This window comes from Amycolatopsis sp. NPDC024027, assembly GCF_040638975.1.
GTDB lineage: Bacteria > Actinomycetota > Actinomycetes > Mycobacteriales > Pseudonocardiaceae > Amycolatopsis.
The window spans coordinates 110,306-165,774 of record NZ_JBEZYY010000006.1 but is presented as its reverse complement, the minus strand read 5'-3'; the positions used below and the strand labels follow the sequence as shown (position 1 = coordinate 165,774).

At 71.4% G+C, this 55,469-nt stretch carries 53 protein-coding genes and 2 pseudogenes (2 of these 55 running past the window's edge); 29 read left to right on the top strand and 26 right to left on the bottom strand.

The features are described 5' to 3' along the window. Positions 1-864 carry the 3' portion of a cytochrome P450 gene (locus AB0F52_RS17345; RefSeq protein ID WP_360171274.1) on the top strand. The gene continues 342 nt to the left of window position 1, outside the view, so only the last 864 of its 1,206 coding nucleotides appear in the window; its start codon lies beyond the left edge, outside the window; its stop codon occupies positions 862-864. Position 865: 1 nt separating this feature from the next. On the opposite strand, the gene lexA is transcribed toward AB0F52_RS17345, so the two are convergent. After that, complete coding sequence (gene lexA / locus AB0F52_RS17340; RefSeq protein ID WP_360171271.1) at positions 866-1,519, bottom strand: transcriptional repressor LexA; 654 nt, start codon at positions 1,517-1,519, stop codon at positions 866-868. Between the two features lie 275 nt (positions 1,520-1,794). Between lexA and AB0F52_RS17335 the strand changes: the two genes are divergently transcribed. The 4 genes from AB0F52_RS17335 to AB0F52_RS17320 all read left to right on the top strand — a co-directional run bounded on the left by AB0F52_RS17335 (position 1,795) and on the right by AB0F52_RS17320 (position 5,076). Continuing rightward, positions 1,795-2,307 carry a lytic polysaccharide monooxygenase auxiliary activity family 9 protein gene (locus AB0F52_RS17335; protein WP_103336490.1) on the top strand — a complete coding sequence of 171 codons (513 nt, stop codon included), beginning with the start codon at positions 1,795-1,797 and terminating at the stop codon, positions 2,305-2,307. Positions 2,308-2,379: 72 nt separating this feature from the next. Further along, complete coding sequence (locus tag AB0F52_RS17330; RefSeq protein ID WP_360171267.1) at positions 2,380-3,141, top strand: leucine-rich repeat domain-containing protein; 762 nt, start codon at positions 2,380-2,382, stop codon at positions 3,139-3,141. A gap of 90 nt (positions 3,142-3,231) precedes the next feature. Beyond that, complete coding sequence (locus tag AB0F52_RS17325; protein ID WP_360171264.1) at positions 3,232-4,086, top strand: helix-turn-helix domain-containing protein; 855 nt, start codon at positions 3,232-3,234, stop codon at positions 4,084-4,086. A gap of 60 nt (positions 4,087-4,146) precedes the next feature. Beyond that, the gene (locus AB0F52_RS17320) at positions 4,147-5,076 is read left to right on the top strand and encodes an NADP-dependent oxidoreductase (RefSeq protein WP_360171261.1); all 930 of its coding nucleotides are present in this window, start codon (positions 4,147-4,149) and stop codon (positions 5,074-5,076) included. A gap of 6 nt (positions 5,077-5,082) precedes the next feature. Here the strand turns inward: AB0F52_RS17320 and AB0F52_RS17315 are convergent, their stop codons facing one another. The 7 genes and pseudogenes from AB0F52_RS17315 to AB0F52_RS17285 form a co-directional block, all read right to left on the bottom strand. Further along, complete coding sequence (locus AB0F52_RS17315; protein ID WP_360171258.1) at positions 5,083-6,726, bottom strand: beta-1,3-glucanase family protein; 1,644 nt, start codon at positions 6,724-6,726, stop codon at positions 5,083-5,085. A gap of 202 nt (positions 6,727-6,928) precedes the next feature. Then, entirely contained in the window at positions 6,929-7,381 is a 453-nt protein-coding gene (locus tag AB0F52_RS17310) for a hypothetical protein (protein ID WP_360172028.1), read from the bottom strand. An 81-nt stretch (positions 7,382-7,462) separates the two neighbouring features. Next, positions 7,463-7,576 (bottom strand): annotated as a pseudogene (locus AB0F52_RS17305) (IS5/IS1182 family transposase); the annotation flags it as partial. Between the two features lie 285 nt (positions 7,577-7,861). Beyond that, positions 7,862-8,344 carry an SRPBCC family protein gene (locus AB0F52_RS17300; protein WP_360171255.1) on the bottom strand — a complete coding sequence of 161 codons (483 nt, stop codon included), beginning with the start codon at positions 8,342-8,344 and terminating at the stop codon, positions 7,862-7,864. An 8-nt stretch (positions 8,345-8,352) separates the two neighbouring features. After that, a complete protein-coding gene (locus AB0F52_RS17295; RefSeq protein WP_360171252.1) occupies positions 8,353-9,717 on the bottom strand; it encodes an FAD-dependent oxidoreductase in 1,365 nt (454 codons plus the stop codon). After that, a complete protein-coding gene (locus AB0F52_RS17290; RefSeq protein ID WP_360171248.1) occupies positions 9,704-10,657 on the bottom strand; it encodes a carbohydrate kinase family protein in 954 nt (317 codons plus the stop codon). The genes AB0F52_RS17295 and AB0F52_RS17290 overlap by 14 nt, the downstream gene beginning before the upstream one ends. Continuing rightward, positions 10,654-11,313, bottom strand: coding sequence for a class II aldolase/adducin family protein (locus AB0F52_RS17285; protein ID WP_360172025.1), 660 nt, complete (start codon positions 11,311-11,313; stop codon positions 10,654-10,656). Before AB0F52_RS17285 ends, AB0F52_RS17290 begins: the two co-directional genes overlap by 4 nt. 688 nt (positions 11,314-12,001) lie before the next feature. On the opposite strand from AB0F52_RS17285, the gene AB0F52_RS17280 reads away from it, so the two are divergent. Together AB0F52_RS17280 and AB0F52_RS17275 are read left to right on the top strand one after the other, a co-directional pair. Then, positions 12,002-13,006, top strand: a complete 1,005-nt coding sequence (locus AB0F52_RS17280) for a permease (RefSeq protein WP_360171245.1) — start codon at positions 12,002-12,004, stop codon at positions 13,004-13,006. Then, entirely contained in the window at positions 13,003-13,692 is a 690-nt protein-coding gene (locus tag AB0F52_RS17275) for a TIGR03943 family protein (protein ID WP_360171242.1), read from the top strand. Before AB0F52_RS17280 ends, AB0F52_RS17275 begins: the two co-directional genes overlap by 4 nt. 84 nt (positions 13,693-13,776) lie before the next feature. Here AB0F52_RS17275 and AB0F52_RS17270 read toward each other — a convergent pair whose 3' ends face one another. Next, on the bottom strand, positions 13,777-14,778 hold the full coding sequence (locus AB0F52_RS17270; protein WP_360172022.1) for an ABC transporter substrate-binding protein: 1,002 nt from the start codon (positions 14,776-14,778) through the stop codon (positions 13,777-13,779). Positions 14,779-15,514: 736 nt separating this feature from the next. Here AB0F52_RS17270 and AB0F52_RS17265 point away from each other — a divergent pair. Then, a complete protein-coding gene (locus AB0F52_RS17265) occupies positions 15,515-18,346 on the top strand; it encodes an AAA family ATPase (RefSeq protein WP_360171239.1) in 2,832 nt (943 codons plus the stop codon). Between the two features lie 103 nt (positions 18,347-18,449). Here AB0F52_RS17265 and AB0F52_RS17260 read toward each other — a convergent pair whose 3' ends face one another. Next, positions 18,450-19,616 (bottom strand): MFS transporter, encoded by a 1,167-nt coding sequence (locus AB0F52_RS17260; protein ID WP_360171236.1) that lies wholly within the window; start codon positions 19,614-19,616, stop codon positions 18,450-18,452. Positions 19,617-19,934: 318 nt separating this feature from the next. On the opposite strand from AB0F52_RS17260, the gene AB0F52_RS17255 reads away from it, so the two are divergent. From AB0F52_RS17255 to AB0F52_RS17235, 5 genes are all read left to right on the top strand, one after another. Beyond that, positions 19,935-20,765, top strand: a complete 831-nt coding sequence (locus AB0F52_RS17255) for an SDR family NAD(P)-dependent oxidoreductase (protein WP_360171233.1) — start codon at positions 19,935-19,937, stop codon at positions 20,763-20,765. A gap of 170 nt (positions 20,766-20,935) precedes the next feature. Further along, positions 20,936-21,679, top strand: a complete 744-nt coding sequence (locus tag AB0F52_RS17250) for a glucose 1-dehydrogenase (RefSeq protein ID WP_360171230.1) — start codon at positions 20,936-20,938, stop codon at positions 21,677-21,679. 274 nt (positions 21,680-21,953) lie between these two features. Beyond that, complete coding sequence (locus tag AB0F52_RS17245; protein WP_360171227.1) at positions 21,954-22,205, top strand: phosphopantetheine-binding protein; 252 nt, start codon at positions 21,954-21,956, stop codon at positions 22,203-22,205. Beyond that, complete coding sequence (locus tag AB0F52_RS17240; protein WP_360171224.1) at positions 22,202-23,437, top strand: beta-ketoacyl-[acyl-carrier-protein] synthase family protein; 1,236 nt, start codon at positions 22,202-22,204, stop codon at positions 23,435-23,437. Before AB0F52_RS17245 ends, AB0F52_RS17240 begins: the two co-directional genes overlap by 4 nt. 27 nt (positions 23,438-23,464) lie before the next feature. Further along, positions 23,465-24,331, top strand: a complete 867-nt coding sequence (locus AB0F52_RS17235; RefSeq protein ID WP_360171221.1) for an alpha/beta hydrolase — start codon at positions 23,465-23,467, stop codon at positions 24,329-24,331. Here the strand turns inward: AB0F52_RS17235 and AB0F52_RS17230 are convergent. Continuing rightward, positions 24,279-24,953, bottom strand: coding sequence for a GntR family transcriptional regulator (locus AB0F52_RS17230; RefSeq protein ID WP_360172019.1), 675 nt, complete (start codon positions 24,951-24,953; stop codon positions 24,279-24,281). The genes AB0F52_RS17235 and AB0F52_RS17230 overlap by 53 nt on opposite strands. A 140-nt stretch (positions 24,954-25,093) precedes the next feature. On the opposite strand from AB0F52_RS17230, the gene AB0F52_RS17225 reads away from it, so the two are divergent. Together AB0F52_RS17225 and AB0F52_RS17220 are read left to right on the top strand one after the other, a co-directional pair. Then, positions 25,094-26,077: a YbhB/YbcL family Raf kinase inhibitor-like protein gene (locus tag AB0F52_RS17225; protein WP_360171218.1), complete on the top strand. Its 984-nt coding sequence runs from the start codon at positions 25,094-25,096 to the stop codon at positions 26,075-26,077. A gap of 71 nt (positions 26,078-26,148) precedes the next feature. Then, complete coding sequence (locus AB0F52_RS17220) at positions 26,149-26,724, top strand: hypothetical protein (protein WP_360171215.1); 576 nt, start codon at positions 26,149-26,151, stop codon at positions 26,722-26,724. A 44-nt stretch (positions 26,725-26,768) separates the two neighbouring features. Here AB0F52_RS17220 and AB0F52_RS17215 read toward each other — a convergent pair whose 3' ends face one another. Then, positions 26,769-27,674: an MBL fold metallo-hydrolase gene (locus tag AB0F52_RS17215; RefSeq protein ID WP_360171212.1), complete on the bottom strand. Its 906-nt coding sequence runs from the start codon at positions 27,672-27,674 to the stop codon at positions 26,769-26,771. Between the two features lie 87 nt (positions 27,675-27,761). On the opposite strand from AB0F52_RS17215, the gene AB0F52_RS17210 reads away from it, so the two are divergent. Continuing rightward, the gene (locus AB0F52_RS17210) at positions 27,762-28,634 is read left to right on the top strand and encodes an AraC family transcriptional regulator (protein WP_360171209.1); all 873 of its coding nucleotides are present in this window, start codon (positions 27,762-27,764) and stop codon (positions 28,632-28,634) included. On the opposite strand, the gene AB0F52_RS17205 is transcribed toward AB0F52_RS17210, so the two are convergent. Beyond that, positions 28,618-29,460 carry a TIGR03620 family F420-dependent LLM class oxidoreductase gene (locus tag AB0F52_RS17205; protein ID WP_360171206.1) on the bottom strand — a complete coding sequence of 281 codons (843 nt, stop codon included), beginning with the start codon at positions 29,458-29,460 and terminating at the stop codon, positions 28,618-28,620. The two genes, AB0F52_RS17210 and AB0F52_RS17205, sit on opposite strands and share 17 nt — an antisense overlap. Before the next feature lie 90 nt (positions 29,461-29,550). On the opposite strand from AB0F52_RS17205, the gene AB0F52_RS17200 reads away from it, so the two are divergent. Next, positions 29,551-30,438: a LysR family transcriptional regulator gene (locus AB0F52_RS17200; RefSeq protein WP_360171203.1), complete on the top strand. Its 888-nt coding sequence runs from the start codon at positions 29,551-29,553 to the stop codon at positions 30,436-30,438. 57 nt (positions 30,439-30,495) lie between these two features. Here AB0F52_RS17200 and AB0F52_RS17195 read toward each other — a convergent pair whose 3' ends face one another. From AB0F52_RS17195 to AB0F52_RS17180, 4 genes are all read right to left on the bottom strand, one after another. Next, the gene (locus AB0F52_RS17195) at positions 30,496-31,923 is read right to left on the bottom strand and encodes a M1 family metallopeptidase (protein ID WP_360171200.1); all 1,428 of its coding nucleotides are present in this window, start codon (positions 31,921-31,923) and stop codon (positions 30,496-30,498) included. A 392-nt stretch (positions 31,924-32,315) separates the two neighbouring features. Continuing rightward, positions 32,316-32,999, bottom strand: a complete 684-nt coding sequence (locus AB0F52_RS17190) for a CoA transferase subunit B (protein WP_360171197.1) — start codon at positions 32,997-32,999, stop codon at positions 32,316-32,318. Further along, the gene (locus tag AB0F52_RS17185) at positions 32,999-33,763 is read right to left on the bottom strand and encodes a CoA transferase subunit A (RefSeq protein ID WP_360171194.1); all 765 of its coding nucleotides are present in this window, start codon (positions 33,761-33,763) and stop codon (positions 32,999-33,001) included. The genes AB0F52_RS17190 and AB0F52_RS17185 overlap by 1 nt, the downstream gene beginning before the upstream one ends. A 76-nt stretch (positions 33,764-33,839) precedes the next feature. Then, the gene (locus tag AB0F52_RS17180) at positions 33,840-34,847 is read right to left on the bottom strand and encodes a hypothetical protein (RefSeq protein WP_360171191.1); all 1,008 of its coding nucleotides are present in this window, start codon (positions 34,845-34,847) and stop codon (positions 33,840-33,842) included. A 292-nt stretch (positions 34,848-35,139) separates the two neighbouring features. Between AB0F52_RS17180 and AB0F52_RS17175 the strand changes: the two genes are divergently transcribed. From AB0F52_RS17175 to AB0F52_RS17165, 3 genes are all read left to right on the top strand, one after another. Next, a complete protein-coding gene (locus AB0F52_RS17175) occupies positions 35,140-36,054 on the top strand; it encodes a 3-hydroxyacyl-CoA dehydrogenase family protein (RefSeq protein ID WP_360171188.1) in 915 nt (304 codons plus the stop codon). A gap of 92 nt (positions 36,055-36,146) precedes the next feature. Continuing rightward, positions 36,147-38,021 (top strand): GAF domain-containing protein, encoded by a 1,875-nt coding sequence (locus tag AB0F52_RS17170; RefSeq protein ID WP_360171185.1) that lies wholly within the window; start codon positions 36,147-36,149, stop codon positions 38,019-38,021. 96 nt (positions 38,022-38,117) lie between these two features. Then, on the top strand, positions 38,118-39,752 hold the full coding sequence (locus AB0F52_RS17165; RefSeq protein ID WP_360171182.1) for a tannase/feruloyl esterase family alpha/beta hydrolase: 1,635 nt from the start codon (positions 38,118-38,120) through the stop codon (positions 39,750-39,752). A 194-nt stretch (positions 39,753-39,946) separates the two neighbouring features. Here the strand turns inward: AB0F52_RS17165 and AB0F52_RS17160 are convergent. Both AB0F52_RS17160 and AB0F52_RS17155 read right to left on the bottom strand, forming a co-directional pair. Beyond that, a pseudogene (locus AB0F52_RS17160) lies at positions 39,947-40,066 on the bottom strand (FAD-dependent oxidoreductase); the annotation flags it as partial. Between the two features lie 256 nt (positions 40,067-40,322). Beyond that, on the bottom strand, positions 40,323-40,799 hold the full coding sequence (locus tag AB0F52_RS17155) for a hypothetical protein (protein ID WP_360171179.1): 477 nt from the start codon (positions 40,797-40,799) through the stop codon (positions 40,323-40,325). 208 nt (positions 40,800-41,007) lie between these two features. On the opposite strand from AB0F52_RS17155, the gene AB0F52_RS17150 reads away from it, so the two are divergent. Further along, positions 41,008-41,436 carry a cupin domain-containing protein gene (locus AB0F52_RS17150; RefSeq protein ID WP_360171176.1) on the top strand — a complete coding sequence of 143 codons (429 nt, stop codon included), beginning with the start codon at positions 41,008-41,010 and terminating at the stop codon, positions 41,434-41,436. Positions 41,437-41,461: 25 nt separating this feature from the next. On the opposite strand, the gene AB0F52_RS17145 is transcribed toward AB0F52_RS17150, so the two are convergent. Beyond that, positions 41,462-42,268 (bottom strand): NAD(P)H-binding protein, encoded by an 807-nt coding sequence (locus tag AB0F52_RS17145; RefSeq protein ID WP_360171173.1) that lies wholly within the window; start codon positions 42,266-42,268, stop codon positions 41,462-41,464. An 81-nt stretch (positions 42,269-42,349) separates the two neighbouring features. Here AB0F52_RS17145 and AB0F52_RS17140 point away from each other — a divergent pair, with 81 nt between their 5' ends. Continuing rightward, positions 42,350-43,282: an AraC family transcriptional regulator gene (locus tag AB0F52_RS17140; protein WP_360171170.1), complete on the top strand. Its 933-nt coding sequence runs from the start codon at positions 42,350-42,352 to the stop codon at positions 43,280-43,282. A gap of 402 nt (positions 43,283-43,684) precedes the next feature. Here AB0F52_RS17140 and AB0F52_RS17135 read toward each other — a convergent pair whose 3' ends face one another. Together AB0F52_RS17135 and AB0F52_RS17130 are read right to left on the bottom strand one after the other, a co-directional pair. Next, positions 43,685-44,584: an NADP-dependent oxidoreductase gene (locus AB0F52_RS17135; RefSeq protein ID WP_360171167.1), complete on the bottom strand. Its 900-nt coding sequence runs from the start codon at positions 44,582-44,584 to the stop codon at positions 43,685-43,687. Between the two features lie 56 nt (positions 44,585-44,640). Continuing rightward, positions 44,641-45,234, bottom strand: a complete 594-nt coding sequence (locus tag AB0F52_RS17130) for a TetR/AcrR family transcriptional regulator (RefSeq protein WP_360171164.1) — start codon at positions 45,232-45,234, stop codon at positions 44,641-44,643. Between the two features lie 157 nt (positions 45,235-45,391). On the opposite strand from AB0F52_RS17130, the gene AB0F52_RS17125 reads away from it, so the two are divergent. From AB0F52_RS17125 to AB0F52_RS17115, 3 genes are all read left to right on the top strand, one after another. Beyond that, the gene (locus AB0F52_RS17125; protein WP_360171161.1) at positions 45,392-46,120 is read left to right on the top strand and encodes a hypothetical protein; all 729 of its coding nucleotides are present in this window, start codon (positions 45,392-45,394) and stop codon (positions 46,118-46,120) included. Positions 46,121-46,343: 223 nt separating this feature from the next. Continuing rightward, positions 46,344-47,192 (top strand): hypothetical protein, encoded by an 849-nt coding sequence (locus AB0F52_RS17120; protein WP_360171158.1) that lies wholly within the window; start codon positions 46,344-46,346, stop codon positions 47,190-47,192. A 92-nt stretch (positions 47,193-47,284) separates the two neighbouring features. After that, positions 47,285-47,824, top strand: a complete 540-nt coding sequence (locus AB0F52_RS17115) for a hypothetical protein (protein ID WP_360171155.1) — start codon at positions 47,285-47,287, stop codon at positions 47,822-47,824. Positions 47,825-47,837: 13 nt separating this feature from the next. On the opposite strand, the gene AB0F52_RS17110 is transcribed toward AB0F52_RS17115, so the two are convergent. Both AB0F52_RS17110 and AB0F52_RS17105 read right to left on the bottom strand, forming a co-directional pair. Beyond that, on the bottom strand, positions 47,838-48,404 hold the full coding sequence (locus AB0F52_RS17110) for a tetratricopeptide repeat protein (protein ID WP_360171152.1): 567 nt from the start codon (positions 48,402-48,404) through the stop codon (positions 47,838-47,840). Beyond that, positions 48,401-49,300 (bottom strand): hypothetical protein, encoded by a 900-nt coding sequence (locus tag AB0F52_RS17105; RefSeq protein WP_360172016.1) that lies wholly within the window; start codon positions 49,298-49,300, stop codon positions 48,401-48,403. Before AB0F52_RS17105 ends, AB0F52_RS17110 begins: the two co-directional genes overlap by 4 nt. Positions 49,301-49,947: 647 nt before the next feature. On the opposite strand from AB0F52_RS17105, the gene AB0F52_RS17100 reads away from it, so the two are divergent. From AB0F52_RS17100 to AB0F52_RS17090, 3 genes are all read left to right on the top strand, one after another. Next, positions 49,948-50,310 (top strand): hypothetical protein, encoded by a 363-nt coding sequence (locus AB0F52_RS17100; RefSeq protein WP_360171149.1) that lies wholly within the window; start codon positions 49,948-49,950, stop codon positions 50,308-50,310. Positions 50,311-50,498: 188 nt separating this feature from the next. Beyond that, positions 50,499-51,029: a YrhB domain-containing protein gene (locus AB0F52_RS17095; protein WP_360171146.1), complete on the top strand. Its 531-nt coding sequence runs from the start codon at positions 50,499-50,501 to the stop codon at positions 51,027-51,029. A 160-nt stretch (positions 51,030-51,189) separates the two neighbouring features. Further along, positions 51,190-51,639, top strand: coding sequence for a GNAT family N-acetyltransferase (locus AB0F52_RS17090; protein ID WP_360171143.1), 450 nt, complete (start codon positions 51,190-51,192; stop codon positions 51,637-51,639). Positions 51,640-52,482: 843 nt separating this feature from the next. Here the strand turns inward: AB0F52_RS17090 and AB0F52_RS17085 are convergent. Beyond that, entirely contained in the window at positions 52,483-54,573 is a 2,091-nt protein-coding gene (locus tag AB0F52_RS17085; RefSeq protein WP_360171140.1) for a tetratricopeptide repeat protein, read from the bottom strand. 349 nt (positions 54,574-54,922) lie between these two features. Between AB0F52_RS17085 and AB0F52_RS17080 the strand changes: the two genes are divergently transcribed. Beyond that, positions 54,923-55,276: a hypothetical protein gene (locus AB0F52_RS17080; protein WP_360171137.1), complete on the top strand. Its 354-nt coding sequence runs from the start codon at positions 54,923-54,925 to the stop codon at positions 55,274-55,276. Here the strand turns inward: AB0F52_RS17080 and AB0F52_RS17075 are convergent. Next, positions 55,232-55,469, bottom strand: partial view of an SgcJ/EcaC family oxidoreductase gene (locus AB0F52_RS17075; protein WP_360171134.1) — the 3' end only. 293 nt of this gene lie beyond the right edge of the window; the window shows 238 of its 531 coding nt (coding positions 294-531); the start codon falls outside the window, past its right edge — the gene reads right to left on this strand; the stop codon is at positions 55,232-55,234. The two genes, AB0F52_RS17080 and AB0F52_RS17075, sit on opposite strands and share 45 nt — an antisense overlap.

The following is a 55,469-nucleotide window of genomic DNA, read 5'->3' as shown; positions in this document are numbered from 1 at the left end:
ATGCGCCCGGCCGTCCAGAAGATCGTCGACGACCTGATCGACGAGCTGCTGGCCGGCCCGAAGCCGGTGGACCTCGTCGAGGCGTTCGCGCTGCCGGTGCCGTCACTGGTGATCTGCGAGCTGCTGGGCGTCCCGTACGCCGACCACGGCTTCTTCCAGGAGAACAGCAAGGTCATCATCCGCCGCGACGCCCGGCCCGAGGAGCGGGCCGCCGGGCACCAGGCGCTGATCGGCTACCTCGACCGGCTGGTGGGCGAGAAGCTCGAACACCCCACCGGCGACCTGCTCTCGGGGCTCGCCGGCCGCGTCGCGGCGGGGGAGCTGACCCGCGTCGAAGCGGCGCAGATGGGCGTCCTGCTGCTCATCGCCGGCCACGAGACGACGGCGAACATGATCGCGCTGGGCACGCTCGCCCTGCTGGAGCACCCGGACCAGCTGGCGCTGCTGCGCGAGGGTGACGACCCGGCGCTGGTCGCGTCGGCGGTCGAGGAACTGCTGCGCTACCTGAACATCACGCACAACGGGCGCCGCCGGGTCGCGCTGGAGGACATCGAGATCGCCGGTGAGACCGTCCGCGCGGGCGAAGGCCTGATCATGGCCAACGACATCGCCAACCGCGATCCGGAAGTCTTCCCCGGCGGCGACCGGCTGGACCTGACCCGCGACGCGCACCGCCACGTGGCCTTCGGCTTCGGCGTCCACCAGTGCCTCGGCCAGCCGCTGGCCCGGCTGGAGCTGCAGGTCGTCTACGGCACGCTGTACCGGCGGATCCCGACGCTGGCCTTGGCCACCGGGGCCGGGAAGATCCCGTTCAAGCACGACGGGTCGGTGTACGGCGTGTACGAGCTGCCGATCACCTGGTGAGTCAGACGCTGCGCAGCACCGACACGACCGTGCCGAGGATGACCGCGCGGTCGCCGTCGATGACGTCGTAGGCCGGGTTGCGGGGCTCGAGGTACACGTGGCCGTTGCGGCGGCGGTAGACCTTGACCGTCGCCTCTTCGTCGATCATCGCCGCCACGATCTGCCCCGAATGGGCCTCGGACTGCTGCTTGACCACCACGATGTCGCCGTCGCAGATGGCGGCGTCGATCATCGAGTCGCCGCGGACGCGCAGGCCGAACACCGTGCCGCGGCCGGTGAGGTCGCGGGGGAGCTTGAGGACGTCGTCGGTGTGCTCGATCGCCGAGATCGGCGTGCCGGCCGCGATGTCGCCGACCACGGGCACCGGCACCGAATCGCCGTCCTCGGCGGCGGCCGGACCGTTCAGGAACGCGCGCACGTCGATCGGGCGCGACACCGTGGCGCCGCGGCGCAGGTAACCCTTGTCTTCGAGGCTGGCCAGGTGCTTCGACACCGACGACGTCGACTGTAGGCCGACGGCCTCGCCGAGCTCGCGGGTGCTGGGGGAGTAGCCGTACTGGACCACCCAGTCCCGGATCGCGACCAGGATCCGCTGCTGCCGCTCCGGCAGGGCCGAGGGGTCGAGGTGCTCGAACGTGTCGTCGTAGGTGGTCACCGGCGTGATCCTAGAGGCACTCGTCCCGCGCCTCGCCGCCGGTCCGGCCGGCGCGGTCCCGCTCAACGGAACACCGGGTGACGGTTGGCGCCTTACCAACATCGATCGAGACTTTGCCAGCCGTTGACCCGGGTAACGAATCGACGTATGGTCTAGACCACAATTTTCCTTCGCTCGTAACCCTTCCCGTCGCGGCGGACCTCCCAGCGAGGCCGGGGCCGCGGTTTCGCCGCGCCCGGCGGCGGGAGGCGAGCCTGTCCGGAGAAGGAGCTGGTATGAACCGCAAACTGGTCGCGGCCGCGGCGGGTGTCCTCCTGGCCCCCGTCCTGGTGGTGCTCAACCCCGCCGGGATCGCGAGCGCGCACGGCTACGTCAGCTCGCCGGCCAGCCGGCAGGCGCAGTGTGCCCAGCACGTCGTGGCGTGCGGGCAGATCCAGTACGAGCCCCAGAGCGTGGAAGGCCCCAAGGGCCTGCGGTCCTGCAACGGCGGGGTGGCCCAGTTCGCCGAGCTCAACGACAACGGCAAGGGCTGGCGCGCCGCGAGCGTCGGTCGCACGGTGACCTTCAACTGGACCTTCACCGCGCGCCACCGCACGTCGAACTACCAGTACTTCATCGGCGGCCAGAAGATCGCGGAAGTGAGCGGCAACAACCAGCAGCCGCCGTCGACCGTCGCGCACCAGGTGAACCTGGGCAGCCACACGGGCCGCCAGACGGTGCTGGCGGTGTGGAACATCGCCGACACGGCGAACGCGTTCTACGCCTGCATCGACCTGCAGGTGAGCTGACCCGGCTCGCGGTCCGGCCGCAGCGTCCACTGTGGCCGGACCGCGAGCAGTCGGTCGCGTATCGTCCGGGCGGTGAAGATCCGGAGGGTCAACGGCGCGAAGGAGCTTCAGGTTGAGGACGTCCCCTGGACCCCGGACCTGGGGTTCGTCCGCGACCTGCCCGTGTTGACGCGCGTCCGGCTGCTGCGCGGCGTGGCCGACTGCTCGGCGGTGGCCGACGTGCCCGGCCTCGAGGAGCTGAGCCTCGCCACCGACTACCGCGGGCCTCTCACCCTCGCCGGCCTGACGCGGTTGCAGGTGCTCGGGATGCCGTTCCTCCCGGCCGTCGGAGAGCTGGCGGAGCTGGGCGCGCTGCGGGAGCTGACGGTGTGGGGCTGGCCCAAGTCCGAGCCCTCTCTCGCGGTGCTGGGAGACAAGCCTTCGCTGGAGTTCCTGAGGCTGGAGCTCAAGCGGACGACCGCGCTGACCACGGCCGGGCTCGTCGCGCCGAAGCTGCACACGCTCTGGCCCTACGACGGCAGCGTGTCCCTCACCGGCGCGTTTCCCCAGCTGGACACCCTGCGCCTGAACAGCACGAAGGTGGCGTCCCTCGACTTCGTCCGCGACCTTCCGCGGCTGCGGGAACTCGTCCTGGAAAACGCCGGCGAGGTCGAGAGCGTGACGCCGTTGCGGGGCCACCCGGCGCTGCGCGCGGTCGCGGTCGCCGGGCGGACGACCTTCCGCGACGGCGACCTCGGTGCGCTGCTGGAGCTGCCCGCGGCGGAGAGCGTGGCGCTGGAGCGAGGGGCGCCCCACTACAGCCACCGGCCTGCCGAGGTCCGGAAACAGCCGTGAAGGGCGGCCTCGGGCGCCTTGCCCGAGCTGTCCACAACGGAAGGGCCGGCGCGGTGACGAACCGCCGTCGCCGCTGGTAAACCTGGTGCCATGGCTTGGCACGATCTCGGCGCCGCGGTGCGCCGGCTGCGCGAAAACACCGACCCGGCCGTGGCCGGGCTGCCGGGCGGCCGGCGGCGGACCCGCGGGCTGCGGCGGGAGGAACTCGCCGAGCTGGCCGGGGTGTCCGCGGACTACGTGCGGCGGTTGGAGCAGGGGCGCCGCCACCCGTCGGCCGGGGTGGTGACCGCCATCGCCGGGGCGTTGCGGCTCGGGCGGGCGGACTACGAACGGCTTTGCGCACTGGCCGGGTACGCCGCGGTGGACGGGCAGGTGCCGCGCGAGGCCGGGGCGGCGGCACTGCGGCTGCTGGAACGGTTCGGCGGCACCCCCGCCTTCCTGACCGACGCGGCGTGGAACGTGGTCGCCGTCAACGGCGCGTGGTTCGCGCTGCAGGCCGGCGGCCCGACCGGGCACGACCGGGACTGGAACGTCGCCTGGCGCACCTTCCGCAACGCACCCCGCGGGATCAGCCGGACCGACGAGCGCGCGGCCGGCTTCCGGGCGATGCTCGCCGCCCGGCTGCGGGACACCGCCCTGCGCCACCCCGCGGACGCGGCGCTCGCCGAGCTCGTCGACGAGCTGCGGAGCACGAGCCGATCGTTCGACACCTTGTGGCGCGCCCCGGAACCGGTGGCCGCGTACGAGAACCGCGCGGTGTTCAAGCATCCGGACGGCGCGGACATCACGCTCGACGGCCACCTCCTGGAAGTGCCGGGGGACGACCTGATGGCGGTGATCCTCACCGCGGCACCGGGTTCGGCCGACGCGGCCCGGCTGGGCGAGGTCGTCGGCGCTTCGGGCCGGCCGGCCGTCGTCAAGGTGGGCCAAGCCGGCCCAGGCTGATCCGGCCCGCGGCCGCGATCCTGGGGGCGAAGTGGATCACGGACGAAAGCGAGCAGCTCGATGAAGGCAGTGCGGTTCCACGAGTACGGCGATCCCGGCGTCCTGCGTTTCGAGGACGCGGAGCTGCCCGTCCCGGCTGCCGGGCAGGTCCGGGTCCGGGTCGCTGCGACGTCGTTCAACTCGGTCGACGGCAACATCCGGGGCGGGTTCATGCAGGGGCCGATCGCGACCACGCTGCCCCATACCCCGGGTATCGACGTCGCCGGCACGGTCGACGCCCTCGGCGAAGGCCTGGACGGCCTGGCGGTCGGTGACGAGGTCGTGGGCTTCCTGCCGATGGACCAGCCCGGCGCCGCCGCCGAGTACGTCCTCGCCCCGGTCGAGAGCCTCGCCTCGGCACCGAAGACCGTCCCGCTGCCCGAGGCGGCCGCGCTGCCGCTGGTCGGGCTGACCGCGTATCAGGCGCTGTTCGACCACGCCCAGCTGAGGGCCGGGCAACGCGTGCTGGTCAACGGTGCCGGGGGCGCGGTCGGCGGCTACGCGGTGCAGCTGGCCAAGAACGCCGGTGCCCACGTGATCGCCACCGCCAGCCCGCGCAGCGCTGAGGCAGTCAAGACTGCCGATGAGGTCATCAACCACACCACCACCGACGTGATCACCGCGGTGACCGAGCCGGTCGACGTCGTGCTCAACCTCGCCCCCGTCACCCCGGAACAGCTGGCCGCGCTGGTCACCCTCGTCCGCCCCGGCGGCGTCCTGGTCAACACGACCGTGTGGATGCCCGCCCCCTCCGACGAGGAACGCGGCGTGCGCGGCATCGACCTGTTCGTCCGCAGCGACGCCGACCAACTGGCACAGCTGGTCGCGCAGGTCGACCGCGGCGAACTGCACATCGACGTCGCCGAGCAGGTACCACTGGCCGACCTGCCGGCCCTGCACGCGCGCGCCGCCGAGGGCGGCGTGCACGGCAAGGTCGTCGTCCTTCCTTGATCCCGCCTAGCGGGTGAAGGTGAACCAGTTGACGTTGACGAAGTCCGCCGAGCTCCCGGAGAACGTCAGGTAGAGGTCGTGCACGCCGGTGGCCGAGGCGACGACGTTGGCCGGCACGGTCTGCCACTGCTGCCAGCCGCCGTTGTTCGCGAAGTCGATCTCGGCGACCACCGGGCCCGTCACGCTGTCCAGGCGGGCCCGGATGGCGCCGCTGACCCCCGCGGCCGCCCCCGAGGCGAGGCGGGCGACGAACTGGTTCGGCGAGCTCGACCCGAAGTCGACGCGGGCGTACTTCAGCCAGTCGCCGTCCGCGATCCAGCCGACGTCCACCCCGCCGCCCGTGTCGCCGCACGTCTCGTTCTGCGTGCCGCTCTGGGCGTTGTAGGCCTCCGCCTGGATGGTGGAGTACGCGCTCGTGCCGCCGGAGCCGGGCGGGGTGGTGCCGCCGCCCGCGCCCGGTCCGAGCGAGACCGTCCAGGACGTCGGGGCCGGGTCCTGGAGGTGGCCGTCGACGGGCTGGGCCCCGGTCGGGCCGACGTCGTCGTACGGGAAGGCGTAGCCGATCGAGGCGTACTGGTGCACCAGGCGGGCGTAGTGGTTGGTGGTGGCGTCCCGGTAGTACTGCGCGGGTGCGACGCCGTCGGGCTGGTTGTTCCCGCCGCCCACCAGTAGGCTGCTGCGGTTCAGCGCGGCGGCCAGCCGGGCGGCGACCGCGCCCCGGGCGTCGCTGCCGGAGTTGTACAGCGGTCCGCTCGCGCAGCCGAAGATGTCCGCCGCGCTCGGCTTGGTGAACGGCACACCGTTGGTGTTCAGGCCGCCGAACACGATCGCGTCGCCGCTGACCGTGCCCGTGTAGGAGCCGATGCCGCCCTGGCCGTTGATCGTGAGCGGGGTCGTGCGGTAGTGGTCCCAGACGGCGTTGAGGTAGTTCGTCCAGTAGCCGCCGAAATCGACGGGGGAGTGGCCGGGCGCGAGCACCCGCACCACCTTGCCGGCCGAGTCGGTGACGACCAGCCGGTCCCAGGGGGCGCCGTCGGTGCTGTGCTGCGCGCGCAGGCCGTCCGCGATGCTCCCGAGGGCGCCCGACGGCAGCGGGCTGACCGACTGCGCGCCCGCCGCGCCGGTGGTGGCCATCGACACCGGCAGCGCCACCATGTCGACGTAGCTGATGTTCGCGTAGAGGTTCGCGCTGTTGTAGGTGAACTCGCAGAACGTCCAGTTCGTCTGCCAGTTCGGGTCCGAGCTGGTGAAGCCGGGCTGCACCAGGCCGGGCCCGGGGTTGACGAAGAACTGGATCTTCTTGTCGACCGAGAACCACACCCGGCCGCCGATGAGGTAGTCGGTCAGGGTCACCGTGAGCTGGGACCCCGAGCCGCCGAGCGGGATGGCGTAGTCCGGGACCGGCGTCACCGGCGAGGACGGGTTGGGCAGCGCCTGGAACCGGCCGTCGGCGGTGACGAAGCCGGGGCGGCCCGCGGTGTCCGAGCCGCTGATGTAGGCGTAGACGGTGCCGCCGCCCGAATTGTTCTTCAGCGTCAACGGCAGGGCCGCGGCGGCTCGCGCGCGCGGCGTGGTGACGGCGGACCACAGCGGCGTGCTCGCCGCGGCGGCGACCAGGCCGGCGGTGACGAAGGTACGCCTCGACAGCATGGCACCTCCTCGGAAACGGGCGGCTTCCGCGCGGCCGGCCGGCCCCGCGTCCACCGGGACGGTGACCGGACGGTAGGTACGCGGTCCGGCGGGGTCAACATGCGACGGCCCGGATCGGGTACGGACGGCCCTCGAAGCTGCCTCATGTTGCCCGGACCAGCGCTGCCGGTGGTCCGGGTACCGTCCTTTGTGGACGCCGTGGTCAGCGGTCGCGCGGTGCGGGCAGCCCGGCGGCGGCCAGCGCCGCCCAGAGCGGCTTCGCGCCGACCCGCGGGGTCCCCAGTCCTTCGACGAACCGGCAGCCGAAATCGCCGGCGGTGAGGGTGGTCGTCCGCCCTTGGGTGTCGACGAACCGAAGCCGGTAGCTCGGCCCCATGTCGGCGGTGCAGGCCAGGTCCGACGGTGGTTCCGGCAGGGCGCACGCGGCGGCGGCGACCTTCTTGATCGCGGCCGCGTCGGTGGTGCGGTCTTCGCCGCGCGTGCCGTCCGCCGTGGCGGGCAACGGCGGGTAAAGGGGCCCGCTGTCGACGAGTTCGCGGGGTGCGTAGGAGGCCGAGCACAGCGCGTCGGCCGACCCGGGCGGCGCGTTGTTGCCACAGGCCACGGCGGTCAGGGCGACGAGGATCGCGCCCGGGACGGCGGACAGCCTTCGCATGGGAGGTGCCTCCTTCGCTCCGTTGCTTCCCGGACGGAACGAGGAGGCCACCGGGTTGCACGGATCCGGTGGCCGGCCAGGAGCTGTGTCGAAGGCGGGTGGTCGCCCGCCGCGGGACCCGTTGGCCACGCGGCGGGCGACCTGGTCCTCGCGCTCCGGGCTGACGAAGGCGATCCGCCGGCCCCGCGTGGCGGCGGAGCGAGCACCAAATCCAGCTTGCCGTCGACGGGCGAGGCTTGCCGGTACGAATCCCGCGCACCCCAGGGCCAAGCGGGACGCAACCCGCAACTGCTGCCCCGCTCGTCCGCCACGGGACCCGTCGAGGATCCGGTCCCAGGTGCAGTCCTCGTGCCATCGCCGGCCACCACCGTGCTGCGGCGGCAACAGCGGCTCGATCGCCGCCCACGCCGCTCCGGGCTCTCACCGCGACCAACCACCGCGCACAGTCACCAGAGGTCCGGCCCCACCACTTACCCGACGCTAGGGGTGGACTCCCTCGGCGAGGATGACGTCGGCGAGGTTGTCCATCGCCCGGGTCATGTCGGCGCGCAAGCCGGCCGCGACGATCCGATGCACCAGCGGACCGAGCGGCCCCAGGCCGAGGCGGTACTGGACGGCATACGTCATCAGCGTGCTCTCCGAACCGTCGCCGCGGGTGATCGGCTCGAACTCGAACACGTTGGTCAGGTCCTGCAGCGGTGCGAAGCCGACTCCGGTGTCGACGCGGCGGGCCAGCGGGTCGATCTCGCGGACCGTCCAGGTGGACCGGGTGGTCAGCGGGCCGAGCGACTTGTTGCGTTCGCGGTAGGTCCGGCCGATTTCCGCGGTGCCGTGGTGGTCGGTCACCTCCAGGACGGTCGGGACCCACTCGGCGTAGCGGTGGGTCGCGGAGATCACGTCCCACACCCGCCGGACCGGGTGCGGGATGATCGCCTGCTCGGAAACGGTGTAGTCGCGCACCATCGTCCCCTTCACTCGTGGCCGAGGACGGCGCGGGCGGCGGTTTCGCCGGAGCGGACCGCGCCGTCCATGTATCCGTTCCAGTGGTCCGCGTGCTCGGCGCCGGCCCAGTGCACCCGGCCGAACGGCCGGTCGCGCCAGGGGCCGAGCTCGGTCAGCACGCCGGGCCCGGGCACGGACGTCGGTCCGCCGCGGGTCCATTCCTCCCCGACCCAGTCCTGCTCGAAGTACTCCACCGGGCGCAACGCGGGCTTCCCCACGGCGGCGGCGAAGGCGCGCAAAACGGCGGCGCGTCGCTCGCGGGGCGGCCGGGCCGCCCAGGCGTGCCACTGCGGGCCGCCGAGGAAGCCCATCAGGACGCCCGGCCTGCCGTCGGGCGGGGAGTTGTCCCACATGGAACAGATCGGTGACCCGTGCCGGAACACGGCTTGGCCGTTGAGCCCGTCGGCCCGCCAGAACGGCTCCGGGTACACGGCTTCGCACTTCATCAGCGCGCCGAAGGTCATCCGGGAGAACAGCGCGTCCTGCTGCGGCGGCAGCAACGGGCGCCAGGAGATCCGGGCGGCCAGTGCCGGCGGGACGGCGACGACGACGTGCCGCGCGCTCCAGCTGTCCACATCGGACTTCACCGTCACCCGGTCGTCGTCCTGCTCGATCGCCCGCACCGGAGCACCGAGTACCACGCGTCCGTCGAGCTCGTCGCCGATGCGTTGGGAGATCAGCTGGGAGCCGCCGGCGAAGCGGGATTCCTGCGCTCCGCCGGTGACGCCGATGCCGCGTTCGACGGTGCCGGGGGTGGTTTCGTTGCCGAAGCCGGCGATGTACCAGAGGCTGTAGAGCAGTGACGCGTCGGCGGCGCTGCCGCCGTAGGCCGAGCCGAGCAGCACGTTGACCAGGTCCAGCGCGCCGGTGCCCGCCGTGGTGTGCCGGAGCCAGCTTTCGAACGTCATGCTGTCCCACGCCCGCGCCTTCGGGGCGCGCCACGGCGCTTCCAGGGGGATCTTCCCGGCCAGCTGGTTGATCCGCCGCATGGCGATCGCGAGGTCGGGCAGGGCCAGCGGGTCGGGCGGGATGTCGCCGCGGTACCGGCGCGCCCGGTCGCCGTTGACGTAGACCGACGCTCCCTCGGTGTGGGCCGGGAACGTCTCGACGCCGACCTGCTTGGCCAGCGCGAGGATGTGGTCCTGGGTGGGGCCGGCGAACTGGCCGCCCGCCTCCACCACCTTGCCGTCGCCGAGGTCGTGGTTCACGGTGCGGCCGCCGACCCGGTCGCGGGCTTCGAGGACGACGACGTCCCGGCCGGCCGCGGTCAGCTCGCGGGCGGCGGTGAGCCCGGCCAGGCCCGCGCCGACCACGACGACGTCAGTGCGGCGCATCGGCGGTCTCCAGCGTGGGCGTGGCCGCGGCGAAGGCGTCGGCGGCCGCCAGGTCGAACTCGCCGTGGTCGCTGCCCAGCCCCTGGGCGACCAGGGCCGCGGCGGCCGAGCCGAGCACGGCGGCGTCCCGCGGCGACCGGCCGAGGCCGATGCCGCGGAGGAAGCCCGCGGAGAACGCGTCACCGCAGCCGGTGGTGTCGACGACGTCGACCGCGAACGCGGGGACCGCGATCACCTCGTCCGCCGTGATCACCAAGGCACCGCGGGCTTCCCGGGTGACGGCGACACAGCCGACGCCCTGGCCGAGCAACGCGCGGGCGCCGGCTTCGAGGGTTTCGGCGCCGGTGAGCCCGAGGACCTGCTGCTCGTTGGGCAGCAGGTAGTCCAAAGAGGACAGCGCGGGGGCGATCCAGGCCAGGATGCCGGGGTCGCCGGGGGCGAGCAGGTCGGCCGAGGTGACCACCCCGGCCGCCCGTGCCGGGGCGAGGATCTTCGCCGCGTTCTCCCCGCCCATCAGCTCGGGTGCGCCGAGGTGCAGGTGGGTCGCCCGGGCGACTTCGGCTTCCGCGATGTCGCCGGGCCCGTAGGTGAGGTTCGCGCCGGGGACGTGGAAGGCGGGCCGGCTGCCGTCGGGCCGGATCGGCAACACCGACGCCGAGGTCTGCACGTCCTCGCGGCGGACCACCAGGGAGGTGTCGATGCCGTACCGGGTCAGCATGGCCAGCAGCAGGTCGCCGATCGGGTCGGTGCCGATCGCGCCGGCGGTGCGGACGGCCGCGCCGAGCTTGGCCAGCGTCAGCGCGGTGCCGGCCGCGGTCCCGGCCGGGCCGAACCGGATCTGCTCGACCAGGGCCGCGCCCTGGCCCTCCGGGATGGCTTCGACCGGCCGGACCTGCACGTCGAACACGTGCGCGCCGAGCGTGATCACCGTTTGCGTCACAGATCCTCCTCGATCCGTTTGGTGCTGCCGTAGCCGCGCCGCAGCGCGGCTTCGATCACCGCGGCCTGCTGGGCGGTGTCCAGGACCCGGGGCGTGCCGATCGACGCGGCGTTCCGGTAGAGCTCGCAGGCCCACTCGAGCAGCAGCGCGTTGTCCACCGCCGCCTGGAGCGTGGGGCCGTGCACGACGGCGCCGTGGTTGGCCATCAGCGCCGCCGACTTGCCTTCCAGCGCGGTCCACACGTGCTCGGCCAGCTCATCGCTGCCGAAGACGGCGAAGGGCGCGACCCGCACGGCCCCGCCGAGCAGGAGCTGCTGGTAGTGCACGCACGGGAGTTCGTCGAGCACCAGCGACACCGCGGTGGCCTGCGGCGAGTGCGTGTGCACCACCGCGCCGGCGCCGGAACGGCGGTAGAGGCCCAGGTGCAGTTCGAGTTCCGAGGTCGGCGCGAGCTCGCCGGCGACGACGGTCCCGGCCAGGTCGACGACGGTGATCTGCTCCGGCGTGATGCGCCCGAGCACGGCGCCGGTCGCGGTCACCGCGACGTGCTCGCCCACGCGCACGCTCACGTTGCCCGCCGTGCCGATCAGCAGCCCGGCGGCGGCCAGGTCGTGGCAAGCCGCCACCACCGCGTGCCGCTCGGCCTGCAGGAGCACTGTCCCCTGAGTCATCGGCCCAGCGTAGGCCAAACATGAAACAAAGTCACGTTCATGTTCGAGGGGCCGGTCTCGGAACGGGCGATGCCGGCCGCTGACAGGAACAGTGCGGCCCCGGCGGCGTGGCCCTGTCCGCCCTGTTGCGCGGGGGCACGCCGATCGCCGCGGGCGTGCTGATCATCGAACTCGGCGCGGCCGCGCACTGAAGGGGTGGTGGGATGACGCCGCTGGTGGGCCGGACGATCCTGATCGTCGGTGCTTCCTCGGGCATCGGGGCCCAGGGGCCCGCGACCTCGCCGGCCACGGCAACCGGGTGGCGATCGTGGCCCGGCGGGCGGTCGAACTCGCGCCCGAGGGACTGCGGTTCACCTCGCTGTACCCCGGCTTTGTAGCCACCGCGCGCGTCAGTGCCGACGGGCTGCCGAAACCGTTCCAGATCAGCGGAAAAGCAGGTCGCGTGGCACGTGGTCCGGGCACTGCGGCGGGAACCCACCGGCGCGTCCTTCCCGTGGACTACGTCCGCGCTGACCCGGGTGCTGCCGGTGTCCGTTTCTGGGCCATTGCTGCGAAAACTGGCCCGTTGACCGGACCCACAGGACGATGCCCCGCCCGCGGGCCGCGGTGAACCGGACGGGCCCGTGGCCCGTGTAGCCGTCGGGTGTGGAGCGGAAGCACGGGAGATCGCCTGATGACTGCCATCGAGGAAAGCCGCCGCGCGGGCCGGAAGCCGGACGAACGGCCGGGGTGGAACGCCGACCCCGTCCTCGTCCTGACTTTGGTCCTGTTGGCCGGATTCCTGGCGCAGGGCCCGGTTCGGCGGCTGTTGTCCGCTCCGGTCATGCAGAGCTGGATGACGGTGTTCGTGGCGGTGGTCGTGCAGGCGCTGCCCTTCCTCGTCCTCGGCGTGCTGCTGTCGGCCGGGCTCGCGGTCTTCGTGCCGCCGTCCTTCTTCACCCGCGTGCTGCCGAAACGGCCGTCGCTGGCGGTGCCGGTCGCCGGGCTGGCCGGCGCGGTCCTGCCCGGCTGCGAATGCGCGTCGGTGCCCGTGGCCGGCGCGCTGGTGCGCGGCGGCGTGCACCCTTCGGCCGCGTTCGCGTTCCTGCTGTCGGCGCCGGCGATCAACCCGGTGGTGCTGACGGCGACGGCCGTCGCGTTCCCCGGGCAGCCGGGGATGGTCGTCGCCCGGTTCGCCGCGAGTCTCGCGGCGTCGTGCGTGATGGGCTGGCTGTGGCAGCGCCTCGGCCGCCCGGACTGGCTGCGTCCCCGGGCGCACGAGCACGGCGACGGCGGGCCGAGGGGAGCGGTGTTCTGGGGATCGGTGCGGCACGACGTCATGCACGCGGGCGGGTTCCTCGTCGGCGGCGCGATGGCCGCCGCGACCCTCAAAGCCGTGGTGCCCGCGAGCTGGCTGCAGGCCGCGGCCGGCCATCCGGTCGTGGGGGTCCTGGCCCTGTCGGCCCTCGCGGTGCTGCTGTCGATCTGTTCGGAGGCCGACGCGTTCGTCGCGTCGTCGCTGACGCAGTTCTCGCCGACGGCGCGGCTGGCGTTCCTGGTCGTCGGCCCGATGATCGACCTGAAGCTGTTCGGGATGCAGGCCGCCACGTTCGGCCGCGGGTTCGCGCTGCGGTTCGCGCCGGTGACCTTCGTCGTGGCCGTCGGGGCCGCGGTCCTGACCGGGGCGGTGCTGCTGTGAACCGGACCGTGCAGGCGATCCTGCTGTTCCTCGTCGGCGGGGTCCTGCTTCACGCCGGCGTGACCGGGCTGTACCTGCGGTACGTCAAGGCCGGGCTGCGCCCGCTGGTGCTGGCGGCCGGCGTGGTGCTGGTGATCGCGGCCGTCGCGACCGTCTGGTACGCGCGGCGCCGTCCAGCCGGCCATCCGGCGCCCCGGATCTCGTGGCTGCTGGTGCTGCCGGTGTTCGCGCTGATCCTCGCCGCGCCACCGGCTTTGGGCTCCTACAGCGCGATGCGCGCCGGCACGGCGGTGACGGCGCCGCGGATCGTCACCCCGCTCCCGGACGGCGACCCCGTCCGGCTGACGGTGATCGACTACGCGGACCGCGCGGTCTACGACCACGGCCGGTCGCTGACCGGCCGGACCGTCACGATCACCGGGTTCGTGGCCTTCGACCCGGGCGGCACGCCGTACCTGGTCCGCATGCTCCTGAACTGCTGCGCGGCGGACGCCCAGCCGGTGAAGGTCGGCCTGACCGGCCGGGTTCCGCCGGTGCTCCAGCCCGATTCGTGGCTGGAGGTCACCGGCGGCTACAGCGCCGAGCAGGCCGTGGACCCGGTCAACGGCGGAACCATCCCGTTCGTCGACGTCGGCCGGGCCCGGCCGGTCCCGCCACCGGCCGATCCCTACGAAAGCCTCGGCTAGCGGCGCGCGTCGCGGCGATGCAGTGAATGACTCATTCCTGGCGTCCGACGACATGAATGAGTCATTCATGTCGTCGGTCCCCGGTCATCTTCCCGCCTGCGGGCCGATCATCGAGTTCACGTCGATCGGCGACGGGATGGCGCCGAGCTGCAGCAGCAGGTCCGGGACCCGTTGCAGGCGCCGGGAATCCAGGACCGCGCCGTAACCCGGTAAGGTGAGCAGCTTGGCCGTGTCCTCGTCGATCTTGGCGAAGCGCACCAGCAGGGGCTCGACCTTGGCGCGGTCGAACGTGGCGTCGTGGGTCGCCTTCTGCATGGCGCGCTGGAACGCGGCCAGGGTCTTCGGGTTTTCCTTGACCCACTTCCGCGTGGCGCCGTAGCCGGTCAGCGGGAAATCCTGGGTGGCCCCGCTGTTGACGTCGATCACCGGGATCGCGCCGGCCGTCTTGGCGGCCTGCGTGATGTACGGCTCCGGCAGGTACGCGGCATCGGCCTCCCCCTGCTGCAGCGCCGCGGCGATGTTGGGCAGCGGGATCAGCACCCATTTCACCTTGCTGAAATCGACGTTGTGGTCTTGCATGATCGAGCGGGTGAGAAGATCCGAAGCGGTGTTCTTGGCCGTGATGGCGATCTTCGCGGTGGCCAGGTCGGCGATGGTTTTCACCGGCGAATTCGGGACCGTGACGATCGCATTGGACTTCGCGTTGACCGACGTCGCGTCGGCGACCAGCTGCATGTCGGCGGCGCCGGTGCTGCGGGCGGTGAAGAACGGCGGATAGGTCGAGAACGCGATGTCGGCGTCGCCCGAGATCGACTTCGCCAACGAGGCCTGACCGCTGGCGGCGATCACGGACTCGACGGTGAGGCCCTCGGCCCGGAAGTAGCCTTCGTCCTGGGCGAGCCAGAACGGCGCGAGGTCCGTGGTGGGCAGGATCGAAACCTTCAGCGTCGTTTTCTCCGGCCCGCCGCCGCTCGACGAGGCGCCCGAGCCGGTGGCGCCGAGTGCGCCGCAACCGGTTACGACCGTGACGACCGCGAGAGCGAGCGCGGCACGAACACGACCACTGTTCCTGACGATTCCAAACAAGGTCTGCTCCTCGAAGGAGATGACAGTTGATGTACCGGCTCCAAGGAAGGTGGGTGATTCACTCCCCGGCGTCAGGCGGGCCACTGTAGGGACCCCGGCAGCCCTTGACAATGCGTGATGGCGCCGGATCCGGGAATTCACCAGAATGGCGGCACGCATTCTTGATCGGCGATCTTGGGGGGCGCGGGCCGCGAGGTTGCTCGGCGTGAAGTTCGACGACGGCGCCGGTGGAGTGCGAAAACCGTGGCCCGAGGGACCCCGGCAAGGCGGAAAACAACGGCTCGGCCGGGAAATCCGCACCGGAGAACCGGCCGTGGTCGCCGCCCGCGAAATCGAACCGGCCGCGGGTATTGGCCGAGTTGTCTGCGAAAGCAGGCAATGTCCGCGGTGGGATCAAGAGGGTGCTGCCCGGGCCGTGTTGACGCAGCGTAGTCGAGGGCGGGAGGTGTGGCGGGCCATGGATGTGGCGACGATTCCCCGGTGCGGCACCGCATCCGGTGGTGTTCCGCCCGGCCGGCCGCACCTTGTCCGGGGGCGCTGAGCGGACGGCGACCGCTGCACGGACGGCGGATTGACCCATTCGGGACGGGCGAGTGAATCACGTCCCGATCACGAATCGGGGCATTTGCCTAATGGGAGGTTTCGCGGCCGGGAACTCGGGACTACCGCCCGGCGTTCCGCCGTGGCCAAGTGCGCCCCTTGTTGGGGAACGGGTTTTACTTCTAAAATCCCCCGTGTGCGACCGCTTACGGAGGGTACCGAGCTGCTGGTCGGCCGGGACAGCGAGCTGTCCCGGCTGGTCGCTTGGATCCGTGACGTCGCGGCGGGCCGGGGCCGGGCCGTGCTGGTCGACGGCGAGCCCGGGATCGGCAAGTCGGCGCTGGTCCGGTCCGCCTGCGCGGCCGCCACCGACGCGGGCTGCCAGGTGTACTGGGGCGCCGGCGACGAGCTCGGTCAGGCGCTGCCGCTGCTGCCGCTGCTGGATGCCCTGGAGATCACGCCGGTCACGCGGGATCCCCGTCGTGACGCCGTTTCCGAGCTGCTGGGCGGCGGCGCCGTCGCGGGCAAGGGCGCCGACCTCGCCGCCGCGGCCGCCGAACGGCTGATCGCGCTGGTGGACCAGCTCTGCCAGGACGGCCCGGCCGTGCTGGTCGTCGACGAGCTGCAGTGGGCCGACAGCACGACGGTGGCGGTGTGGAGCCGGCTCGCCCGCTCGGTCCGGCAGCTGCCGCTGCTGCTGATCGGGGTGCTGCGGCCGGTGCCGCGCCGCGACGACCTGCGTTCGCTCTTCCGGATCGTCCGGCCGGCGGAACGGCTCCGGCTGACCCGGCTGGCGGAACCGGCGGTGCTCGAGCTGGTGGCCGCCCTGGCCGGTGGCAAGCCGGGCGCCCTGCTGGAGGAGCTGGCCGCCGGCGCGGCCGGGAATCCGTTGTACCTCACCGAATTGGTCGACGCGCTGACCAGGAGCTCGTGCCTGGAGGTCGACCCCGAGGGCGTCGCGGAGCTGACCGGCGCGGCCACGCCGGATTCCCTGCCGGAAGCGATCGCGGACCGGCTGGGCTTCCTCACCGAGCCGGCCCGGGGCGTGCTGCGGACCGCGGCGCTGCTCGGCGTCGGCTTCTCGGTCGCGGACCTGGTGACCGTGACGAACTCCTCGCTCGCCGACCTGCTGCCCGCGCTCGACGAGGCCCGCGCCGCCGGCGTGCTGGTGGCGGCCGGCGACGACCTCGAGTTCCGGCACCCGTTGATCCGCACGGCGTTGTACGACGAGATGCCGACGGCGGTCCGGATCGCCTGGCACCAGTCCGCCGCGTGGGCGCTGGCCGAGGCGAACGCCCCGGTCGAGCGGGTGGCGCGGCAGCTGCTGCCGATGGTGTCCACAACGGACAGTCGCGTGCCGGTGCCGGACTGGGCCGTGCGGTGGTTGCTCGACGTGGCCATGCCGCTGATCGGCCAGGCGCCGGTGGTCGCCGTCGCGCTCCTGAGACGGGCGGTGCGGGACGCGCCGCTCGACGACGCCGTGACCGGCGCGCTGGCCTGCCGGCTGGCCGACGCGTACTACCGGGTGGGCAACGTGGCCCAGGCCGAGCGGATCGCTTGCCGCGCACTGGATCGCGTCCGCGACCCCGACGTGCGCGTCGACCTGCACACGACGGTCGTCCAGAGCCGCGGGACGGCGGGTCGCGCCGCCGAGTCCCTCCCCGCGCTCAACGAGGCGCTGACCCAGCCGGGGCTGCAGGCCCGGCACCGGGCCCGGTTGCTGGTGCTCATCGCGCGGATCCGGCGTGTCCTCGGCGAAGTCGACTCCGCGGGCCGGGCCGCGTCCGCGGCGCTGGCCGAACTGGGCTCGGCCGAAGACCGCTGGGCGGCCGGGTGGGCGCTGCACGTGCTCGCCCAGGGCGCGATGGCGCGCGGCGAGTGGGCCGCCGCGCTGCCGCTGTTCGAGCGTGCGATCGCCATCGTGCGAGGCGATCCCACGCTCATCGAACTCACCCTGCTGCTGCGCATCAACCAGTCGGTCACCTTCGGCGCGCTCGACCGCTACGCCGACGCGCTCACCGCCGCCGGGCAGGCGCGCGACCTGGCCGAGCGCACCGGCAGCGAGGCCCGGCTGACCCAGGTCCAGAGCGCGATCGGGCAGCTGATGCTGGGCGCCGGCCGGTGGGACGACGCGCTGGCCGAGGTCGACGTCGTCCCGGACGACCAGAAGGACCCGGGCGTGGTGTGCTGCGACCACGGCGTCGCCGCGATCATCCACCTCCACCGCGACGAGCCGGCCGCGGCCCGCCACCACCTCGACGTCGCCGCCCTGCATTCGGAACGCGCCGGCGACGAAGTCGTGGAATCCCTGGTCCGGGCCCGGAGCCTGGCGTTCGAGCACGCCGGCGCGCCGGAGCGGGCGCTCGCCGTGCTGACCGCCGTGCCGGCGGGCGAAGACGCGGGGGAGGAGCGGCTGGGCGACGCCGTCCGGCTGGCGATGGCGATCGGCGACGTGCGGACCGCGGCGGAGATCGAGGCCCGGGCGCGCGGGATCGCCGCCGAGTCCGCCGTGCCGCACCGCCGCGCGCTCGCGCTGTACTGCCGCGGCCTGCTCGAGCGGGACGGGACGATGTTGCTGCGCGCCGCCGACGGCTACGCGGACGCCGGCCGTCCGCTGTCCCGGGCCAAGGCCCTGGAAGCGGCCGCGCTCGCCTTCGCCGACGTCCGGACCGAGGACCGCGGTTCGGCGCGGGCCGCCTTCACCCACGCCATCGACCTCTACGCGGAGCTGGACGCGCAATGGGACGTGGCGAGGCTGCGCGCCCAGTTCCGGGCGCTGGGCATCCGGCGCGGCCCGAAGGTGAAGCACCGCCAGGCCACGCACGGCTGGGACAGCCTCACCCCGACCGAGGGCCGGATCGCCGCGCTGGTGGTCGAAGGCCTGTCGAACCCGCAGATCGCGGGGCGCCTCTACCTGTCCCCGCGCACGGTCGGCACGCACGTCTCGCACATCCTGACCAAGCTGGGCGTGCATTCGCGCATCGACATCGCCCGGGAAGCGGCCCGCCACCAGTCCGCTTCCGGCTGAGCCGCTGTCAGCCGGGTGCGGCAGCGGGTTCGAAGGTCGCGAATGACTCATTCGGGACCTCCGAGGTCCCGAATGAGTCATTCGCGACGCCGGCGACGGCGGATCAAGCGGCGACTTCCGGAGCGTCGTCCTGGGGATGCACGGCGAGCGGCGGGGTGGTCGCCGAAGCCGGCGCCGGAGCCGGAGCGGGGGCCCGGCGGAACACCGCGATGTGCCCGCTGACCATCTGACCGAGCAGGACCGCCAGGACCAGCATCAGCGGGGTCCGCCATCCGCCCGTGCCCGTGTGCAGCCAGCCGCAGAGCAGCACGCCGAACCCGGCGATGACGTACCCCACGCCCTGGACCACGGCGGACAACGCCACCGAGCTGTCCTTGCTGCGCAACGAGATGGTCGTCAGGACGAACGCGAGCGCCCCCATGCCCGTGCCGGTGGCCGCGGCCCACACCCACGGTGCGGCCGCGGGCGCGAGGAGCAGGCCGGTCACCCCGATCACGTTGGGCGTGGCCAGGATGACGACGAGCGCGGTCTGGTTGCGCCAGCGGCGCGTCCAGCCCGGCACCAGCCACATCATCGGCAACCCCATGGCCATCGACAACGCAAGGCACGCACCGGCCGTCGTCGAAGGGACGCCGGCGCTGCGCAGGATGCCGGGTAGCCAGCCCATGACCAGGAACGTCACCGTCGAAATGAGTCCGAAGTGGATGGTCAGGGCCGAGGCCCGCACCGTCCCCGGGGCCGTCCGCGGCGACACGAACTCGCCGGGCGTGCGCTGCCACACCTGCTGGGCCAGCAGCGCCGTGGTCGCCCACACGCCGAGCGCGACCCGCCACGACGACGTCATGATCGCCGTGGGCGTGACCAGCGCACCGGCCGTGCTGCCCACCCCGAGCCCGAAGGTGAAGGCGGCGGACCCCTGGGCCAGCAACGGCAGCATGGTCCCGAGCACGGCGATGGACAGGCACGCCAGCGCCGTCCCGACCAGGAGTTCCACCGAGCCCCCGAGGACCCGTCCGGCCAGCGACAGCACCAGCCCGATGAGCGCCACGGTGACGGTCCGGTGGGTCCCCACCCGGCTGCACAGCCACGGCGTCGCCCAGCCGCCGAGGCCGATCGCCCAGAGGGGCAGGGCGACGAGCACCGCGGCGACGAGGCCACCGGCGACGGAGATGTCCGGCAGCGCGGCGCCCAGGCTGGTCACGGCCGGCCGCAGGTTCAGTGCGAGAACGAAGATGACCAGAGTGGAGACGGTGGTGGTAGCACGCGACATCGCTCCTCCTCGGCGTCGAGGCCGGAGCGTCATACTCCGTGCAACAATGTTTCGTGGTGGGCGCAATCCAGACATCCGTCACCTGACGGATGAACGAACTTCGTTACCTCGCAACGGATATGTCGGCTTTGCTGGGCCTGCGGATGGGCGTGCATCGGCACGGCCGGAGCTCCTCGTCTGCCGAAGAAACCCTCGTTTTGGTCACCCTCCGTGGTAGCCGGGCCCGGTAGCCCGCCCGGCTGGCGCAGTGGGGAAGACCGGGCTGCCGGCTTCGCTACTGGCGGCAGTCACGCGCCCGGACGCCACCGACGTCGATCGGTGACGCTTCAGGAGGCCTTCCTCGACCGGACCGCGACCGATACCCTGCCGCCGGAGGTTTTCATGGCGCGCGTCTTCATCACCGGGTCCGCGGACGGCCTCGGCCTGGCGGCGGCCCGGGTCCTGCTCGGCGACGGGCACGACGTCGTCGTCCACGTGCGCGCCACGCCACGCCTCGACGCCGTACGGGAGCTCCTGGACCGGGGCGCCGAGGCCGTCGTCGCGGATCTGTCCGATGTGGAGCAGACGCGGGACCTCGCCGGCCGGGTGAACCGCCTCGGGCGGATGGACGCGGTGATCCACAACGCGGGTGTCCACACCGGGCGGGCGGTGCTGCCGGTGAACGTGGTCGCGCCCTACCTGCTCACGGCGCTCGTCGACACCCCGCGGCGCCTGGTCTACCTCAGCAGCAGCGAGCACTACCACGGCCGGGCGGAGCTCACCGGCCTCGACTGGACCGGTCGCCGGCCCGGTTCCTACCCGGACAGCAAGCTGTTCGTCACCACCTTGGCCGCGGCCGTCGCCCGCCTCCGGCCCGACGTGACCAGCAACGCGGTCGATCCGGGCTGGGTACCGACGAAGATGGGCGGCCCCGGCGCGCCCGACGACCTCCGGCTCGGGCACCTCACCCAGGAGTGGCTCGCCACCGGCGATGATCCGGACGCGCGCAGCTCCGGCGGGTACTGGCACCACCGGCGTCGCGTCCGGCCGCACCCGGCCGTGCGGGACCGCCGGTTCCAGGACCGGCTGCTCGAGACCCTGGCCGGCGTCACCGGAACGCGGCTCGCCCCGGCCGGCGAAGGGTCCACAGTGGAGCGTCCGGGACCCTGAGGGGCCGTCGGGGTCAGCCGGTCAGCCGGGGGAACAGCTCCCGCACGCCGCGCCGCAGCTCGTCGAGGGCCGCATCCTCGCCCGCGAGGTGCCGCAGCAGCGCTCGACGACATGAAGCGGCTCAAGGAAGAGATCCTCCCCAAGATCGACGCGATGTGAAAGGGACCGGCATGTCCGAACTCGAAGGAAAGCGCGTCTTCGTCACCGGCTCCGGTGCCGGCATCGGCAAGGCGATCGCGGCGCTGTGCACCGAACGCGGCGCCCGGGTGGTGATCAGCGACGCGGCCGAGCGGGCGGCCGGTGAGATCGGCGCCGCGGGCGTCGCCGACTGCGACGTCACCGACGAAGCCGGAGTCCAGTCGGCGATCCAGGAGGCGGTGGGCCTGCTCGGCGGCCTCGACGTCCTGGTCAACAACGCGGGCATCGAGGTGTCGTCCCCGCTGCTGCAGCAGCCGACGGAGAGTTTCGACAAGATCTTCGCGGTCAACGTGCGCGGCACGTTCGTGACGATGAAGGCGGCGATCCCGCACCTGGTGGAGTCGAAGGGGAACATCGTCAACATCGCGTCGATCGCGGGCCTCGGCGGCAGCCCGCTCCTCGGGTCGTACTGCGCGACGAAGGCCGCGGTCATCCAGCTGACCCGGGTCGCGGCGGTCGAGATGCGGCCGGCGGGGGTGCGGGTCAACGCGGTCTGCCCGGGCTTCGCGGACACGGCCATGGTCGAGCGGCTGGTCCCGGACTTCGAAGCGGCCACGCAGGTCCCGTTCGGTGACCTGGTGGCGGCCAAGCAGGGCCGGCTCGGCACCCCGCGGGACGTCGCGGAGGTGACGGCGTTCCTGGCGTCGGACCGGGCGAGCTGGATCACCGGCAGCCACTACGTCCTCGACGGCGGGCTGACCGCGTCCCTGGTGTGACCCCCCGAGGCCCGGCCGGTCCGCGACGAACCGGCCGGGCCTCGCGTATTTCACCGGTCTTCCGGTCCGTGCTGCCACGAACGAGTCAATGACGCGCGGTCAGCGGCCTGCGGAGGTCACTCGATGGTGTCAGGAGGTGGAAAGCCGGACCGGCCCGGCAGTAATTTCTGCTCCCGCGCGGCGTAGAACGCTGCCCTGGCCACGGGGCACCTCCGCGGCGGCACGGGCCAGTGCCCTCGAGCCACCGCGAATCGGCGGTCGTGCGGAAACGGAAATGGGAGTCGACAGCAGAGTGACCGTCACCGAAGAGATCACCACGCTTCTGCACCGCAACTTCGGCATCGCACCGGAGGCCGTGCGGATCGAGGCGTCGTTGCACGACCTGGGGATGGATTCTCTCGCCCTGGAGGAATTGCGCGTCCTGCTCGAGGAACGCCTGGACATCGACCTCGAAGACGTCCAGCTGACCTCCCGGGAGACCGTGGGGCAGCTGGCGACGGCGGTCGACGAGAAGACCGCCCGGTGACGCCGCGTCCGGCTGCGGCGGTGACCGGGCTGGGCCTGGTCACCGCGGCGGGCGTCGGTGCCGGCGCCGCGTGGCAGGGGGTGACCCGGTCCGGAGCCCCCTCCGGCGTCCGCCACCGGGCGGAACTGCAGGGGCTGTCCTGCGATTTCCTGTACACCGTCGACGATCTCGACACCGAGAGCGTGCTGGGCGTGCCGGCCCTGCGGATGATGGACCGGTTCTCCCAGCTCGCCGTGATCGCGGCCCGGGAGGCGGTGGCCGACGCCGGTCTCGACACCTCGGTGTGGGAAACGGACCGGGTCGCGGTCGTCATCGGCTCCGCCCACGGCGGCCTTCCGTTCTACGACCGGCAAAGCGCCGTCCTCGCGGAGAAGGGCGCCCGGCGGGTCTCGCCGAAACTCGCGCCGATGACCACGGTGAACAGCGCGGCCAGCAGCGTGTGCATGGACCTCGGCGCCCGGGGACCGAGCCTGAGCGTTTCCACCGCGTGTTCTTCGGGCACGGTCGCGATCGGGACCGCGCTGCAGCTGCTGCGCGGCGGAGCGTGCGACATCGTCATCGCCGGCGGCGCCGAGTCCGTGTGCTCCCGGTTGCTGATCGCCAGTGCCTGCCAGATGCGGGCGGTGTCCACCCGCCGGGACGATCCGGCGACGGCGTGCCGCCCGTTCGACGCCGACCGCGACGGGTTCGTCGTGGGGGAGGGCGCCGGTCTCGTCGTGCTGGAGCGGCCGGAGCACGCCGCGGCGCGCGGCGCGCGGATCCGGGCGGGCATCGCGGGTTACGGCGCCTCCAGCGACGCGTACGCGGCCGTGGCGCCGGATCCCGAAGGCGCGGGGATCGAGCGGGCGCTGCGGACCGCACTGGCCGACGCGGGCGTGGCGGCGGCCGACGTGGGCCACGTCAACGCCCACGGCACGTCCACCGTGATGAACGACCTGATCGAGGCCACCGTGCTGCACCGGGTGCTCGGCGACCGGCCGCTGGTGACCTCGACCAAGGCGATGACCGGACACGCGCTCGGCGCGGCCGGCGGCATCGAAACCGCGCTCACCGTGCTGGCCCTCGAGCGGCAGCTGGTGCCGCCCACCGGCAACTTCCGGACGCGGGACATCCGGATCCCGGTCGACGTCGTCGCGAAGGAAGCCCGGCCCGCCGCGTTCGAGTGCGCGGTCAAGACGTCGATGGGCTTCGGCGGTCACAACGCCGCCCTCGTCCTCACGAAGAGCTGCTGAGCCGGAGTCCCGGAGCAGAAGGAGATCATGCGCGAGGAAGTGGTCCGCCCGCTGACGCTCGGCGGAACCCGGTTCAGCTACCGGCTCCTCCGGCACCCCGACCCCCGGACGGAACCGGTGATCGTGCTCGGTGGCGGGTTCCAGGGCAGCCGGGGCTGGCCGCACATGGAGGATCGGATCGCCCCGGTGGCGGACTTCGTGACGGCGGACCTGCCCGGTGTGGGCGAGTCCGATTCCCTGCCGCCCGGAGCCGGGACGGAGTTCGCGGGCACCGCGGTCGACCGGATCCTCGACGACCTCGGCGCGCCGCGCGTCAACCTGTTCGGCTACTCCTACGGCGCGGAACTGGCCTTCGGCTGCGCCCAGCGCAACCCAGGCCGTATCGCGCGGCTGATGCTCGGCGGCGTGGTTTCGCACACCAGCGCCGCCCAGCGGGAGTCGTTGCGGCTGGCGGCCGGTCACCTGGAGCGGGGCGACACCGAGAACTTCGCCGCGGTGGCCGCGGGGATGCAGCTGTGCCTCGACGAAGACCGCCACATCCCCCGCCGTTCGCTGGTGTACCGCTACGTCAAGCGCTCGATGCAGCACGTCGCCGTCCACGTGCCCGACGTGCTGGCGTACCTGCAGCGGTCGCTGATCAGCAGCCCGTCCTTCGACGGCGGCCTGTCCGGGGTGCCGGCCCTGGTGTTCACCGGGGAGCACGACTCCATCACCGTCCCGGACCGGCAACGCGCCTTCGCGGCCACGATCCGGGGCAGCCGCTTCGCCGCGATCAAGGACTCCGACCACTGGGTCGTCCTGGAACGCGCGGCCGACGTCGCCGACCTGACCCTTCGCTTCTTCACCGACCAGTCTTGGGACGCTGCGCCGTACGTGGTGCCTCCGCCTTCGTGAGCGCGTCCGCGGTGAGGGTGAGGTGCCGGGTCAGCGCCTCGGCCGCGGCGTCCGCGTCGCGGGCCAGCGCCGCCTCCTCGAGCCGGCGGTGCTCGGCGAGGTGATCCCGGCCGGGGCCGTGGTGCGCCGACCAGCGGCGCGCCAGTTCGCTCGCGGCCCACAGCCGGTCGAACGTCTCCAGCAGGACCGGGTTTCCGCAGCCCGCCAGCAGCGTGCGGTGGAAGACCCGGTGGGCTTCCGACCACGCCTCGCTGTAGTACTCGCCCTCCTCGCGGACGAACGCCGGGGTGCGGGCCAGCCGGTGGTGGGCGGCCCGCACGTCGGCCTCCCAGCCGACGTCGCCGCGTTCGACGGACAGGCGCAGCACCATCGGTTCGATGGTCCGGCGGGCTTCCGCGATCTCCTGCCAGCGGCGGTGGGACAGGGCCGGGACGGCGAAGCCGCGGTTGGGCAGCCGGTCGGCGAGCCCGTCGCCGACCACGCGCACCAGCGCCTCCCGCATCACGGCCAGGCTGACGCCCTGCTCCTGGGCGAGGTCCTGGGGTTTGAGCGGCGTACCGGGGGCGTGGTCGCCGCGCATGATCGCGGCCCGGATGTGGGCGTAGACGCGTTCGGAGAGCATCCGCGGTGCCGGCGCGTCGGCTGGGGGCGTGGTCCGAGTCACCACGCCAGCATAGACGATCGTGGCGATAATCGATTATTGTCGCTATCGTCGATTGGGCGGCGGCTCCCCGCCCCGCGGCACGATCCGAGAGGAACGCTTTGAGCGTCAACGATCCCTTCGCCCGCCTGCCCGAGGCGGCGTCCTTCACCGTCACCAGCACCACCATCACCGACGGCGATGTCCTGCCGCCCGGGCAGCTGTCCGGGCAGGACACGTCGCCGCAGCTGTCGTGGAGCGGCGCCCCGCACGGCACCAAGAGCTACGCCGTCACCGTCTACGACCCCGACGCCCCCACCGGGTCCGGGTTCTGGCACTGGGCGGTCGCCGACATCCCCGCCGCCGTGACCGAACTTCCCGAGGGCGCCGGCGACGACACCGGCTCCGGCCTGCCGCCGGGGGCGTTCCAGCTGCCCAACGACGCCCGCGCGGCCCGGTTCCTCGGCGCCGCGCCGCCGGCCGGCCACGGCCCGCACCGCTACTTCGTCGTGGTGCACGCCCTCGACGTCGAGACCATCGGCGTCCCCGCCGACGCCACCCCGGCCTACCTCGGCTTCACCATGGCCTCGCACACGCTCGGCCGCGCGGTCCTCGTCGCGACGGCGGAAACGCCGGCGGCCGAACGCCTCGAGGTTTCCCGGCTGATCCCCGCCTCGGCCGGTGCCGTCTTCGCGGTGCTGACCGATCCGAAGGGGCACGTCGACATCGACGCGTCGGGAATGCTCATGGACGCCGAAGGAGACCGCGTGGCGCGGTCCGGTGACCGGTTCCGGGTCCACATGGACCGCGAAGCCCTGGGCGACTTCCCCCTGGGCAAGTACGAGGTCGAGGTGGTCATCACCACGCTCGTCCCGGACGAGGAAATCGCGTGGACCGTGGAAGCCGGGCGCGGGCCCCACGTCCGGCACATCTACGGCTACCGGCTCGAACCGGCCGAGGGTGGCACCCTGGTCACGTCCTACTACGACTGGTCGCAGATCGACGAAGGGTGGAAGCGGCGCAACGTCTTCCCGATCGTGCCCGAGTCCGCACTCAAGGCCACGCTGGGAATCCTCGAACGCACCGTCCGCCGGCGAGGCCGTTAAACGTCACTTTCGGCTGATTCTCCGCCGGATTTCGAATTGCTGGCCGTCGCGATCTTGCCGACACTCGGGGAATGGAGAAGACGGTTTCCGAACCCGAGACGCTGCCCGAGTCCGACGTCCGCTTCCCGATCGTCCTGCGCGGCTACGACCGCCGGCAGGTGGACGAGTACGTGCGGGTCGCGGAGAAGCGCGTGGACCGCCACGAGAAAGCGCGGCGGCTCGCGGAGCGCCGGCTGGCCAAGGCCCAGGTGCCCGCGCCCCGCGCCCCGGAACCGGACGACGCGGCCGGACTGGGCCGGCGGATCGAGAAGATCCTCCAGGTCGCGAAGGCCGAGGCCGCGGAGATCAAGGAACAGGCCCGCAAGGAGGGCGACGAACTGCGAGCGGCGGCGGAGAAAGCGGTCGCCGAGGCGGAGGCGGCTCGCGCGGAGACCGAGCGCGCCGCCCAGCGGGAAGCGCAACTGATCCTTTCCCGCGCGGAAGAGGAAGCCGCGACCATCCGGGCGACCCACCGGGCGGTGCTGGCCCAGCTGGGCCAGATCGCCGTCGTGGTCGACGAGGTGCGCGACCGGTTCGGCACCGAGGCGGAAGAGGAGAGCCCGGCCGCGGTGCCGGAGGCCGCGGAGGCGGTGTCGTCACTCGCGTGACCGGCGGCCGTCGAAGCAGGTGATGCTCGCCGAAATGGGCAGGTCTAGCCGGCGGCGCTCCAGCGGCGGATCGCGAACCGGCTGCCGTCGCGGCGGACTTCGGCTGCGCCCGGCCCTCCGAAGTGGGCCGGAACCACGAGTTCGCCGGTGTCCGCCGCGCGTTCGAGGATTCCGCGCCGGGTGGTGGCGGCCTGGTGCGGGTCTTCGCAGAAGCAGCTGCTGTGTTCCGGCGCCAGGATCTGGACCGGGCTGTGCAGCAGGTCGCCGACGAACACCGCCCGATCGCCGCCGGACGACACGCGCAGGACCGATGAGCCCGGGGTGTGGCCGGGGGCGGCTTCCAGGGTCAGGTTCCGGTCGATGCGGTGGCTGCCTTCCCACAGCACGGCCCGGCCCAGCACGGGGGCGACGCTGTCGGCGTAGACCAGCAAGCTGCCTTCGCGGCGCAGCTGCTCGTGGCCGGTGCGGGGAGCGGGGCGGCGATGGGCGTTGTCCGGGTCGAAGTACACCTGGTCGGCGCGGGGGATCAGGTAAGTGGCGCGGGGGAACGCCGGCACCCATTCGCCGTTGCGGAGTTCGGTGTTCCAGCCGACGTGGTCGTAGTGGATGTGGGTGTTGACGACGATGTCGACGTCCTCCGGCCGGACGCCGGCCGCCGCCAGCCGGTCGAGGAAGGGCGTCGCCAGGTGGTCGAACAGCGGGATCTGCGGCCGGTGCCGGTCGTTGCCGACGCCGGTGTCGACCAGGATCACCCGGCCTTCGCTGCGGAGCACCCAGGTCTGCACGGCGCCGCGGTAGCCGCCGGTCTCCGGGTTCCAGTGGTCGGGCGCGAGCCAGGCGGCGTTGTCCGTCCACAGCCGGGGCGGGCTGCCGGGGATGATGGATCCCACCGGGGCGATCTCGCCTTGCCACTCGATGACGCGCAGGACTTCGACTTCGCCGATGTGCATGATTCCACGCTAGGACACGCAGGTGAGCGTTTCGATGCTTCAATCGCTCATCGTGATGCTTGATCGTCTCAGGGATACGATGACCGGATGGACGTGCTGAGTGCCGCGATCGCCGCGGTGCGGGTGGGGCAGCCCGTGTCGAACCGCCTCCGGGCCGGTTCGGAGTGGTGCTACCGCTTCGCGCCGTACGAGGGCGCGGGCTTCCACGTGCTGCTGCGCGGCAGCGGCTGGCTGCTCCCGGACGGCGGGAAGCCGGTGGCGCTCGGCCCCGGCGACGTCGTCCTGGTCCCGCACGGTGGCGCGCACACCCTGTCCTCGACGCCGGACGCGACCGGCGCGGTGCCGTTCGAAGCGGCGGTGGCCGAGCCGGCCGGCCGCACCGAGTTCCTGTGCGGCAAGTACCGGCTGTCCCACGTGCGGCGCCACCCCTTGCTCGCGAGCCTGCCGGAGGTCGTGCACCTGCCCGCCGAAGTCGGGCGGCACCTCGACCTGCGCGCGGCCATCGACCTGCTCGGCGGCGAGGTGAGCGACCGGCGGCCGGGCTCGGCCACGGTCCTCACCGCCCTGCTCGACCTGCTGCTGGTCTACCTGATCCGCGCTTGGCTGGACGACCACCCGGGCACCGGGTGGCCGCAGGCGCTGCGAGACCCGGAAATCGGCGCCGCACTGGAAGCGCTGCACGAGCACCCCGAAGCGCCGTGGCGGATCGAGGACCTGGCCGCCCGGGTGGGCCTTTCCCGGGCGACCCTGGCCCGCCGGTTCACGGCGCTGACGGGACAGCCGCCCATGGCGTACCTGACGTGGTGGCGGCTCACGACGGCGGCGCGCCTGCTCCAGGACACGGATCTGCCGTTGCCGTCGATCGCCGCCAAGGTCGGTTACGCCTCACCGTTCGCGTTCTCGCACGCGTTCAAGCGCCGGTTCGGGGTGGCACCGGGCGGGTTCAGGACCGGTCGATGACGGCACCGGCCGCCCGTTTCCCGATCGAGCGCAGGACGCCGATCGGGTCTTCGCCCGCCGCGTGCAGGCCGACGTGGTCCGCTCCCGCCGCCAGCTCCGCGCGGATGCCGGCCACGATGGCCTCCTCGTCGCCGTGCAGGACGAGCGCGTCGATCAAGCGGTCGCTGAAGGGCTCGGTGAGGTCCTCGTCGGTGTAGCCGATCCGCCGGAGGTTGCCGGCGTAGTTGGCGATCCCCAGCATGGGGCGCACGGCGGCCCGGCCGGTCTCCCGGGCCCGTGCGACGTCGGTGTCCAGCAGCACGCCGTGGCCGGGGAGCACCAGCTTGTCCGGGCCGAGGACCTCCCGCGCACGCCGGGTGTGCTCGGGCGTCACCTGGAGCGTGAGCGTCCCCGCGGCGCGGTCGGCCGCCAGCCGGAGCATCCGGGGCCCGAGCGCGGCCAGCAGCACGCGGCCGGCGGGGACACCGGCCGCGTGCAGGGTGTCCAGGTAGCTCGCGACCTTCGCCACCGGCGAGGCGTACCCGGCGTTGATCTCCCGGTGGCCGGCGCCGATGCCGAGGAGGAGCCGATCGGCGTGTTTCCGCGCGATCCGGTGGTAGGAGGCCGCGACCTCTTCCGCGTCGGCCTGCCACACGTTCAGCACGCTGGTGCCCACCACGATCCGGCTGGTGGCGTCGAGCAGCCGCTCCGCGGGGAGGAGATCGGCGGCCGGCGACGCGGCCAGCCAGACCGCGCCGTAGCCGGCTTCTTCCAGCGCGACGGCCTGCGCCGCGGTCGCCTCGGCCGCGGTCAGGTAAGCGCCGAGCCGGCCCAGTTCGATTGTCATGATCACGACTTCAGCACCGGGCGGCGACGCGAACCAGGGGCAACCCGCACGGGCTGCGATAAGCTCGCCTTATCGTCGGAGGTGGGCACCATGGAGTTGCGGGCTCTGCGGTATTTCGTCGCGGTGGCCGACGAACTGCACTTCGGCCGGGCCGCCGAGCGGCTGCACATCGCCCAGCCCGCCGTCAGCCAGCAGATCGCGCGGCTGGAGCGGGAGCTCGGGGTCCGGCTGCTCGACCGGTCACCCCGGCGGGTCCGGCTCACCGCGGCCGGGAGGCGGGTGCTCGAGGCGGCGCGCAGCACGCTCGCCGCGGCCGGTCAGGTGCAGATCGCGGCGCAGCAGGTCATGACGACGGTGCGCATCGGCACCGCCGCGGGCATGACCGCCCGCCTGGAACGCGGTATCGACGCACTCCGGGCGCGGGCGCCGGAGTTCGACGTGGTGCTGGTCGACCTGCCGGTCGAAGCCCGGCTCAACGCGCTCCGGCAGGGTGAGCTCGACCTGGCGCTGACTCGCGGCGTGCGAGCCGTGCCCGGGCTCACGGTGCTGCCGGCGTGGAACGAACGCTTGTTCGCGGTGGTGTCCCGGCACCACCCGGCCGCGGACCGCGCGGGCGTCGGCGTCGGCCTCGCCGACTTGGCCGGTGGCACACTGCGCGTCCCCGCCCGCGAGCACGACCCGCCGCTGCACGACGCCGTCGTCTCGGCGCTGAGCGACACCGGTCTGGCCCCGCGAGCGGGCCGGCCGACGGGCACGCTCCAGGACACGATCGTCGAAGTCGGCTCGGAGCCGCGGAGCTGGACGGTGCTGCCCGCCGACCAGGTCGCCGAAATCCGCTCGACCCGGGTCCGGTCGATCCCGCTCGAGCCCGCGCTCACGATCGCCGGCAGCGTCGTCGTGGTCCCGGGCAACGCGGGCCCTGCGGCCGAGTGCGCGGTAGGGGCCTTCCGCGACGAGGTGGTCGAGCACCGTCCATAGTGGACAGTCGAGGAGGCGTTCAGCCGCCGAATGCCCCGATCGCATTCCTTGCCGTGGTCAGAGTGCGGGCTTGCCCGGCTGGTAGAGCCAGGTCCGGAAGAACGAGCCGAGGTCGCGGTGGGTCAGGCGCTCGACGAACTGGATGAATTGCCGCGTCGAGACGTTGCCGTACCGGTGCGCCGTCGGCCATTGCGTGAGCACGTCGAAGAAGGCGCGGTCGCCGATCTTCGTGCGCAGGGCCTGCAGGGTCATCGCGCCGCGGTTGTAGACCAGGTCGTCGAAGATGTTGTCGCGCCCGGGGTCGGCGACTTCGCCGGTCCAGTCCTTCTCGTCGGCGTAGGCCTTCGCGAAGGTCTGCTGCACCGGGACGCCGTTGAACTTCTCCTGGTAGAGCCACTCCGAGTAGGTCGCGAAGCCTTCGTTGAGCCAGATGTCCGACCAGTGCACCGGAGTGAGGCTGTCGCCGAACCACTGGTGGCCGAGTTCGTGGGCGAGCAGGTCGCCGTCGACGTCGCTGGTGCTCTGGTCGTAGACCGGCCGGCTCTGGGTCTCGAGGGCGTAGTCGACGCCGACGTCGGCGATGATGCCGCCGGTCGAGTCGAACGGATACTGCCCGTACATCGAGGATTCCCACTGGATGATCTGCGCCGTGGTCTGGTTGAACACCTTGCCCTGCCCGGGTTTGGTGTCGATCGACTTGCCGATCGCGGTGATGTTCGGCAGGCCGCCGGCCGTCACGCCGCGGGTGACGTCGTAGTCGCCGATCGCGAGCATGCTCAGCTCGCTGGCCATCGGCCGGTTCATGGACCAGCGGAAGGTGGTCCGGTGATCGCGGGTGGTGGTGGGCCCGGGTTCGCCGTTGGCCAGCACGGTGAGCCCGGTCGGCACGGTGATGGTCTGGGTGTAGGTCGCCTTGTCGTCGGGGGTGTCGTTCACCGGGTAGTAGGTCGCCGCGCCGATCGGCTGGTTGAGCGCGACCGCGCCGTCCTTGGTGGCGACCCAGCCGGAGAGGCCCAGCGCGGGGTCGTCGATCTTCTGCGGGACGCCGGCGTAGGTCACCGACACGACGAACGGGCTGCCCTTCCGCAGACCGTACGGCGGGGTGATCACCAGCTCCTGGGCGCCGCTGCGGGTGAAGGCGGCGTCCCGGCCGTTCACCGAGAGCTTGCTGATCGTCAGCGGTCCCTGGAAGTCCAGGTCGAAGCGGGAGAGGTCCTGGGTGGCCGTGGCGAGGATCGTCGTGGTCGCGTCGATCGCTCCGGTGCCGGGGTCGAACGCCAGCCGGATGTCGTAGTGGCCGACGTCGTAGCCGCCGTTGCCCATGTCGGGGAAGTACGGATCCCCGGCGCCGGGCGCACCGGGGGAGTACCGCGGCGCCGGGGCAGGGGCCGCGGCGGCTGCCGGGCTCGTCGCGGCCAGCAGACCGGCGGACAGGGCGCAGGAGACGACCAGCAAGTGGCCACGGCTTCGGTTGGCGCCTCGCATGGGTCCTCCTCGGCAGGCATCGACGCTGAAGAGTAGGTCCGGTCCGCCACGCGCATCAAGCCTGGTGGGGCGTCGCGCCCGAAACCGCCGCGGTCGTCCGGATCTCCGTTGCGGCCGAGGACCGCCGGGCGTCGTCGCCTTCGCCGACCAAGGCATCGCCGCACCGAAGAAGACCAACGCGAACTACGACTCGTGGTCGGGTTCCGCGGTCGTGGACACCGCGAACACGACCGGCAGCTTCACCGGCACGATCACCTCACGGGCGTTCACCCTCGACCGCGCCCACCTGCACTTCCTCCTCGCCGGCGGCCCCCACGCGCCGGTCGCCTGGCCGACCAGCTGCTGCTCAGCGACTGAGCATCCGGCCGGATGGGGCCACTGCAGCCGGATGGTCACGGATTGTCCCGTCGGGTCGTGGAGCGACCGCCGCCGGTGAGCGTGCCGGTGGGTACGGCGACCGGTGCGCCGGTGGCGTCCCTGACCTCGGACAGGCTGACACCGGGAGCCGTTTCGACCAGGCGGAGGCCGTCGGGGGTGACGTCGAGGACGCCGAGGTCGGTGATGATGCGGCTGATGCAGCGGCGGCCGGTCAGCGGGAGGGTGCTCTCGGTGACGATCTTGGGCCGGCCGTCGCGGGTGGTGTGCTCGGTGAGGGCGATGACGTGGCGGGCGCCGTGGACGAGGTCCATCGCGCCACCCATGCCCTTGATCATTTTTCCGGGGACGGTCCAGTTGGCGAGGTCGCCGTGGGCGGAGACCTGCATGGCGCCGAGGATGGCGGTGTCGATGTGGCCGCCGCGGATCATGCCGAAGGAGGCGGCGGAGTCGAAGAAGGCGGCGCCGGCCAGGATGGTGACGGTTTCCTTGCCGGCGTTGACCAGGTCGGGATCGAGCTGGTCGACGCGCGGGTACGGGCCGGTGCCCAGGATTCCGTTCTCGGAGTGGAGCACGACCCGGACCCCGGGCGGGACGTGGTCGGGGACGAGCGTCGGCAGGCCGATGCCGAGGTTGACGTAGCTGCCGTCGGTGAGTTCGGCGGCGGCCCGGGCGGCCATCTGGTCACGAGTCCACGGCATCAGCCGATGGTCCTTTCGAGGGTGAGACGTTCGATGGGCTTGTCCGCGGCCTGCTCGGGGGTCAGCTCGACGACGCGCTGGACGTAGATGCCCGGCAGGTGCACCTGGCCGGGGTCGAGGACACCGGGCTCGACGAGCTCTTCGACCTCGGCGATGGTGATCCGCCCGGCTGCGGCGGCCAGCGGGTTGAAGTTGGCCGCCGAGCGGTGGAAGACGAGGTTGCCGTGCCGGTCGCCGCGAGCGGCGTGCACCAGGGCGAAGTCGCAGGTGATGGCGTGTTCGAGGACGTACTCGCGGCCGGCGAAGGTCCGGGTCTCCCGCGGCGGGGACGCGAGCGCGACCGTGCCGTCGGCGGCGTAGCGCCAGGGCAGGCCCCCTTCGGCGATCTGCGTGCCGACGCCGGCGGGCGTGTAGAACGCGGGTATGCCGGCCCCGCCGGCACGCAAGCGCTCGGCGAGGGTGCCCTGCGGGATCAGCTCCACCTCGAGCTCGCCGGCCAGGTACTGGCGGGCGAACTCCTTGTTCTCGCCCACGTAGGAGGCGGTGACGCGGGCGGCGCGGCGCGCCTCGAGCAGGATGCCGAGGCCGCGTCCGTCGGTGCCGCAGTTGTTGGACACCAGGCGCAAGCCGCTGGTGCCGGTGTCGTGCACGGTCCGGATGAGGGTCTGGGGGATGCCGCACAACCCGAAGCCGCCGACCGCCAGGGAGGCGCCGTCGGGGATGTCGGCCACGGCCTGCGTGGCGCTCGGGATCACTTTGTCCATGGAAGGGGCCGCTCCTGGTGGCGGCCCGGGGCGCTCGCTCGCGGACGAGCGCCCCGGGCCGCGGTCTCGGTGGTGGTTACGGGCAGGTGTTGTCGAGGACGTAGTAGTTGCCGCCGGTTTGGCGCAGCTTGGTGCTGCCGTAGTAGACGTCGAGGCCGAGGTTCTGGGCGGAGCCGTTGGCCAGGGCGTAGCCGTAGGTGTCGTGCGCTCGTCCGGCGAGGACGTGGGCGTGGTTGGACGCGGTGAAGCAGGCCCCGGCCGGCGGGGTCGTGCTGGTGGGCGGGGTGGTCCCGGTCGTCGGAGTACCGGTGGCCGGGTTCTCGTGCGCGATGATGAACGCGCGCATCTCGGCCAGGGCGGTGTTGTCGGAGATGATGGTGAAGTGCGTCGGCGCCGCCGCGCCGGAGAGCAGGAAGTTCTCGTCGGCGCCCGCGAGTTTCGCGGTGTCGTAGGGGGCGGCGTTGGTGTCGTTGACCGACCGGATCGTCAGGTAGGCGATCGGTGGGTGGCCGGGCACTTCGGTGCCGGAGTTGAGCGCCGTCAGGAACGGCGAGCCGGCGTCGCCGAACTGCTGGCAGGAGCGGTAGAACTGGCAGCCGTTGTTCGTGGTGCCGTGCTGGGGGCCGGCGTAGCCGATGTACTGCGAGACCTTGTCCGCGCCGCCGAGGTTCTTGATGTAGTAGCGGGCCGCCAGGGTGGACGCCGACCAGGTCGCGAGCACGACCTTCGACGCACCGGTCTGGGCGCGCACCTGGTCGACCTCGGTGCCGAGTTCCTGGGCGGCTTTCGCCAGGTCCTGCGTCATGCTGCTGCTGTCGGTCCAGGTGAACAGCCGGTTCGCCGCCCACCCGTTCGACTGCAGGTTCGACTTCATCGCGTCCATGTTGGACGGGGTGCCGGTCATGCCCGGGACCATGATGACCGGGTCGTGGGTGGCGGTGGGAGCGGCACCGGCCGCGCCCGTGGTCACGGCGACAGCGGTGGCGACCACAGTGGCCAGTACGGCGGAACCGGCGGCCAGCAGGCGGGCCCGGCGGCCGGAGCCGGTCCGCGCCGCGGACGATGAGCGAGGTTGGGCAGGCATCGTTGCCTCCTTGAAACGACAGCACGAGGGGAACCTGGAATTGCGCTTTCGGCAGACCCGGTACGTCAAGATCCGTGGTCCGAGGTGCCAACACTGTAGGTAGCGCACCCCCGTCGGGGGCTATGTGCGAGCAGCACACGATTCAGCGGAGACCCGTGTGCCCATGAGGTCTCGCCGGCTCTGTGACAGCCGGACACATCGTGCGCTTCGGCGGTGTGAGCGGTTCACATTGTCGGGAAAGGCCCCGTTTCGTAGCGTGCCTTTCACGCTCTCGTCTCGGAGGAATGCACCAGTGACCCGTTTCGGCATCATCGGCGGCGGATTGATGGGCCACGGCATCGCCGTCGCCCTCGCCCAGGCGGGCCACCGCGCCGGCGTCTTCGACAACGACCCGGCGACGCTGGCCAGCCTCGGCGAACGCGTCGGCAGCGCGGTGCGCCGCACCGCCACGGCCGGGGCTCGGGTGGCCGCGATCGGTGACCGGGTCTCCGCGGTCGATTCACTGGCCGAGCTGGCGAAGCAGGCCGACGTCGTCATCGAGGCGGTCTCGGAGCGCTTGGCCGTCAAGCACGACGTGCTCGCGTCGCTCGAGCCGCACCTGGCGCCGGACACTCCGGTGTGGACGAACACCTCGGTGCTGTCGATCAGCGAGGTCGCCCGGGCGATGCTGCATCCCCGGCGGCTGGTCGGCGTGCACTGGTGGAACCCGCCGTACCTGATCCCGCTGGTGGAGATCGCCCCCGGTGCGGAAACCGGCCCGGATTTCGCCGACCACGCGCACGGCTTGCTCACGGAGCTGGGCAAGACGACGGTCCGGCTGCACCGCGACGTCCCCGGGTTCATCGGCAACCGCCTGCAGTTCGCGCTGGTCCGGGAGGCCCTGCACCTGCTCGCCGAAGGCGTGTGCGAACCCGGCACGATCGACACCGTCGTCCGCGCCGGCGTCGGGTTGCGGTGGACCGCGGTCGGGCCGATGGAGAACGCCGACTACATCGGCCTGGACCTGACCCGGGCGATCCTCGGGAGCCTCGCCTCCACCCTGTCCACCGAAAGTCACGAGTTTCCCGTGCTCGACCGGCTGCTGGCCCAGGAGCGCACGGGCCGCGCCGGCGGGCGAGGGCTGTTCGACTGGGGCGCCGGCCGCGCCGAGGAGGTGGCCGCCCGCCTGGCGGCCGGCATCCGCCACAACCTGTCCGGCCCGGCCTGAGTGGCCGGGCCGCGCGGCGCGGGTCACACTGATCACGGTGCGCCGGTCGACGGCGGATCTGCCCGGCCGTGCCGTAGCGGTGAGGAGAGACGATGCCGGCGGAACGGCGGTCGATGCTGCAGCTGCTGATCGACGACGCGGACCTCGAGGCGTTCGACGCCGCCGTGGCCGAGGCGCGCACCCGCGGCGTGTGCCCGGAAGCACTCGCCGAGGTCGAACGGGACCGGGCGATCGCGCTGCGGCTGCGGGAAACCCTCATCCGGCACCGGCGCAACGAGGCCGAGCTGCAGCTGCTCAACGACACCGCCACCGACCTGGCCTCGCTGCGCGACCTCGACTCGATCCTGCAGGCCATCGCCGACCGCGCCCGCCGGCTGGTCGAGTGCGACCTGGCCTACATCAGCCTGAGCGACCACGGCCGGGGCGACTGCTACATCCGCGCCGCGGCCGGGAACATCTCCGGCTTGCTGGTCGGCCTGCGGCTGCCGACCGGCGCCGGGCTCGGCGGAATGGTCGCCCGGACGGGGGAGCCCTACAGCCTCGAGTCCTACACCCGGGACGCCACCATCACCCACACCGGGCCGATCGACCGGACCGTCACGGCCGAGGGGATCGAGTCGCTGCTGGGGGTCCCGGTCAAGCTCAAGCAGGAGGTCATCGGGGTCCTGCTGGCCGCTCACCGCGCCGTCCGCTCGTTCAGCAGCCGTGACATCACCGCGCTGAGCATGCTCGCCAACCACGCCGCCGTGGCGATCGAGAGCTCACGCCTGCTGACCGCCGCGCAAACCGCCGTCGAAGACCTGCGCGTCGCCAACGCCACCATCGGTTCCCACGTCGGCGACCTCGAACGCACCGCCGAGGTGCACGAACGGCTGAGCAAGCTGGTGATCCAGGGCAAGGGGGTCGAGGAGGTCGTGCACGCCACCGCGGCGGTCGTGCCGGGACACGTCCTGGTCGTCGACGAGCACGGCGCCACCGTGGCCACCGCGGGCGGGGACGGGGACGAGCCGCCACCGGGCTTGGCCGAGGCCGGCATCGAGGCGCGCCGGTCCGGCCACACCCTGGTCCGGGACCGCCTGTGCGTGGTGCCGATGATCACCGAATCCGAGCCGCTGGGCATCCTCGTCCACCTCGGCACGACGAGCATCAGCGAGACCGACCGGCGCATCCTGGAACGCGCCGCCCTGGTCGCGGCCCTGGTGCTGGTCACGCGGCGGCGGATGGCCGAAGCCGAGGCGCGGGTGCGCGGCGAACTGCTCGGGGAGCTGCTCAGCGGGAAACCCCAGGACTACGACCTGCTCCGGCATCGCGCCGCGATCCTCGGCGTCGACCTCGACGCCTGCCGGGTGCTGGTGGTGGCCCACCTGGACGGGGCGGCGCGGGAGCGGACGTATCCGGCCCTGGCCGCGCTGGCCCGCCGGTTCCGCGGCCTGGCCACCCACCACCACGACACCGTCGTCCTGCTCGCCCCCGGCGAAGACGCACGCGCGGTGGCGCACGCCGCCGCACGGGAGCTGTCGCGCGCCACCCGCAACCGCGTCACCGCCGGGTCCGCCTGCGTGTCGCACCCCACGGCCGTGGGCACGGCCCACGACGAAGCGGCGAAGTGCATGCGGGCGTTGCTCGCCCTCGGCCGCCACGGCGAGACCGCGACGGCGGGCGACCTCGGGTTCGTCGGCACGTTGTTCAACGGCCGCCCCGACGTCGCCGGCTTCGTCACGGCGACGCTCGGACCGGTCCTGGTCTACGACCGCGAGCACCACGCCGATCTGGTGCGCACCCTCGAAGTCTTCTGCCAGACCAACCAGAACGCCCGCAGCACCGCGCAACTCCTGCACCTGCACCACAACACCGTGTCCCAGCGCCTCGCGCGGGTCGGCCGCCTGCTCGGTGCCGGCTGGCGCGACGCCGACCGGCTGCTGGAGATCCAGGTCGCCTTGCGGCTGCACAGCGTCAGCGGCACATAGCCGCGGCCCTTCCAGTGTGCCGGCGGCACATCGCGGTCACGACGTCGTGCTGCCTAACCTGAGGCCCCGCATCGACGCGGAGACGATGGAGGGCCCATGAGAAAAGCTGTCCGCACCGCCGTTCTGGCGATTCCCCTGCTCGCCGCGATCGCCGCCGCACCACCGGCGCGGGCCCGGACCGAAGGCACGCGGTGCGCCGGTCTCGACGGCGTCCGGATTCCCGCCGCCACGATCGGCCCGCGCACCTCCGGCGGCCGGGTCACCGCGACCCGGCTGGTCGAGGCCACGACGACCACCGGGAGGTACTGCCTCGCCGAGGCCGCCATCAAGCCCGTCGATCCGGCGGCGCCGTCGATCAAGCTGCAGATCGCGTTGCCCGGCCGGTGGAACCACAACGCCTTGATGTTCGGCGGAGGCGGTTACGACGGCACCATCCCGAACCTCGCGGCGAACGTCCCGTTCGGACCCGACGACCAGCCCGGCCCGCTCGCCCGCGGCTACGCCACCTTCGCCGGCGATTCCGGCCACCAGGCCACGCCCGGCTTCCCGCCCAGCACGACCCTCGACGGATCGTTCGGACTCAACGACGAAGCCGTCCGCAACTTCGCCGGCGACGCCCTGAAGAAGACCCGCGACGCGGCCCGCTACCTCATCGGGCGGTACTACGACGGCGCGAGCCCCCGCCACAGCTTCTTCGCCGGCGGCTCCAGCGGGGGAAGGGAAGCCCTCGCCGTCGCCCAGCGCCGGCCCGCCGACTTCGACGGCGTCATTTCCGCCTACCCCGCCTGGAACGCGGTCAGTCTCGACCTGTTCTTCGGCTACGAAACCCGGATCCTCGCCCGGCCTGGGGCGTTTCCCGGCCCCGCGAAGCAAAGTCTGCTCCACCGCAGTGTCATCGCCGCCTGTGACGGCGGCGACGGACTCGCCGACGGCGTCGTGTCCGATCCGGACGGCTGCCACTTCGACCCGGAAACGCTGCGCTGTGCCGCGGGCGCCGACACGGGCGACACGTGCCTGTCCGACGCGCAGATCGACGCCGTCGAGAAGCTTTCCGCGCCACTGACGTGGAACTACCGCCTGCGCAGCGGAGAACGCGGCTACCCGGGCTTCCCGTTCCTTTCCGGCGCCACCATGACGACCGCGCTGCTGGGCATGGGCACCCAGGCTCCCGCATCGCCCATGCCGGCCACCGCCGGCTACGGGCCGCAGTTCTGGGACCAGTGGGTGCGCTACCTGGTCACCCGCGATCCGGCGTACGACTCCCGCACGCTCGACCCCCGCCGTCCGGGGGAGTGGACGCCGCGGATCAGCGCGCTCTCGGAGCTACAGGACGTCAACGACCCCGACCTCCTGCCCTTCGCCCGCGCCGGCGGGAAGCTGCTGATCCTGCACGGTGCGGCCGACGAGCTGGTCAGCCCCCGCGCCACCGCCCAGTACTTCGAGCGCGTCCAGCAGACGGTCGGCCGTCAGGCCACCGACCGGTTCGCCCGCTTCTACGTCGTGCCCGGCGCCAACCACGTCAACGTCGGTGCCGCCTTCGCCGCCGGCTGGGATTCGTTGTCCGCTTTGGAGAACTGGGCCGAGCGCGGGACGGCCCCGGCGAACCCGGTCGTCACCGACGTCGGCCCGGACCACGGGCACCGCACCCGGCCGCTGTGCCGGTACCCCACCTGGCCCCGGTACACCGGCGGAGATCCGGATGTCGCGGGCAGTTTCACGTGCCGGCCCTGATCAGGGCGATGGTCTTCCTGGCGACCGCCGTCCTCGCGACCATGCTCGCCGCTACGAAGCCGGAATGCGGTGGTACCCGTCCGACCAGAAGTCCTTGTCCAGACGGTAGCCGTCGATGAGGAAGCAGTCGGGATCGTCGCGGAACCCGGGTAGCTCGCGCGCGGCACGGATAACGTTACGGATTGGCTGGGCACCAGCATTCCCGCGTTGCCGGCCGATGCGCCTGTTCCCGGAGCCGGGTCGAGCACGAGCACGTCCGCCCCGCTTCTGGCGAGGTGGAAAGCAGTGCAGGTCCCGATGATCCCGCCACCCACGATGGCGACATCTGCGTGCGTCGCATCCACGAACCTTCGCCTCCCCGGTCGGGCCAGAGCGCCATTCCGCACGGTGCCCGGCCGGAAAACGGTGCCGGTCGAAGGAAATTCGTGCGGATGCGGACTCGCTGATGGCACGACTGTAGGAGCCGAAGGGTGGTTACCGGCAGGAGCCCCTGCTGTCCCAGCGGACACAGGGGCAGAGCCGGCAGAATGTCCGCGCCGGTCGGAACGACCGGCGCGGACAGCGGTGGAGTCAGCGGGTGGGAATTCCGGTGTTGCCCGAGGCGAGCAGGGCGCCGGTGTGGCTGCTGTGCTGGTCGGCCGCCGCGACGAAGGTGTACCTGGACGCGTCCCCGTTGAGGTTCGGCGTCCAGCACCGCCGCTGCCCCGGCAGCACCTTCCCGTTGCCGCCGGTGCTGTCGCAGGTCACGGTGCCGACCGGCGCGCCGTGGTCATAGCGCGTGAGGTAGGCCTGCGCGTACTGGCTCGTCGTCATGGCCTGGTTGAAGAGCACGAACGCGAAATACAGGCTGCCCTGGCGGCACAGCTGGACCTCGCCGACGATGACGTCGTTGGTGGCGATCACCGCGGCTCGCGGCGTCACGAGCGTCTGGTAGCCGGCGCTGTTCTGGCAGTCCGGGCTCGAGCGGACCTCCGCCGAAGCCGCCGGCGTGAGCCCCAGGACGGCCGCGCTCGCGATCGCGAACGCCGCGACGGTTTTCTTGAACATGTGTTCCTCCCCGTTCCGGTGTGGCCGGCGATCCGGCAGCGGCGCTGCCGACGCGACCCACATCGCCGACACGCGCGAACGGTGCGATGGGTTTAGTGAAGCGGGGGCGAGCTGGTCCCGGCCGACCACCTGCTGTCTCCGCGCCCCGGCACGGCCTACAGTGGACTTTCGGCACGAGGCGAGCCGCGGAACCAGAAGGGATCCTTCCATGACCGACCACTGGCACCGCCCGCTCCGGCACATCAAAGGCGGCGAACTCTCCGGTAACACGGCACAGACCAGCGGGATGCGACGGCTGGAAGCCGTCTCGGGCCGGACGGTGGGCTCGGAGAAGGTGTGGATGGGGGAGACCCACATCGGACCCGCCACCAACTCCGGCGACCACCACCACGGCGAGGCGGAGACCGCGATCTACGTCAAGTCGGGCCATCCGGTGTTCGTCTTCGCCGAAGGTGACGAGGAGATCCGGCTGGAGGCGGGTCCGGGCGACTACATCTTCGTGCCGCCGTACGTCCCCCACCGGGAGGAGAACCCGGGCGGCGAGGACGCGGTCGTGATCATCGCGCGCAGCAGCCAGGAGGGCATCGTGGTGAACCTGCCGAGTCTCTGGGCGCCGGTGGACAAGCCGGCGGGCTGAGCCACCCGGCGTCGACGTGGCAGCGTCATGCGACCGTCTCGTCCTGGCGCGGCCAGGGGGTGGTCGCGACGAAGTCCTCGAACGACCGCGGCGGGCGGCCCAGGGCGCGCTGGACACCGTCGGCCGGGTCGGTGCCGCGGCCGTCGCGGAGATCGACCAGTAGCCCGGTGAGCAGGTTCGCCACGTGTTCCGGGACGCCGTAACGGACTTGCCGCTCGACGAATGCCTCCGGGGCGACGTCGAGGTAGTCGATCTTCCGGCCGGTGGCCCGCGCGATGAGGGCGGTCGCTTCCGCGAAGCCGACTGCTCGCGGGCCGGTCAGCTCGTAGACCTGGCCGTGGTGCCGGTCGTCGGTCAGCGCTGCCGCGGCGACCTCGGCGATGTCCTCGGCGTCGACGAACGGGGCTCGTCCCTCGCCGGCCGGGAGGGTCAACACGCCGTCGCGGATGCCCGCGGCCCACGGGCCCTCGCTGAAGTTCTGCGCGAACCAGTTCGGGCGCAGGACGGTCCAGCCCGCGCCGCAGCCGCGGACGGCTTCCTCGGCGGCGTGCAGGGGATGGCCGGCGTCACCGGCGCGCGGGGCGGACAGCAGCACGAGCCGGCGGGCGCCCGCCGACACCGCTTCGGCCACGAACCGCGGGAGCCGGTCGCCGGCACCCAGGTTCGGTTCCACGAGGTAGACGGCCGTGACACCGGCCAACGCGGACGGCCAGGTCGCCGGGTCGGCGAGGTCGAAGCCGTGGGTACGGGAGGCGACCCGGGCGGCGGCGCCCAGCTGCCGGGCGACGCGGCGGCCGGTCTTGCCGGTGCCGCCGAGAATCAAGGTGGTCATGTCGGTAAGCCAACCCGCGAACGTCGAGACGATCCATGGGTGAAAACCCGGAATACCTTTGTCAGCGTCTACAGTGCGGAGATGGACGTCCTCAGCGACCTGCTGCAGCGGGCCCACGCCGGCCACGCGCTCGTCCGGCAGCTGATCCAGCGCCCGCCGTGGTCGCTGGCCTTCGCCGAAGCCCCACCGCTCACGCTGGTGGCCACGCTCGGCGGCCACGCGTCGCTGCGCGTCGGCGACGCCACGCCGGTGCGCCTCGCCGCCGGAGACCTGGCGCTGATCAGCGCCCCCGCGTACACGATCGCCGACGACCCGGGCACCCCGCCGCAGCTGGTGATCCGGGGGACGAAGAAGTATCCGGTCACCGGCGCGGAGCAGGTGAGAAACCCGGCGCCGCGCACCTACGGCGACAGCACGCCCGGCGCCACGACCATGCTCCGCGGTGCCTACGAGCTCCACGGCGCCGCCGCGGAACGGCTGCTCGCCCTGCTCCCGCCGCTGGCGGTGGTGCCCGCCGGGCCGCGGACCCGAGGCGCCCTGGACCTGCTCGCCGCCGAGGTGGCCTGCGACGAGCCGGGCCAGGACGCCGTGCTCCGCCGGCTGCTGGACCTGGTGCTCGTGCTGGCGCTGCGCGGCTGGTGCGCCCGGATGGAGCCGCCACCCGCTTGGTACCGGGGGCTGAGCGACCCCGGCGTCGGCGAAGCCCTGCGCTCGCTGCACACCGAGCCGGCGCACCGGTGGACGGTCGCCGAGCTGGCCGCCCGGGCCGGCCTGTCCCGCGCCGCGTTCGCCGCACGCTTCGCGCGCCTGGTCGGCGAGCCGCCGCTGACCTACCTGACCGGCTGGCGGATGACGCTGGCCGCGGACCTGTTGCGCGACACCGAAGACACCGTCGCCGCCGTGGCCCGAGCGGTCGGGTACGACGACCCGTTCGCCTTCAGCGTCGCCTTCAAACGCGTCCGTGGCACCAGCCCGTCGGACTGGCGCCGCGGCCGGGTGACTCCCATTTCGTGATCGCTCGTACCCGATTCACGCTCAGCGGCAGGAACGTGTTCGCGCTTTCGGCCCGGCCTGGTCTTGGCAGCACGAGAAGGAAACAGCCGCACCCCAGTCGTTCAACTATGCGCTGCTGGACGGGGAGGAGACCGCGATCCTCGGCTGCGTGTACATCGACCCGCCCGAGCGCACCGGTTCCGACGGTGAGGTGTCCTGGTGGGTGGTGGACCCTCGTCGGTAGCGAAGTGGAGCGTGCGCTCGATACGTCCCAAGCGGTGACTGGATCGGCGGACTAGGTGCTCGCCGCACTCGGAGTTCTCGCAGCAGAGCCTCCTGCGCTGGAGGTGCGGGTCGGGATCCGCGATTTCCCGACCTGACGAACGCAACGTGCCGCGGCCTCGGATGCGGGCCGGGTGTGGTTCAGGCGAGATCCTGGGGGTGCAGCACGATGCGCCCGTGGGTCTTGCGGCCGGCCAGGGCCCGGTAGGCGTCGCGCACGGCGGTGAGCGGGTACGTTGCGGCGATGGGGATGTGCAGGTCGCCGGTGGCGGCGAGGGCGGCCAGTTCGGCCAGGGCCGGGAGTCCGCCGGCGTCGGTCGTTCCGAGGGATTTGACGCCCTTCTCCTTTGCGCCGCGGTAGTCGACGACGGTGTCGATGCGGTCTTTCGGAACGCCGAGGTCGAGGGCGAGGTCGAGGTAGCCACCACCGACGGTGTCGATGAAGGCGTCGGCCCGGCCGGTCGCGGCGAGGATCCGGTCCTGTTCGCCGTCGCCGTACCGGACGGGCTCGATGCCGTGGTGGCGAAGCAGGTCGAAGTGCGCGTCACTGGTCAGTCCGATCACCCTCGCGCCGGCACGGAGTGCGAGCTGGGCGGCGGTGAACCCGACACCGCCCGACGCACCCGAGATCACGACGGTCTCGCCCGGCCGGGGGTCGACCGCCCGGATGGCACCGAGGCCCGCCATCGGGGTGGTGTAGAGCGAGCCCGCCACGTCCCAGGAGAGGGTGTGGGGCTTGTGCACCAACTGGTCTGCGGGGATGGCGACGAACTGGGCGTGGGCGTCCCAGCTCTGGAGCCGCCCCAGCACCGCGTCCCCGACGGCGAAGCTGAGCACGTCGGCACCGGCCGCCACGATCTCACCGGCGAGATCGCGGCCCGGCGTGTACGAACTGCCGAGCAGCGCCGGTAACGCACCGGGGTTGAGCGCACCGGCTTCGACCCGCACGACCACTTCGCCCGGGCCGGCCACGGGCTCGGGGACGTCGGCGAGGTAGATCCCGTCGATGCCCGAAAAACGGTCGTACCGTACTGCTTTCATCGTGTCTCCTGGGTTTGCGCGTGAGTTCGAGCCGGCCGGATCGCGGGAGAGGGCGCTCAGGTGCGGCGCAGGAGTGGCAAGAGGATGTCGTCGACGAGATGCGCAACGAAGGCGGCGTCGCACGGCTCGCCCACGACGACGAGGCGATGCACGATCACCGCGGGTGCGACTTCGGCGAACAGCGCTCCCGCCCCGGGTGCCAGAGGCTCGGCCCCAAGTCTGTCGATCATCGCGGTCTGGTCTCGCCGCAGGATTTGCCGCATCTCCCGGGCGAGCCGCGCGTCGGTGCGCATGCCGGTGAACAAGGCCCCGAGCAGCCCCACGTCCTGTTCGGAAATGCTCCGCGCGAGCCATGTCGCCAGGGAATGCACGTTCTCCCGAAGGCTCTCGCCTGCCGGCTGCGGGGGCTTCGCGGGTGCACGGCGCTCGACCGCCGCGGTGACCAGCGCCGCCTTGTCGCGGTACCGCCGGTAGATCGTCGTCTTCGCGGCCCCGGAGCGCCCGGCCACCGCCTCGATCGAGAGCTGCTCGTACCCCACCTCGGTCAGCAGGGACAGTGTCGCGTCGAGAATGGCCAGGTCGCGGGCGTGATCCCGCGGCCGTCCCGTCGCCGAGGGCTGAGTCGTGTCGCTGGACGCCAAAGTGCTCACCCGATTTCGATACGCTACGGTCGCGTATCGAAAGTACCTCAGTGGGTTTCCGCGCCGCAACCTGCGGCTCCGGCATCGGCCCGAGGTCGGATGATGGGGCTCTGGCGGCTCCCGGTGCGAGACTGGGCGACGACTTGACGACGCGAAGGAGCTCGCCTTGGCCTCTGATGCCCTTGACCGACCGGTCCCGACGTCCAGCGAGCCGGTCCTTGCGTTGCTGGACAAGGCCATCGGCTTGCAGGCACCGCTGGTGCGCAAGAACATCGCCCGAGCCCGTCAGCGCAACCCGGAGGCGACACCGGCGGAGGTCGTGCGCACCTTGGAGCGGATGTACGTCAGTGCCCTGGCGGGCACCGGGGCCGCGGTCGGTGCCACCGCGGCCGCGCCCGCCGTCGGCACCGGGGTCGCGCTGGCGTTGTCGGCGGGGGAGGCGTTCTCTTCGCTCGAACTGAGCGCCCTGTTCGTGCTTTCGGTCGCCGAGGTCCACGGTGTTCGGCTGGACGAGATCGAACGCCGGCGGACGCTGGTCATGGGGATCCTGCTGGGCCAGTCGGGTTCCAACGCGATCGTCGGCAAGGTCGCCGAGCGCACCGGTCAGCACTGGGCCCGCCAGCTCGTCAGCAGGGTGCCCGCGGCGACGTTGCGTCAGATCAACAGCGTCCTGGGCAAGAACTTCATCACCAAGTACGGCGCCAAGCAGGGCATCATCGTGCTCGGCCGGGTGGCTCCGTTCGGCATCGGCGCGGTGATCGGCGGTGGCGCGAACGCCACCCTCGCCGGGCTCGCGGTCCGAGCCGCCCGACGCGCGTTCGGCCCCGCGCCACAGTCATGGCACGAGGCGCAGTCGGATCCCCTGTCTCCCGACTCCCAGCTCGCGGATGGTTGAGCGCGCCTGTCCGCGGCCCGCATTGCGGTATGTGAGTGCGCTCGCGTGTCGGCTGGCGGAATCGTCGACTCGGTGCGCGCTCCGCAGACGAGAATCTCGGCTGCCGACCTGTAAACCAGTGCCGATTGGCGCCCGGGGAATGCCCCTTGGGGCAAAAATGCGTACCCGTCCGCACGTTCGATCGGGCGGCCTCGCAGTTCTGCGACACTTTACCATCTCGGGGATGGGCACAGTTCGTCAGCAGGAAGCGGCGGCTCATGAGCCGGAACCGCGAGATCGTGCCACCGCAAGGTTTGCTGGTCCGCCGGGTCTGTTCGCCTTGCAGCGCAGCGCCGGCAACGCTGCGGTGGCGGCCATGGTGCAGCGTTGCGGTCCGCGCCCTTGCGATTGTTCCGGTGAAGAAAAGCAGGAGTACATGGCGGGGACCGCTGTGCAACGTGCTTCCCTTCCGGGGTTGGTGCTCCGGCAGGTGGCAGTGCCCGCCGGTGGAGGCGCCAACGGCCGCGACCCGTGCCTGGACCTGTTGCAGGCCATCATCGACTTGCTCGACGAGGTCGCGAAGCGCTTCCGGGATGCCCAGGATGACCCGCACGAGTTGTTCAAGTTCCACCGTCACCGCGACGAGGCGCATCCTGATCACGGCTCTTGGGACGGCCATCGCGACAAGTTCCACGAGAAGAGGGATGAGCTCCGCCGCAAACTTGCCGAATGGGACGCGAACGACGACTGTGGGAAGCTTCGTCTGTCCGAGCAGCAGCAGGAAGACCTGACCGAGGCCAGGGACTTCGGCGGGAAGGATTACCCGGCCAAACCGGCTCGCACCTTGCGCGAGGCCGAAGAGTCGGAGCAGGAGTCCATTTGGGACAAGCTGCGCCGGCCCCTGCCGGGGTGGGTGGTCAACACCCTGATCGCACTCGGGGCGTTCGCGCTGGCGGTCGTTCTCGTGGTCGCCTTCGCCACCGGAGCAGGAGAGGTTGCCCTGGCCGTAGCCGGTGTCGGGCTGGTACTGGGATTGGCCATCAAGGCCGCCATGCGCGCGGCCGGAGTCCGTGACACGTCGGAAGAAGCCTGAGCTCGCCATCTGGTGGATCCGGTATCGAAAGCACTTCATGTCGACTATATGTCGCCGCGTGAACAGGCACTGCGGGCCAGGGAGCTGCCACGATGGATTCCACGACGTCCGCATTGCTGGGGGCCGCCATCGGCTCCGCCGCGGCGCTCGTCAGTGCGTCCCTGGCTTCCTTCGTGGCCTTGCACAACGAGCGCAAGCGTCGTGAGGAGGCCGCGCGGGCGTCTGCTGTGCAATCCCTGCGCACAGCTGCGGCGGCCGCCTTCACGGAGTTCTACAACTTCTCCCACGCCATCAGCTGGATAACGTGGTACGCGAAACACGACCCGGTCTCGGTCGACGCGCAGATGGCCGGCTCGTACGAACAGGAGAATCACGCGGTCATCCCGAAGCTGCAAGGGGCATTGGCGGTGGTGGCCAGTCTCAGCTTGACCGTGTACGAGGAACTTCAGCCTCTCGTCCACCGCCTCTTCGTGCTCGACAAGCACGTGTCGACAGCCGTGGTGAGACTCCGAGACGACCGGGCCGGCGCGATCGCCTCATTGGGAACGCTTCTCGACGACGTCAACGAACTACAGGACAGCCTGCCTGCTGAGCTGAACCGAGTCATGAAGGTTGCCCTGTCGGACATCTGAGAACCGGCCGGCCTCAGCGGTCATCGAGTTCTCGCCAGTATGCGAGCCGGTCGAGGGCGGCGGTTGCGCCGGCAGGGTTGCCGGATGCGGTCAGCCAATAGGCGAGGTTGTCGAGCGTGCGCAGAGTTTTGGGGTGGTCGGGGCCCAAGGAGCGGAGCCTCTCGTCGAGGAGTCGTTCGAACTCGGCCGCCGCAGCTGCGGGATTACCGATTTCTCCCCGCCAGTAGGCCAGATTGTTTCGAGTGGTCGAGGTATCGGGGTGGTCGCGTCCCAGGACGCGGAGCTGGATGTCAAGGAGGCGTTCGTACTCCTCGGCCGCACCGGCGGGGTCGCCGGTGCGGGTCCTCCAGTAAGCCAGGCTGTCGCGGGTTTGCAGGGTGTCGGGGTGCTCAGGACCCAGCACCCGGATCCGGTCGTCGAGGACCCGTTGAAACTCCGTAGCCGCGCCGGCGGGATCACCTGCTTCACCTTGCCAACGGCCAAGGCTGTGGCGGACGGTCAAGGTGGTGGGGTGGAAGTGCCCGAGCTGCTGTTCGGCGATTGAGCGCAGCTGCGTGAAGTACGTGCGGGCCTCGGTCACCAATCCGGCGTCGCCGAGGCTCCGGCCGGCGCGGAACAGGATGGGGTGCGCGCCTGGAGTGCGTCGGCAGCGGCGTGGGTGACACGCTTGAGGCCGGCCTTGGGCATCGCCTCGCGAGTGGCGCGCTGCACGAGTGCGTGCACTCGTACGGCCCGAGCTGCCGAATCCGGGCTGCGGGTGATCAGGGTGAGCCGGTGCAGGCATCCGAGAACATCGGAGGCTTCCTCCGTGTCGATTTCCCGCGCGGTGATCGCCGTGAGCAGACCGGTGACGGCGCTGGTGGCGAAAACGTCGGTGGGGATGCCGTTGGCGTCGAGCACGCTGGCAACGTCGAGTATCGGTCGGGCCAGCCCGGTGGGTTCAAGCTGGTTCGCGTGCTCGATGGACAGGGACCACGTCGTGGCGATGGTGGCCCGTTGCTGGTCGGGGAGTCCGCCGGTTTCGGGGAACAGCGTGGCCAGCCGACGGCGACAGTCGTTCCACCGTGCAAGGTAGGCGGTGCATGACAGGTCGCGGTCGATCATGTAAGCAACGGCTTGTGCCAAGGCCAGGGGCAAAAACCCCAGGCTGGACGCAAGCTCGGTGATGTTGTCGCGCAGGAGCGGTTGATCGGCGAGCGCGTCGCGGAGGTAGCTGTGCGCCTCTTCGTAGGTGAACACACCGATGTCGATCTGGCGACGGCCGGGTCCTCGCAATGCGGCATCGCGGCGGCGGGTGGTCACGATGACCCGCCCGGTTTCCACAGCCGGTGGCCACAAGCCGTCGAGGTCGTGCGGTTGTCGAAGGTCGTCGAGCACGATCAGCCAGCGCGCCTCGGTGGTGGCCAGCCAGGAGAGCAGGCGGCGCGCACCGCGGTCGGCATCGGGATCGGTGTGACCGTCCAGCTCGGTCGCCAGTTCGGCGTATGCGGAAACAATCGCGTCTCGTGACCCCGGCCGTCACCCAGACCAGCAGGTCGAGCATGCCTGCTGCCCAGGCCTGCTCCGCGTAGGCAAGGGCGATTTGAGTTTTGCCGACGCCGCCGAGCCCGGAGATCACTCCCGTGCGAACCGCGGTGTCGCCGTGTTCGAGAATGTGGGCGAATTCGTCGATGGCTCCACGGGGCTGGAGCGCCGTAGCGTGTTGGGGCATCGACACGGTCCGGTACGGCAGAGTCACGACCGGTCGGGGAGGGCTGCGCAGGTGGACGCCGCCGTAGACGGTGCCGATCTGCGTGAGGCGCCCGGCGACGTCGCCGGAAGCCAGGTTCGTCGCGCGAACGGGTTGGTCGGGACCGTGGCCCATCCGCCGAGTATCCCGCATCAATCGCTCGGTGCCGGCCCGGCGCTCTGCGGCATGAGCGGATGGGGGCAGATCGCCGTCTGGCACCGCCGCCCCGATTACGATTCGGGCAGAGGAGTAAGGCTGAGGGCCGCGAGTGCGCGAACTTCGCCGCACGTATACCCGACCAGCGGCATGACCCGATGTTCGCGACTTTAGCCACCGGCTGCGGGTGGCTGGAAAGTTCGACGGTGGTTCGCTGGGCGCCGTTACTGTGGGCGGCGTGGAGCGCCGTGTCGACCTGAGCAGTCTTGACCTGGACCGGGCGGCCGTGATCGTCGCCGGCCGGCGCGTCGGCTGGCGTGAGCTGAGGCTCGTGGCTGATGAGCTCACTTGGATGGACAACGACGTCTCCTGGGCAGCGCCGCTGCTGCGGGATCGCGGCCAGGCGCGTCGGCCGATGTCGTTGGGTGTGCGGGTGCACGGGGATGCGGGGGAGGCGGAGTTCGTGCTGTACGTCGGCGGCTGGGTGGACGTTGCCGTCATCCGCCCAAGCATCGACGAGCCGGCCGCCAAGTACGTCGAACTGGACGACGTCGAGGAGTTCGGGCTCGTGATCGACCGCGTCATCGAGCTCCTTATTTGAACCGGTCAGGCGCAACAGGCGGTCTTCGAACGCGGCAAAGGTTTGCAGGCGGGTTCTACTCGGTATGAGCGAGCACCGTGGCTAGTCTTCGGCGGATGGGCGCACGTCCCTGTGCGACCGGCACAGCCTCGGGAGTCGACTGTGGCCGGCGGCACGTTGCCTGCATACATCTCCCATAGTGTGTAGCCATGGTGTCGAAGGCATGGGCCGTCCAGGTCGTTGAGCGGCATCTGGCCGGGTGGCCGGCACGGGGCCAACCGAAGATGGTGATCACGGCCATCAGTCCACACCGGCTTGGCTGGGTGATCAGCAGTCAAAGCGATCGCTACGTGCGCACACGCGAATTCATCGACATGGTGGTGGGCCACGGGCCCTTCCTGGTCGATGGGGTGGACGGCAGCCTGCACACGGTGCATGCGACCGTTGATTTCGAGACCGGTGAGTGGATCGAGGACTACCTCGAGCAGGTTCGCGGACATGAACGCGGTGACCCGCTACGGCCTCGGATCACAGAGCTGCTCGATTCCGGTCAGCGCCTCGACGCGCTCCGGCTTGTGCGGGCGTCCGCGCCCGACCTCGGAGTGCAAGGGGCCAAGGAGTACCTCGAGGCTGCCGCAGCCGGCTCGCCGGTTCCCGAGCACCTACGCGCTCGCTTGCCGCCACCGCGGGTCGGGCGTCGGGTGTGGTGGCGTCTGTCGGGCCCGAACCCGGAGCCATGACCGCTGGCTTCTGCCTTGCGTACGGGTCGCATCGACTTGGGCGGGTGCACATCCAACAGACCGGCCACGCTCAGCGGCGCGACTGCGGCGTGCCTACGCGATCAACGGCAGAGGCGGATATGCAGTTGCCGAACGCCACCGCCGCTTGGATCCTCTGCGGATGAGTTGCTCTTCGGTCGACATCCGGTACGGCACGACAGACGACGCGGAGGCTGTATGCGATCTCGCGGGTCAGCTGGCACAGTCGTTTCCGTTCTCGAAAGCCCGGTTCCACGACAACTACGCAGCAGTGCTGTCGACCGATGACGCCTGCCTCCTGGTCGCTGTCAACAGCAATGGCGTCCTCGGCTATCTGCTGGGATTCAATCACCGTACGTTCTACGCGAATGGTCCGGTGGCCTGGGTTGAGGAGATCCTTGTATGCGCACAGGCGCGGGGCCGCGGCGTCGGCCGTGCTCTGATGCGGGAGTTGGAGCGTTGGGCGACACAGCGGAATTGCGCCCTTTCCGCCCTGGCTACCCGACGCGCGGCGCCGTTCTACCTGGCTTTGGGGTATGAGGAATCAGCGACCTATTTTCGCAAGGTGCTGCCGACGCGAGAACTGCCCTGACCGTTCGGCTTCGACCAACGGCTTCTGGTCGGCGGGCACGCGTTCGAGCCGGAGCGGGACCGATGCCGACCAGGCTCGCCGCGCCTCCTGCGCAGCAACCAACCCATCCCGGAAACGCGACTCGATCGCTTCTGCCGATGCGCGCTCATCGGCAATAGCGGACGTTTGACAGCCGTACTTTCGATACGGGCCCCGGAACCAGCTCGGCGCGGTCGGGTCTGCAGGTTCAGCGGGCTGAACTCGTCGACGCAGAGCCCCCCGGCCCGACCTGGACCCGTTGGGGCGCGCACCGAGCCGGGCTTGGCGTGTATCGGCTCAGCCGGAGACCGCTGTTGACGCCGGACAGGCCCGTGGGCGGTCGCGGCGCGGGAGCGGAACGGCCCGATCGGCATCGCCGCCACGCCCGAGGTGGACCTCGCCGGCCTGACCGCCCGCGACGACGGCGTCGCCGGCGCACCAGCCCCGACCGCCACTGCGCCCGACGCCGCGGCGGCAACGGCGGTAACGAACCCGGCCCCCGGCGCCGGCAACCTGACCTGCGTAGACGGGCTCGAGCGAGCCAGTACCGACGGCACGTTCGACTGCATCGTCAATGCCGCGGCCCCGCTACGAGGAAACCCAGCAAGCTGTCGCCAGGGCGGACCACATCGCCAAGCGGCTGGGACCGACCGGACCCGGGACGAATTACCCGTTCACGGCTACAGGCACCGGTCACCCGGCAGACCTGGCTGGACGTCAACATCTGGATCGGCACCAGCGGCGCCTGCGACGTCTCCAGGTGCCAGGCCCGCCCTTGTCCCGGATGTCCGCGACGCGATCGGTTGTTTGGCGACGTCACCCATTTCAGATCAGCCGCGCCAGCTGCGCCCGAATGGCAGGCCCCTCCGCGTGGCCGAGTTGCTCGAGGATCACCAAGGCTTGACGCAGCGCTGCTTGCTCTGCTTGGTCGTTGCCGGTGGTGCGGTGGACAGCGGCGATGTGGCGCAGTGTGGTCGCCTGCGTGTAGAAGTTGCGGTTCTGCTCCCGGATGCGCAGGGCTTCGAGGTAGCAGGTCAATGCCTGTTCCGGATCACCGGCCCCCAGGTATGCGCTGCCCAGGCAGCCCAGCGTATGGGCCAAGCCGTCCGGGTCTGTGTCGAGGCTGCGGAACAGGTCGAGGGCTTGCCGGCTGTAGTCCAGGGCCTCGGCATGGCGTCCCGCTTCGATCAGGCACCAACCGATGTTGTTCAGTGCTTTGGCTTCCCAGACGTCGGCGCCGCTTGCGCGGGCGAGCGTCAGCGCACGTGTGGTGCGGTCAAGAGCGCGCGAGGTGTCGCCGGCGCAAACGTCAAGGTAGCCAAGCGCGTAGTTCGTGTGCGCCTGACCGGTGATGTCATCTCTGAAGAGCTCGAGCGCGCGGCTGAGGTGGTCCCGGGCTTCGTCGAGTTCGTCCCGACGGCAGAGCGCGCGGGCGAGCAGACGGTGGGCGTACGCCTGACTGTTGGTGTCGGCGACTTGTTGCGCCGCGGCGAGTCCGGCGCGCTGGGTGCTGACGAAGTCGCGCCAGTGCCCGTGTCGGTCGAGATGAGTGACGAGTGAGCGAGCCAACCGCCAGGTGTGGCTGCTGGGCCATGCCCGATCTTCGATCAGGGCGACGAGAACGGCGTGTTCGGCGGCGAACCATGCGGCGGCTTGTTCGGCATCGGTGAAGGTTTCGGGGCATGTCCCGAGCTGTGGTGGCTCGAGCGTGAGAGGCTCCCAGGGCGACCCTAGGTGACCGTCGGCGGCGACGCAGGTGTGCAGGTAGTGGTCCAGCATTCGGAGTATGGCCGCGTCCCGGTTTGCCGGTGGGTGCTCGCGGGCGCGGTCCCGTGCGTACAGCCGGGTCAGATCGTGGAAGCCGTACCGGTCGCCGGGACGATTTTCGAGGAGGTGGACGTGGGTAAGCTCGTCGAGCAGCCGGCCCGCCTTGCGTGCCGCGATCGAGGTTGCGGCGGCCGCGCTGAAGTCGGCGCCAGGATGCAGGCTGAGCAGCCGGAACAGTCCCGCTGCGGCGGGGCTGAGCGCTTGATAGGACCACGAGAAGACGGTGCTGATGTTCACGTCGGCCCCGCCGGAGTCCATGGTGTCGAGGCGAGCTTCGCGTAGTCGTTGGGCGAGCACGTGCAGCCGCAGTTCTGGCCGGTCGGCGAGCCGGGCGCCCAAGATGGTCAGCGCGAGGGGCATTCGTGCGCACAACTCGACCAGTTTCTTTGCTGCGCAAGGTTCCATGGCCACTCGATCGGTTCCGGCGAAAGCGCCCAACAACGCTGCGCACTCGTCGGCCTGCAAGCTGTCCATTCTGATCGGGCGTGCGCCGGCTTGCACCATGAGGCCGGTCAGCCGCTGCCTGCTGGTGACGATGACATAGCAGGCCCCGCTGCCTGGGAGGAGGTGCCGCACTTGATCGCTGTCTCGGGCGTTGTCGAGGACGATCAGCATGCGGCGTCCGGCCAGCATGCTGCGGTACAGAGCGGCCTGAGCCTCCAGATCGAGAAAGGGCGTGTCGTGCGGCGCGCCCAAGGCGTGGAGAAAGCCCCACAGCGCCTCGCCGGGCTGCATTGCCGCCGCGGGTGCGAAGCCGCGTAGGTTGACGTAGAGCTGGCCGTCCGGGAACCGGTCGATGTTCTGCCGGGCCCAGTGGATCGCCAGGGCCGACTTGCCGATTCCCGCCATGCCCTCGACCGTCGAAATCGCCACCGGCTCCGGGCTCGCCTCGGCCTGCTCGAGATGTTTGGTCAGGGCGGCCAGTTGTCTCTGCCGACCCGTGAAATGCCGCACCGTGCCGGGCAAATGCCGAGGCACGGTTCGAGGCGACGTGGTGTGCAGATGGACGTCGCCGTGGATTTCGGCGGTTTGCAGAACGTGGCCGGTCGTTGTCCCGGTGACGATGTTGTGCGGCTCGTCTCGGCTCACAGCCGACAACGGTATCCCAAGAGAGTGCCGCGGGAGCTGATGTCAGCGAAGGGATGCGCGCAACTGAAAGGCCACCATTCTCCTGATTCGAATATCGCGGGAAAATTACTGACGGGATGGGTGTGCAGAACCCCGACGGCGTGCACCAGGTGAAGAAGAGGTGCAGGTCCCACTCCGAATGCGTCCGCGAGACACCCGAGTAGTGTCCGAGGTGCGCCCCAGTTGCCAGTCGCAACACCGTGTCGTCCAGGCCTGAGAGCTCCCTGACCAGCTGCGCTCACGCGACCTGCGGCATGTGCGGACGTTGGCTGTCCAGAGTCACACCGGTCGTGATAACGATGATGAGGTCATGAGCTTCGATCTGGTGGTCTTGGCCTTGGGAGTCGGCGCCGACGCCGACTCTGCGCGTCGGATGTTCGAGCGCTGCGTCGACGCGGGCACGCACAACGCCGGTGAGCTGGACGCGCGCATTGTGAGCTTCTATGAGCAGTTGCAGTCGGTCTATCCCGACCACGGTCCGGCTGGTGAAGCCCCTGACTGTCCGTGGAACTCGATGCCGCTTTCGGTCGGTATCGACCATGTGATCATGCATCTCGGGGCCGGGGCTCGAAGCGTACCGGCGATCGAGACGGTTCTCCGCTTGGCCGCACTGCACGGATTAGCCGTGTACGACCCGCAAGGCGACGACGTCTACCTGGCATGACAACACAACGGACGAACGTCCGCTCGTCGGCACGAGCGTGCGTATCAGGCGGGGCGTCCTCGGCTGCGGCGACCTGCGGTTGGCCGGGTTGTCGCATCGCTTCACTTGGAGTCGTTGGAGCCTCGCGCCACTGGCGAGGTACTTCATCGTTTTGCTCCAGAGCCGCGAGACCTGGTAGTGGGCGATCAGCCAG

Bases quoted from the DNA above. Each gene is read 5' to 3' on its own strand.
- AB0F52_RS17335 (WP_103336490.1), top strand. From the start codon at position 1,795: ATGAACCGCAAACTGGTCGCGGCCGCGGCGGGTGTCCTCCTGGCCCCC.
- AB0F52_RS17325 (WP_360171264.1), top strand. From the start codon at position 3,232: ATGGCTTGGCACGATCTCGGCGCCGCGGTGCGCCGGCTGCGCGAAAAC.
- AB0F52_RS17320 (WP_360171261.1), top strand. From the start codon at position 4,147: ATGAAGGCAGTGCGGTTCCACGAGTACGGCGATCCCGGCGTCCTGCGT.
- AB0F52_RS17315 (WP_360171258.1), bottom strand. From the start codon at position 6,726: ATGCTGTCGAGGCGTACCTTCGTCACCGCCGGCCTGGTCGCCGCCGCG.
- AB0F52_RS17310 (WP_360172028.1), bottom strand. From the start codon at position 7,381: ATGCGAAGGCTGTCCGCCGTCCCGGGCGCGATCCTCGTCGCCCTGACC.
- AB0F52_RS17300 (WP_360171255.1), bottom strand. From the start codon at position 8,344: ATGGTGCGCGACTACACCGTTTCCGAGCAGGCGATCATCCCGCACCCG.
- AB0F52_RS17295 (WP_360171252.1), bottom strand. From the start codon at position 9,717: ATGCGCCGCACTGACGTCGTCGTGGTCGGCGCGGGCCTGGCCGGGCTC.
- AB0F52_RS17280 (WP_360171245.1), top strand. From the start codon at position 12,002: ATGACTGCCATCGAGGAAAGCCGCCGCGCGGGCCGGAAGCCGGACGAA.
- AB0F52_RS17260 (WP_360171236.1), bottom strand. From the start codon at position 19,616: ATGTCGCGTGCTACCACCACCGTCTCCACTCTGGTCATCTTCGTTCTC.
- AB0F52_RS17250 (WP_360171230.1), top strand. From the start codon at position 20,936: ATGTCCGAACTCGAAGGAAAGCGCGTCTTCGTCACCGGCTCCGGTGCC.
- AB0F52_RS17245 (WP_360171227.1), top strand. From the start codon at position 21,954: ATGGGAGTCGACAGCAGAGTGACCGTCACCGAAGAGATCACCACGCTT.
- AB0F52_RS17235 (WP_360171221.1), top strand. From the start codon at position 23,465: ATGCGCGAGGAAGTGGTCCGCCCGCTGACGCTCGGCGGAACCCGGTTC.
- AB0F52_RS17230 (WP_360172019.1), bottom strand. From the start codon at position 24,953: ATGCTCTCCGAACGCGTCTACGCCCACATCCGGGCCGCGATCATGCGC.
- AB0F52_RS17220 (WP_360171215.1), top strand. From the start codon at position 26,149: ATGGAGAAGACGGTTTCCGAACCCGAGACGCTGCCCGAGTCCGACGTC.
- AB0F52_RS17215 (WP_360171212.1), bottom strand. From the start codon at position 27,674: ATGCACATCGGCGAAGTCGAAGTCCTGCGCGTCATCGAGTGGCAAGGC.
- AB0F52_RS17210 (WP_360171209.1), top strand. From the start codon at position 27,762: ATGGACGTGCTGAGTGCCGCGATCGCCGCGGTGCGGGTGGGGCAGCCC.
- AB0F52_RS17205 (WP_360171206.1), bottom strand. From the start codon at position 29,460: ATGACAATCGAACTGGGCCGGCTCGGCGCTTACCTGACCGCGGCCGAG.
- AB0F52_RS17200 (WP_360171203.1), top strand. From the start codon at position 29,551: ATGGAGTTGCGGGCTCTGCGGTATTTCGTCGCGGTGGCCGACGAACTG.
- AB0F52_RS17195 (WP_360171200.1), bottom strand. From the start codon at position 31,923: ATGCGAGGCGCCAACCGAAGCCGTGGCCACTTGCTGGTCGTCTCCTGC.
- AB0F52_RS17190 (WP_360171197.1), bottom strand. From the start codon at position 32,999: ATGCCGTGGACTCGTGACCAGATGGCCGCCCGGGCCGCCGCCGAACTC.
- AB0F52_RS17185 (WP_360171194.1), bottom strand. From the start codon at position 33,763: ATGGACAAAGTGATCCCGAGCGCCACGCAGGCCGTGGCCGACATCCCC.
- AB0F52_RS17180 (WP_360171191.1), bottom strand. From the start codon at position 34,847: ATGCCTGCCCAACCTCGCTCATCGTCCGCGGCGCGGACCGGCTCCGGC.
- AB0F52_RS17170 (WP_360171185.1), top strand. From the start codon at position 36,147: ATGCCGGCGGAACGGCGGTCGATGCTGCAGCTGCTGATCGACGACGCG.
- AB0F52_RS17165 (WP_360171182.1), top strand. From the start codon at position 38,118: ATGAGAAAAGCTGTCCGCACCGCCGTTCTGGCGATTCCCCTGCTCGCC.
- AB0F52_RS17155 (WP_360171179.1), bottom strand. From the start codon at position 40,799: ATGTTCAAGAAAACCGTCGCGGCGTTCGCGATCGCGAGCGCGGCCGTC.
- AB0F52_RS17150 (WP_360171176.1), top strand. From the start codon at position 41,008: ATGACCGACCACTGGCACCGCCCGCTCCGGCACATCAAAGGCGGCGAA.
- AB0F52_RS17145 (WP_360171173.1), bottom strand. From the start codon at position 42,268: ATGACCACCTTGATTCTCGGCGGCACCGGCAAGACCGGCCGCCGCGTC.
- AB0F52_RS17140 (WP_360171170.1), top strand. From the start codon at position 42,350: ATGGACGTCCTCAGCGACCTGCTGCAGCGGGCCCACGCCGGCCACGCG.
- AB0F52_RS17135 (WP_360171167.1), bottom strand. From the start codon at position 44,584: ATGAAAGCAGTACGGTACGACCGTTTTTCGGGCATCGACGGGATCTAC.
- AB0F52_RS17120 (WP_360171158.1), top strand. From the start codon at position 46,344: ATGGGCACAGTTCGTCAGCAGGAAGCGGCGGCTCATGAGCCGGAACCG.
- AB0F52_RS17115 (WP_360171155.1), top strand. From the start codon at position 47,285: ATGGATTCCACGACGTCCGCATTGCTGGGGGCCGCCATCGGCTCCGCC.
- AB0F52_RS17095 (WP_360171146.1), top strand. From the start codon at position 50,499: ATGGTGTCGAAGGCATGGGCCGTCCAGGTCGTTGAGCGGCATCTGGCC.
- AB0F52_RS17090 (WP_360171143.1), top strand. From the start codon at position 51,190: ATGAGTTGCTCTTCGGTCGACATCCGGTACGGCACGACAGACGACGCG.
- AB0F52_RS17080 (WP_360171137.1), top strand. From the start codon at position 54,923: ATGAGCTTCGATCTGGTGGTCTTGGCCTTGGGAGTCGGCGCCGACGCC.